This window comes from Embleya sp. NPDC020630, assembly GCF_044334985.1.
Classification (GTDB): Bacteria; Actinomycetota; Actinomycetes; order Streptomycetales; family Streptomycetaceae; genus Embleya.
Window position 1 is genome coordinate 21,617 of record NZ_JBIRUB010000010.1, and the last position, 57,318, is coordinate 78,934.

General features: G+C 71.0%; 51 protein-coding genes (1 of these 51 running past the window's edge). 26 read left to right on the forward strand and 25 right to left on the reverse strand.

Annotation, left to right across the window (positions count from 1 at the left end; translation table 11 throughout):
• Positions 1-375: 375 nt before the first annotated feature.
• Positions 376-546 (reverse strand): hydrophobic protein, encoded by a 171-nt coding sequence (locus ACH4XV_RS29830; RefSeq protein WP_395795124.1) that lies wholly within the window; start codon positions 544-546, stop codon positions 376-378.
• A 233-nt stretch (positions 547-779) separates the two neighbouring features.
• On the opposite strand from ACH4XV_RS29830, the gene ACH4XV_RS29835 reads away from it, so the two are divergent.
• Both ACH4XV_RS29835 and ACH4XV_RS29840 read left to right on the forward strand, forming a co-directional pair.
• Positions 780-1,784, forward strand: a complete 1,005-nt coding sequence (locus tag ACH4XV_RS29835; RefSeq protein ID WP_395795126.1) for an SDR family NAD(P)-dependent oxidoreductase — start codon at positions 780-782, stop codon at positions 1,782-1,784.
• Positions 1,785-1,853: 69 nt separating this feature from the next.
• Entirely contained in the window at positions 1,854-3,035 is a 1,182-nt protein-coding gene (locus tag ACH4XV_RS29840; protein ID WP_395795128.1) for a zinc-dependent alcohol dehydrogenase, read from the forward strand.
• Between the two features lie 160 nt (positions 3,036-3,195).
• Here the strand turns inward: ACH4XV_RS29840 and ACH4XV_RS29845 are convergent, their stop codons facing one another.
• Positions 3,196-4,185: a TY-Chap domain-containing protein gene (locus ACH4XV_RS29845; RefSeq protein WP_395795130.1), complete on the reverse strand. Its 990-nt coding sequence runs from the start codon at positions 4,183-4,185 to the stop codon at positions 3,196-3,198.
• 229 nt (positions 4,186-4,414) lie between these two features.
• Here ACH4XV_RS29845 and ACH4XV_RS29850 point away from each other — a divergent pair, with 229 nt between their 5' ends.
• Positions 4,415-4,654, forward strand: coding sequence for a hypothetical protein (locus ACH4XV_RS29850; protein ID WP_395795132.1), 240 nt, complete (start codon positions 4,415-4,417; stop codon positions 4,652-4,654).
• A gap of 445 nt (positions 4,655-5,099) precedes the next feature.
• Positions 5,100-6,560 (forward strand): glycine betaine/L-proline transporter ProP, encoded by a 1,461-nt coding sequence (gene proP, locus ACH4XV_RS29855; RefSeq protein ID WP_395795134.1) that lies wholly within the window; start codon positions 5,100-5,102, stop codon positions 6,558-6,560.
• A 97-nt stretch (positions 6,561-6,657) separates the two neighbouring features.
• On the opposite strand, the gene ACH4XV_RS29860 is transcribed toward proP, so the two are convergent.
• Positions 6,658-7,467 carry a TetR/AcrR family transcriptional regulator gene (locus ACH4XV_RS29860; RefSeq protein ID WP_395795136.1) on the reverse strand — a complete coding sequence of 270 codons (810 nt, stop codon included), beginning with the start codon at positions 7,465-7,467 and terminating at the stop codon, positions 6,658-6,660.
• A gap of 87 nt (positions 7,468-7,554) precedes the next feature.
• Between ACH4XV_RS29860 and ACH4XV_RS29865 the strand changes: the two genes are divergently transcribed.
• Positions 7,555-7,944: a VOC family protein gene (locus ACH4XV_RS29865; protein WP_395795138.1), complete on the forward strand. Its 390-nt coding sequence runs from the start codon at positions 7,555-7,557 to the stop codon at positions 7,942-7,944.
• Positions 7,945-8,361: 417 nt separating this feature from the next.
• Here the strand turns inward: ACH4XV_RS29865 and ACH4XV_RS29870 are convergent, their stop codons facing one another.
• The 3 genes from ACH4XV_RS29870 to ACH4XV_RS29880 form a co-directional block, all read right to left on the reverse strand.
• On the reverse strand, positions 8,362-8,694 hold the full coding sequence (locus tag ACH4XV_RS29870) for a hypothetical protein (protein ID WP_395795140.1): 333 nt from the start codon (positions 8,692-8,694) through the stop codon (positions 8,362-8,364).
• 206 nt (positions 8,695-8,900) lie between these two features.
• On the reverse strand, positions 8,901-9,524 hold the full coding sequence (locus tag ACH4XV_RS29875; protein WP_395795142.1) for a thioredoxin family protein: 624 nt from the start codon (positions 9,522-9,524) through the stop codon (positions 8,901-8,903).
• Positions 9,525-9,885: 361 nt separating this feature from the next.
• Positions 9,886-10,119: a DUF2945 domain-containing protein gene (locus ACH4XV_RS29880; RefSeq protein ID WP_395795144.1), complete on the reverse strand. Its 234-nt coding sequence runs from the start codon at positions 10,117-10,119 to the stop codon at positions 9,886-9,888.
• Positions 10,120-10,357: 238 nt separating this feature from the next.
• On the opposite strand from ACH4XV_RS29880, the gene ACH4XV_RS29885 reads away from it, so the two are divergent.
• The 5 genes from ACH4XV_RS29885 to ACH4XV_RS29905 all read left to right on the forward strand — a co-directional run bounded on the left by ACH4XV_RS29885 (position 10,358) and on the right by ACH4XV_RS29905 (position 15,380).
• Positions 10,358-10,783, forward strand: a complete 426-nt coding sequence (locus tag ACH4XV_RS29885) for an SH3 domain-containing protein (protein ID WP_395795146.1) — start codon at positions 10,358-10,360, stop codon at positions 10,781-10,783.
• A 239-nt stretch (positions 10,784-11,022) separates the two neighbouring features.
• A complete protein-coding gene (locus ACH4XV_RS29890; protein ID WP_395795148.1) occupies positions 11,023-11,481 on the forward strand; it encodes a DUF6314 family protein in 459 nt (152 codons plus the stop codon).
• A gap of 571 nt (positions 11,482-12,052) precedes the next feature.
• Positions 12,053-12,799, forward strand: coding sequence for a (5-formylfuran-3-yl)methyl phosphate synthase (locus ACH4XV_RS29895; RefSeq protein WP_395795150.1), 747 nt, complete (start codon positions 12,053-12,055; stop codon positions 12,797-12,799).
• A gap of 8 nt (positions 12,800-12,807) precedes the next feature.
• Positions 12,808-14,295: an aldehyde dehydrogenase family protein gene (locus ACH4XV_RS29900; protein ID WP_395795152.1), complete on the forward strand. Its 1,488-nt coding sequence runs from the start codon at positions 12,808-12,810 to the stop codon at positions 14,293-14,295.
• A complete protein-coding gene (locus tag ACH4XV_RS29905; protein WP_395795154.1) occupies positions 14,292-15,380 on the forward strand; it encodes an NAD(P)-dependent alcohol dehydrogenase in 1,089 nt (362 codons plus the stop codon). The genes ACH4XV_RS29900 and ACH4XV_RS29905 overlap by 4 nt, the downstream gene beginning before the upstream one ends.
• Positions 15,381-15,432: 52 nt before the next feature.
• On the opposite strand, the gene ACH4XV_RS29910 is transcribed toward ACH4XV_RS29905, so the two are convergent.
• Positions 15,433-16,338, reverse strand: coding sequence for a class I SAM-dependent methyltransferase (locus ACH4XV_RS29910; RefSeq protein WP_395795156.1), 906 nt, complete (start codon positions 16,336-16,338; stop codon positions 15,433-15,435).
• 586 nt (positions 16,339-16,924) lie between these two features.
• Here ACH4XV_RS29910 and ACH4XV_RS29915 point away from each other — a divergent pair.
• Positions 16,925-17,665, forward strand: a complete 741-nt coding sequence (locus ACH4XV_RS29915) for a methyltransferase domain-containing protein (protein WP_395795158.1) — start codon at positions 16,925-16,927, stop codon at positions 17,663-17,665.
• 97 nt (positions 17,666-17,762) lie between these two features.
• Here ACH4XV_RS29915 and ACH4XV_RS29920 read toward each other — a convergent pair whose 3' ends face one another.
• Positions 17,763-19,436, reverse strand: coding sequence for an ABC-F family ATP-binding cassette domain-containing protein (locus tag ACH4XV_RS29920; protein WP_395795160.1), 1,674 nt, complete (start codon positions 19,434-19,436; stop codon positions 17,763-17,765).
• 583 nt (positions 19,437-20,019) lie between these two features.
• Positions 20,020-21,204, reverse strand: coding sequence for a methyltransferase domain-containing protein (locus ACH4XV_RS29925; RefSeq protein WP_395795162.1), 1,185 nt, complete (start codon positions 21,202-21,204; stop codon positions 20,020-20,022).
• 504 nt (positions 21,205-21,708) lie between these two features.
• On the opposite strand from ACH4XV_RS29925, the gene ACH4XV_RS29930 reads away from it, so the two are divergent.
• Positions 21,709-21,984, forward strand: coding sequence for a hypothetical protein (locus ACH4XV_RS29930; RefSeq protein WP_218043240.1), 276 nt, complete (start codon positions 21,709-21,711; stop codon positions 21,982-21,984).
• 663 nt (positions 21,985-22,647) lie between these two features.
• Here the strand turns inward: ACH4XV_RS29930 and ACH4XV_RS29935 are convergent.
• Entirely contained in the window at positions 22,648-23,229 is a 582-nt protein-coding gene (locus tag ACH4XV_RS29935; RefSeq protein WP_395795164.1) for a TetR/AcrR family transcriptional regulator, read from the reverse strand.
• A gap of 84 nt (positions 23,230-23,313) precedes the next feature.
• Between ACH4XV_RS29935 and ACH4XV_RS29940 the strand changes: the two genes are divergently transcribed.
• From ACH4XV_RS29940 to ACH4XV_RS29950, 3 genes are all read left to right on the forward strand, one after another.
• Entirely contained in the window at positions 23,314-24,327 is a 1,014-nt protein-coding gene (locus ACH4XV_RS29940) for a saccharopine dehydrogenase (protein ID WP_395795166.1), read from the forward strand.
• Positions 24,328-24,600: 273 nt separating this feature from the next.
• Positions 24,601-25,179: a hypothetical protein gene (locus ACH4XV_RS29945; protein WP_395795168.1), complete on the forward strand. Its 579-nt coding sequence runs from the start codon at positions 24,601-24,603 to the stop codon at positions 25,177-25,179.
• A gap of 801 nt (positions 25,180-25,980) precedes the next feature.
• Positions 25,981-26,811 carry an SAM-dependent methyltransferase gene (locus tag ACH4XV_RS29950; RefSeq protein ID WP_395795170.1) on the forward strand — a complete coding sequence of 277 codons (831 nt, stop codon included), beginning with the start codon at positions 25,981-25,983 and terminating at the stop codon, positions 26,809-26,811.
• 26 nt (positions 26,812-26,837) lie between these two features.
• Here ACH4XV_RS29950 and ACH4XV_RS29955 read toward each other — a convergent pair whose 3' ends face one another.
• The 3 genes from ACH4XV_RS29955 to ACH4XV_RS29965 are packed head-to-tail and all read right to left on the reverse strand — an operon-like array spanning position 26,838 to position 28,454.
• A complete protein-coding gene (locus tag ACH4XV_RS29955) occupies positions 26,838-27,710 on the reverse strand; it encodes a hypothetical protein (protein ID WP_395795172.1) in 873 nt (290 codons plus the stop codon).
• A gap of 1 nt (position 27,711) precedes the next feature.
• Complete coding sequence (locus tag ACH4XV_RS29960; RefSeq protein ID WP_395795174.1) at positions 27,712-28,263, reverse strand: RNA polymerase sigma factor; 552 nt, start codon at positions 28,261-28,263, stop codon at positions 27,712-27,714.
• Entirely contained in the window at positions 28,260-28,454 is a 195-nt protein-coding gene (locus ACH4XV_RS29965; protein ID WP_395795176.1) for a hypothetical protein, read from the reverse strand. Before ACH4XV_RS29965 ends, ACH4XV_RS29960 begins: the two co-directional genes overlap by 4 nt.
• 820 nt (positions 28,455-29,274) lie before the next feature.
• On the opposite strand from ACH4XV_RS29965, the gene ACH4XV_RS29970 reads away from it, so the two are divergent.
• Both ACH4XV_RS29970 and ACH4XV_RS29975 read left to right on the forward strand, forming a co-directional pair.
• Complete coding sequence (locus tag ACH4XV_RS29970) at positions 29,275-29,475, forward strand: hypothetical protein (RefSeq protein WP_395795178.1); 201 nt, start codon at positions 29,275-29,277, stop codon at positions 29,473-29,475.
• Positions 29,476-30,495: 1,020 nt separating this feature from the next.
• On the forward strand, positions 30,496-31,452 hold the full coding sequence (locus ACH4XV_RS29975; protein WP_395795180.1) for an MSMEG_6728 family protein: 957 nt from the start codon (positions 30,496-30,498) through the stop codon (positions 31,450-31,452).
• Positions 31,453-31,678: 226 nt separating this feature from the next.
• On the opposite strand, the gene ACH4XV_RS29980 is transcribed toward ACH4XV_RS29975, so the two are convergent.
• Together ACH4XV_RS29980 and ACH4XV_RS29985 are read right to left on the reverse strand one after the other, a co-directional pair.
• The gene (locus ACH4XV_RS29980) at positions 31,679-32,020 is read right to left on the reverse strand and encodes a cyclic-phosphate processing receiver domain-containing protein (RefSeq protein ID WP_395795182.1); all 342 of its coding nucleotides are present in this window, start codon (positions 32,018-32,020) and stop codon (positions 31,679-31,681) included.
• 297 nt (positions 32,021-32,317) lie between these two features.
• Positions 32,318-32,899, reverse strand: a complete 582-nt coding sequence (locus tag ACH4XV_RS29985) for a TetR/AcrR family transcriptional regulator (protein WP_395795184.1) — start codon at positions 32,897-32,899, stop codon at positions 32,318-32,320.
• 77 nt (positions 32,900-32,976) lie between these two features.
• Here ACH4XV_RS29985 and ACH4XV_RS29990 point away from each other — a divergent pair, with 77 nt between their 5' ends.
• The 4 genes from ACH4XV_RS29990 (at position 32,977) to ACH4XV_RS30005 (ending at position 38,735) form a co-directional block, all read left to right on the forward strand.
• On the forward strand, positions 32,977-33,843 hold the full coding sequence (locus ACH4XV_RS29990; protein ID WP_395795186.1) for an NAD(P)H-binding protein: 867 nt from the start codon (positions 32,977-32,979) through the stop codon (positions 33,841-33,843).
• 791 nt (positions 33,844-34,634) lie between these two features.
• A complete protein-coding gene (locus ACH4XV_RS29995; protein ID WP_395795188.1) occupies positions 34,635-35,912 on the forward strand; it encodes a cation:proton antiporter in 1,278 nt (425 codons plus the stop codon).
• A 115-nt stretch (positions 35,913-36,027) separates the two neighbouring features.
• Positions 36,028-36,930 carry a hypothetical protein gene (locus ACH4XV_RS30000; protein WP_395795190.1) on the forward strand — a complete coding sequence of 301 codons (903 nt, stop codon included), beginning with the start codon at positions 36,028-36,030 and terminating at the stop codon, positions 36,928-36,930.
• Between the two features lie 1,466 nt (positions 36,931-38,396).
• Positions 38,397-38,735, forward strand: coding sequence for a hypothetical protein (locus tag ACH4XV_RS30005; protein ID WP_395795192.1), 339 nt, complete (start codon positions 38,397-38,399; stop codon positions 38,733-38,735).
• A gap of 155 nt (positions 38,736-38,890) precedes the next feature.
• On the opposite strand, the gene ACH4XV_RS30010 is transcribed toward ACH4XV_RS30005, so the two are convergent.
• The 4 genes from ACH4XV_RS30010 to ACH4XV_RS30025 all read right to left on the reverse strand — a co-directional run bounded on the left by ACH4XV_RS30010 (position 38,891) and on the right by ACH4XV_RS30025 (position 44,408).
• Positions 38,891-39,811, reverse strand: coding sequence for an NADP-dependent oxidoreductase (locus ACH4XV_RS30010; protein WP_395795194.1), 921 nt, complete (start codon positions 39,809-39,811; stop codon positions 38,891-38,893).
• A gap of 224 nt (positions 39,812-40,035) precedes the next feature.
• A complete protein-coding gene (locus ACH4XV_RS30015) occupies positions 40,036-40,293 on the reverse strand; it encodes a hypothetical protein (protein ID WP_395795196.1) in 258 nt (85 codons plus the stop codon).
• A gap of 432 nt (positions 40,294-40,725) precedes the next feature.
• Positions 40,726-41,337 (reverse strand): DUF4082 domain-containing protein, encoded by a 612-nt coding sequence (locus tag ACH4XV_RS30020; RefSeq protein WP_395795198.1) that lies wholly within the window; start codon positions 41,335-41,337, stop codon positions 40,726-40,728.
• Between the two features lie 560 nt (positions 41,338-41,897).
• Positions 41,898-44,408, reverse strand: coding sequence for a hypothetical protein (locus ACH4XV_RS30025; protein WP_395795200.1), 2,511 nt, complete (start codon positions 44,406-44,408; stop codon positions 41,898-41,900).
• A gap of 741 nt (positions 44,409-45,149) precedes the next feature.
• On the opposite strand from ACH4XV_RS30025, the gene ACH4XV_RS30030 reads away from it, so the two are divergent.
• Both ACH4XV_RS30030 and ACH4XV_RS30035 read left to right on the forward strand, forming a co-directional pair.
• Positions 45,150-45,749: a lytic polysaccharide monooxygenase gene (locus ACH4XV_RS30030; protein WP_395795202.1), complete on the forward strand. Its 600-nt coding sequence runs from the start codon at positions 45,150-45,152 to the stop codon at positions 45,747-45,749.
• An 819-nt stretch (positions 45,750-46,568) separates the two neighbouring features.
• Positions 46,569-47,801 (forward strand): PP2C family protein-serine/threonine phosphatase, encoded by a 1,233-nt coding sequence (locus tag ACH4XV_RS30035; protein WP_395795204.1) that lies wholly within the window; start codon positions 46,569-46,571, stop codon positions 47,799-47,801.
• A 162-nt stretch (positions 47,802-47,963) separates the two neighbouring features.
• On the opposite strand, the gene ACH4XV_RS30040 is transcribed toward ACH4XV_RS30035, so the two are convergent.
• Both ACH4XV_RS30040 and ACH4XV_RS30045 read right to left on the reverse strand, forming a co-directional pair.
• A complete protein-coding gene (locus ACH4XV_RS30040; RefSeq protein WP_395795206.1) occupies positions 47,964-48,278 on the reverse strand; it encodes a hypothetical protein in 315 nt (104 codons plus the stop codon).
• 373 nt (positions 48,279-48,651) lie between these two features.
• Positions 48,652-49,578 (reverse strand): helix-turn-helix transcriptional regulator, encoded by a 927-nt coding sequence (locus ACH4XV_RS30045; protein WP_395795208.1) that lies wholly within the window; start codon positions 49,576-49,578, stop codon positions 48,652-48,654.
• A gap of 56 nt (positions 49,579-49,634) precedes the next feature.
• Between ACH4XV_RS30045 and ACH4XV_RS30050 the strand changes: the two genes are divergently transcribed.
• Together ACH4XV_RS30050 and ACH4XV_RS30055 are read left to right on the forward strand one after the other, a co-directional pair.
• Positions 49,635-50,102 carry a hypothetical protein gene (locus ACH4XV_RS30050; RefSeq protein ID WP_395795210.1) on the forward strand — a complete coding sequence of 156 codons (468 nt, stop codon included), beginning with the start codon at positions 49,635-49,637 and terminating at the stop codon, positions 50,100-50,102.
• Positions 50,099-50,683 carry an NIPSNAP family protein gene (locus ACH4XV_RS30055; protein WP_395795212.1) on the forward strand — a complete coding sequence of 195 codons (585 nt, stop codon included), beginning with the start codon at positions 50,099-50,101 and terminating at the stop codon, positions 50,681-50,683. The genes ACH4XV_RS30050 and ACH4XV_RS30055 overlap by 4 nt, the downstream gene beginning before the upstream one ends.
• Before the next feature lie 253 nt (positions 50,684-50,936).
• On the opposite strand, the gene ACH4XV_RS30060 is transcribed toward ACH4XV_RS30055, so the two are convergent.
• Positions 50,937-51,410, reverse strand: coding sequence for a Dps family protein (locus tag ACH4XV_RS30060; protein ID WP_395795214.1), 474 nt, complete (start codon positions 51,408-51,410; stop codon positions 50,937-50,939).
• A 293-nt stretch (positions 51,411-51,703) separates the two neighbouring features.
• Entirely contained in the window at positions 51,704-52,657 is a 954-nt protein-coding gene (locus tag ACH4XV_RS30065) for a LysR family transcriptional regulator (RefSeq protein ID WP_395795216.1), read from the reverse strand.
• A gap of 101 nt (positions 52,658-52,758) precedes the next feature.
• Between ACH4XV_RS30065 and ACH4XV_RS30070 the strand changes: the two genes are divergently transcribed.
• Positions 52,759-53,787: a zinc-binding dehydrogenase gene (locus ACH4XV_RS30070; protein ID WP_395795218.1), complete on the forward strand. Its 1,029-nt coding sequence runs from the start codon at positions 52,759-52,761 to the stop codon at positions 53,785-53,787.
• An 88-nt stretch (positions 53,788-53,875) separates the two neighbouring features.
• On the opposite strand, the gene ACH4XV_RS30075 is transcribed toward ACH4XV_RS30070, so the two are convergent.
• Entirely contained in the window at positions 53,876-54,052 is a 177-nt protein-coding gene (locus tag ACH4XV_RS30075) for a hypothetical protein (protein WP_395795220.1), read from the reverse strand.
• A gap of 267 nt (positions 54,053-54,319) precedes the next feature.
• Positions 54,320-57,318 carry the 3' portion of a hypothetical protein gene (locus ACH4XV_RS30080; protein WP_395795222.1) on the reverse strand. The gene runs 919 nt beyond the window's last position, so the window shows 2,999 of its 3,918 coding nt (coding positions 920-3,918); the start codon falls outside the window, past its right edge; it ends in the stop codon at positions 54,320-54,322.

A 57,318-nucleotide genomic window follows, 5' to 3' on the forward strand; every position in this document is an offset into this window, starting at 1 on the left:
GCCAAAATCAACTTCCACCCTCGGCCAGTGTTTGGGGGCCGCGGGCGGGCCCCCCCGGGGGCGCCCCCCCCCCCCCCCACACCCCCACCCTTCTTCCGTATGAGGACTGGAAATCCCTCGGCGGTCGGCAATCCCGAAAACTTCACCGGGCGTCGATATGAAAACCAACCCTCCGGGCATGAATGAAACAAGCCGGGACGGCCGTGAGAATGCAGGGAGTCATTCGCACCTCCACACGACCGCCCCGGCCCACCGCGTCCCCGGGCAGCGCGCACCGGGATTCCGCACAAGCCGACCCCGTGACGGCCGGAACGGGTGGTGGCCCCACCCGTTCCGGCCGTCACGCTACGGCGCGTCGCCGCGAAACGGTCACACCTACCAGCGATACCAGCGGCCCCGACCGCCGCCGGAACCGGCCGACCGGAACACGAAGCCCAGCAGCCAGACGACGAGGACGGCGATGGCGATCCACCACAGGATCTTCACCGCGAATCCGGCGCCGAAGAGGATCAGAGCGAGGAGCAGGACGACGAGCAGGGGAATCATGATGCCCACCTCCGTCCCTTTTGTGCCCCGTCAATACGCACGCATGCTCGAACCCGCTGCCCGGCTCGTCATGCGCCGGGGCCTCGGGTGGGCCTTGCGGCTGGTGCGCGCCGCGGTGGGCGGTGCGGTGATTGTTCGGCGTCTGCGCGGGCAGCGGGGTCTCGACAGTGTTGTCGGGGACGCACGCACATCGAAGCCGCACGGGGGCGGCTACCGCCGAAGGAGGGAAAACCGTGGCCGACGTCACCCGAGACGGTGCCGGAAAGCGCCTTCGGACCCGTTCGCGGGCGGACGTGTGGGGGCGCACCGCGCTGGTCACCGGCGGCTCGCGCGGACTGGGTCTGCTGATCGCGCGCGAGTTGGCCCGGCTGGGAGCGCGGGTGACGATCTGCGCCCGGGACGAGGAGGAGCTTGCTCGTGCCGCCACGTTGATCCGTCGCGACACCGGCCGCTCGGTGACCTGGCAACAATGCGATCTGAGCGACCCCCAAGCCGTCGACCACCTCGTCGCGGAGGTGACGAGACGGCACGGGCCGGTGGAGATCCTGGTCAACAACGCCGGAATCATCACCGTGGGGCCCCTGGCGTCGCTGGACGTGGACGCCTTCCGCCGGGCGATCGAGGTCATGTTCATGGCACCGGTACGGCTGACCCTGGCGGTACTGCCCGGGATGCGCGAGCGCGGCGACGGCAGGGTGATCAACGTGACCTCGATCGGCGGCCGGATCGCGGCGCCCCATCTGCTGCCCTACGACTGCGCGAAATTCGCCGCCACGGGATTCTCCGAGGGCCTGCGGGCCGAACTCGCCGGCTCCGGCGTGAGCGTGACCACCGCCGTTCCCGGGCTCATGCGCACCGGCTCGCATCGGGCCGCGCGTTTCACGGGACGGCGCGAGCGCGAGTACGCCTGGTTCGCCGCCGCCGCGTCTTTGCCCCTGATGTCGATGGACGCCGAGCGGGCGGCGCGGCTGATCGTCCGCGCCGGTATCCGCCGCAGGCCCGAACTCGTGCTGACGGCCCTGGCCAAGGTGGCCGTCCGCGCCCACGGACTCGCCCCCGCGACCACGACCCGCGCGCTCTCCCTCGCCGCGCGACTGCTGCCCTCGGCGGACGCCTCGGCATCGTCGCGCGAGACGTCGGGGGCGAGCGAGCAGGCGAAGGGAACCCCGTGGACCGACCGCATCGCGACGCTGGGCGAACGGGCGGCCCACCGCTGGAACGAACCCGGTACGTCCTGAACCACACCCGGCGCAACCGACCACCCGCAGCCCGGCTTCGACAGCCGCGAGGACAAGGAGTTCACCATCATGAAGGCATTGACCTGGCACGGCCGCCGCGACGTCCGCGTGGACACCGTGCCCGACCCGGTGATCAAGGACCCGGACGACGTGATCGTCAAAGTCACCTCCTCCGGGATCTGCGGCTCGGACCTGCACCTGTACGAGGTTTTGGGGCCGTTCCTGTCCGAGGGTGACATCCTCGGACACGAACCCATGGGCATCGTCGAGGAGATCGGGCCGGGCGTCACCGAACTGCGGCCGGGCGACCGTGTGGTGGTCCCGTTCAACGTCTCGTGCGGCGACTGCCACACCTGCGGTCAGGGCCTGCACTCGCAGTGCGAGACCACCCGGGTGCGCGAATACGGCATGGGTGGATCACTGTTCGGCTACACCAAGTTGTATGGGCAAGTGCCCGGCGGGCAGGCCGAGTTTCTTCGTGTTCCGTTCGGCAATCGACTCCCCGTGAAGGTTCCCGACGGGCCGCCCGACGACCGTTTCGTCTACCTCTCGGACGTGCTGCCCACCGCCTGGCAGGGCGTGGAGTACGCGGCCGTGCCACCCGGCGGCAGCGTGGCCGTCCTGGGCCTGGGGCCGATCGGCGACATGGCGTGCCGCATCGCGCTGCATCGCGGCGCGGGGACCGTCATCGGCATCGACCTGGTCCCCGAGCGACTGCGCCGCGCGCACGAGCGCGGTGTGACGGTGCTGGACTGGAACGCGCACGACGACATCGCCGAGGCCGTCCGCGAACTCACCGACGGGCGCGGCCCCGACGCGGTGATCGACGCGGTCGGGATGGAGGCGCACGGAGCCCCCGTGGCCAAATTCGCCCAGCAGGTGACGGGGTTGCTGCCGGACGCGGTCGCCTCGAAGCTGATGCGCACCACCGGCGTCGACCGGCTCAGCGCCCTGCACGCGGCCATCGACATCGTCCGCCGCGGCGGCACGATCTCGCTGTCGGGAGTCTACGGCGGCATGGCCGACCCGATGCCCCTGCTGACCATGTTCGACAAGCAGATCCAACTGCGCATGGGCCAGGCCAACGTGCACCGCTGGGTGCCCGACCTCCTCCCCCTGCTCACCGACGACGACCCGCTGGGCACCGACGACTTCGCCACCCACCGCATCCCGCTCGCCGACGCCCCCGGAGCCTACGAACGCTTCCAGAAGAAGCAGGACGGCACCGTGAAAGTCCTCCTACGACCGTGACCGGCCCTGCCCGCGCAGGTGCGTTGGAGGACGTTGTGCGCCCCTCCCGGGCCCTCAGACCGGTAGGACACGATATGAACTCCCGTGCCGGATAGGGCAATTGGGAAAATTGGCAAACCGGGCGCCGGGTCAGCCGGGAGCGCTGTGAAACCGGCGTCGCTCAGAGGGTCTCGAGGCCCAACCCGTGCAGAAACAGCATGCAGTCGCTTCTGTTCAGCCACGCCCTGTGGCGCAGATCGTCCAAGTGCACGTCCTGCGCGCGCAGGGTGTCCACCAGTGTTCGGGCCGCGGACTCGGCGGCCCGGGACTGGGGGTGCGGGAAGTCGAGTACGTGGAATTCGGCCTCGGGGCCGCGCCGCCAGCCCAAGTCCGCGAGTGTGGACGGGCTCAGCACCGCGGTGCTCGCTTCCAGGTGGAGCATGCGACCGTTGCAGATCAACTGCACCACGTTCGGGTTGTCCTCGTCCGTGCTCGGCCGCATCACGAGGACCAGTTCGTCGTCCAGTCGGCCCATGTCCCTCACCATCGCCGACAGCGTCTCCTCCAGCCACGGTCCGAACTCCTCCCAACTCTGGGCCAGGCGGCCGCCCGGCAGGAACACGTCCTTCATTCCCGCGCGGCCCAGCCCGAAGGCCTGCCACACCCCGAGCTCGGCGACCGCGTCGTCGCGTTCGCTCCATCTGGAGACCTGGTACTCGTGGTTCTCGACCACCGCCGCCGACAGCAGCGCCAACCGCACCTCGTCCCGCCCCCATTCGAGCTCCAGGAGGGTCTCCTCGCGGCGCCAGCGCAACACCGGGCCGGGCCCGCGTCGGATCGGCGCCGGCCCGATGCATGCTTCGATCGCCTTCCTGCCGGCCTCGAACACCGCTTCCAGAACGGTCTTGTCCTCGGTATGCGCCAACTGGCACTCCAGCAGGGTGAAACAGCCCTCGCGCGGCGAACCGTGGTCGTGTCCTCGGGACGCGAAGGCCCATCCGTCCGACAACGGCCCCTCGAACCTCAACCACGTGTCGTCTCCGGAACGCACCGTCCACCCCAGGCCGGCGGTCGCACGCTCGACCGCGCTCCGGTCCCACTCCCCCAGGTCCAGGCTCTGGAACCGGGGAACCAGGTGATTGATCTCGGCATCGGTCAGTCTGATGGTCATGGTCGACGAGGCTATCGACGGCCACCGACGCCCCGGAGCATCCGGTGGACGGTGGGGGCCGGAACGGGATGGGCCCACGGGCACGGCGGGTTCGCCATGGCGCCGGAGGCCGATCTCGGCCGGCCGCGAACGGGATCCACGCCTGCTGAGTTCTCTCCAGGCGGCGGTGTACGGCAGAGGCTTCAAACGGCCTCTGCATCCGACGTTGCCGCAACGAGCCGCGGCCCTGATGAGCTACATCACCCAGGCGGCGGTCTTCGAGAGCGCCAACGAACGCACGGCCCTGACGGCCGGAACCGTGTGGTGCACGATCAACGGCCACCGCATCGTGTGGACGGATTCGAAGGAAGCCGACGCCTTCATTCGGGCCGTGGGATACGCCCATCCGACCGTTTCGTGGATAGCCGACCGGATCGAAGCGCGCCTCCAGCCCATTCCGCGCTGGCCAGTAGTCGCCCCAGGGCCTTGATCGACAAGTTGCCCGCAGGGGGCGCGGCGCCGAACAGGCAGCCCGTGGTGGCTGCTTCATCACCGGAGCCATGTCGTCGTCACCGGCAACTCGCGTCTTCGGTGACGTGATCCGTGCGTCCTAAAATGGCGGTCCCGGGCACCGCTCCCAACTGCTCGACGCCGTCACCCGGGACGCCGAACCGCCCGACCTCCACACCGACCACGCCTGGCGAACAGTAGTCACCGCGCCCGACGCGACGCCCGGCACGCAGGCACCGATTGCGCGCCGTGGTTCGGTCCTACGGACGCAGCGGGGCGGCCAAGGTCTCGGCCGCATACACGTTTTCCGAACGATGGCGGCCCGGGCCGGGGTCACTGCGAAGACCCGGTCCGCTCGAGGTCCACTGACGCCGATTCACCCGATTTTCGGGTAGTTCGGTGCTTTTTATGGAGAAGTCTGTGTCGTGCCCCCTTTCGCATGGCCACCTGCCCCAACCTGGAGCGCGGGGGTGGTTCCGGGACGAGGGAGACAGGTGCGCGAGGAAGACATCACGATCGTCGACGCCAAGACCGTGGACACCGCGGTCAAGGCGACCATGCTCGGCAATGCCATGGAGTGGTACGACTTCGGCATTTACGCCTACATGGCGGTCACGATCGGGAAGGTGTTCTTTCCCTCGGGGAACGACGCCGCTCAGACGTTGTCCTCGTTCGCGACCTTCGCCGCGGCCTTCCTGGTCCGGCCGTTCGGCGGCTTCTTCTTCGGGCCGCTCGGCGATCGGATCGGGCGCAAGAAGGTGCTCGCGATCACGATGCTGATGATGGCCGGCGGCACGTTGTGCATCGGGCTGATCCCCGGCTACGGCACGATCGGCTTCGTCGCGCCGATCCTGCTGGTCCTGTTCCGGATGCTCCAGGGATTCTCGGCCGGCGGCGAGTACGGCGGCGCGAGTACGTTCATCGCCGAGTACGCGCCGGACAAGCGGCGCGGGTTCTACGGCAGCTTCCTGGAGTTCGGCACGCTGATCGGCTACATCCTGGCGGCGAGCCTGGTCACCCTGCTGACGGCGGTGCTCAGCGACCACGAGATGCGTACGTGGGGGTGGCGCATCCCGTTCCTGGTGGCGGGCCCGATCGGGGTGATCGGGCTGTATCTGCGGCTGCGGCTGGAGGAGTCGCCGGCGTTCGCGAAGGTGATGGAGCGGTCGGCGGCGACCGAGGCCGAAGCGCAGGAGGCCGAGCACGGGAACGAGACGGTGCGCGAGTTCAAGCGGATCTTCCTCGGCCAACGGCGCGCGATGGTCATCTGCATCGCGCTGGTCGCGGCGTACAACGTCAACGACTACATGCTGCTGTCGTACATGCCGACCTATCTCTCCGACACCCTCGGCTACAGCGAAACGCACGGCCTGCTGCAGATCGTCGTGGTGATGATCGTGCTGCTCGCGGTGATCCACCCGCTGGGCGCGCTGACCGACCGGATCGGCCGCAAGCCGGTGATCATCACCGGGTGCGTGGGCTTCATGGTGCTGCCGATCCCGTGCTTCGTGCTGATCAAGCAGGGCGACCTGGTGCCGATCTTCATCGGCCTGTTGATCCTGGGCCTGGTCCTGGTCTGCTTCCTGGCCACCATGTCCGCCGCGTTGCCCGCCCTGTTCCCGACCGAGATCCGCTCCGGGGCGCTGTCCGTCTCGTTCAACATCTCGGTCTCGCTGTTCGGTGGCACCACTCCGTTCGTGGCCGAGGCGCTGGTCAACGGGACGGGCAACGACTACATGCCGGCCTTCTACATGATGCTCGCGGCGGCTGTCGGCCTGGCCGCGGCGCTCACGATGACCGAGACGGCCCGCAAGCCGCTGATGGGTTCGCCGCCGGCGGTGGAGACGGTCGAGGAGGCTCGGGAACTGGTCGCCGCGCAGCAGTGATCACGGCCGGCGGTGCCATGCGGTGTGCACGACCTCGCCAGACCGTTTCCGGTGCGTCGGTTCGCGGTGTGTCGGTTCGCGGTGTGTCGGATCCTGCTCAGGCGGGCGTTGCTCCGTCGGGTGTCGCGGTCGGCGCCCCGTCGTCCTCGCGTCGGCCGATCAGGACGGCGAAGGCGTCGAGGACACGTTGCAGGCCGAAGGAGTAGGCGTGGGCCGGGTCGTGGGCGCTTCCGTGTGCGGCGCCCGCGGCCGCGCCGACGCGGACGGCCGTGGGATAGGTCTTCTCGTCGAGCACCCGGGCCAGCAGCGGGGCGTTCAGCTCCCACCACTGTTGGTCGTTCATGGCGCTGTCGTTTCGGGCGGCGCGGGCGGCGGCGTCCGCTCGGGCGCACGCCTGCACGAAGGTCAGCAGGTGGGTCAGGCAGTCGTCCATCTCGACGTCGTCCAGGCCGAGGCCGTCGAGTCCGGATAGTTCGTGCTCGTACTTCGCCATTTGCCCCGGCCCCAGGGGAGGTCGGATCGTGGAGACGGTCACGGCCCACGGGTGGCGGTCGAACAGGGCGATGTTCTCGTCCGCGATGGCGGCGACGCGCCGGCGCCAGGGTTGTCCGGTGGTGTCGGAGCGGGGCATGCGGGTGTAGGCGGCGTCGAGCATGAGGTCGAGGAGCTCGGCCTTGCCGGGGACGTAGGTGTACAGGGTCATCGGCACCACGCCGAGGTCCTTGGCCACTCGGCGCATGGTCAGCGCCTCCAGACCCTCGGCATCGGCGATGGCCGTGGCCGCCTCGACCACCGCGTCGACGCTCAGTCCCCGTCGTGGTCCTCGGCGACGGTCGGAGGAGGCGTCGCGCCACAGCAGGCGCAGGGTGTGGGCGGGGTCGCCCGAGCCGGTTCGTTCCGTCGACATGATCGTCCTCTCGCTTTTCAACTCTGTACATTGTACATTGTACGTCGTACAGAGAAGTTGCTCGTCGTGTTCTCGGAGGCATCTTTCATGAAGGTCACGTCCAGTGCCGTATCGCTCAACGTGGACGACGTCCCGGCGTCCGCCGGCTTCCTCGTCGAGCACTTCGGATTCCGCGAGGAGATGGCCGCCGACGGCTTCGCGTCCCTGACCCGCGACGACGCCGGGATGAACGTCATCTTCCTGCGCCGGGGGCTGGAAAGCCTCCCGGCCGACCAGCGCGACGTGCACGCCGCGGGATTGATCCTCGCCTTCGTCGTCGAGGACCTCGAAGGCGAACTGGCGCGCCTGCAAGCCGAAGGCGTCACGATCACGATGCCCCTGACCGACGAGGAGTGGGGCGAGCGCGCCTTCCAGGTCCGCGACCCCAACGGAGTCATCGTGCAGCTGGTCGACTGGAACGCCCCCACCACCGCCTGAGCCGAGCGACGGCCGCGCCCCGAAAGCACCGCGGGGGCGCGGTCGGCCCGGGCTCGTGCCGGGTGTCGTGAATCGCGGGTGTAGGCGGACAGAGGCGACAACGTGCACGGCGCGCCGCCCACGCACCGAACCACCCGCCGACCCCCGCGCGGCGCGAGGAGGGCCACAAGGGCTGGTATGGCCTGCACGCGAACATGGGGTCGACCCGGTGGCGGGCCTCCCCGAGAGCTCCGCGGCGAGGCGTGACGCGCATGAGTTCGCGCAGGCGCGTGGAAGCCGAACGGCTCGATGGAGCACGGAATTCTTCGACGCCGGGCAGTGACTCGACCTCGGCGTGAGTCCGGTCCGGGTGAGGCGGACAGCCGTGCTGGGCCGCCCTCGGCTCGGGAACGCCGCTCTCTCGCACGGCGGTTCGCGTCAGCGGAGGTCGAGGGGGATCGCCTTGTCCACCTCGGGCTTCAGGCACGCGTTTGCGCTGCACGCGCCGTAGGTGACGACCACCTCGGCACGGTGGCCGCCCGTTCGGCGCACCGGCAGGGTGAACGTGACCGGACCGTCCGGATAGACCGGAAGTTCGGTGGCGAGACCCGTCAGCCTCAGGAGCCGCGTCGAACTCCCGGTCGCGGGCGTGCCGTCGGCCGCGAGGTCGCCGCGGACTCCGATGCGGGTGGGGATGCCCAGACCGTCGACTCCTCCCTCCGGGAGATCGATGCCGTAGATGTGGAAGCCCGGTTGGGGGGTGAACGTCACCTCGAGTTCGCGTCGGCCGTCGTGTGGCAACCGAAGCGCGGCGGTGACGGTGACCCCGCTCGCGGTGACACTTGCCGTGGGCGAGGCAGGCGTGGAGGCGGTTTCCCGCGTCGATCCGCATCCGCCCAACGCCACGACCGTCGCCGCCACCCACGCCCACGAGCATGACCACGCCGGGGCGGACCGCCGCCGGCGCGGGTGGGTTCTCATTTCCGCCCCGCGTCGCCCGGCGCCCAGCGGGTCAGGAATTCGGCGACCTGTCCCGGGTCGAGATCGCGGGCGTTGGCCAACGCCCCGTCGTTGGTGGCGGTGCGTACGCTGCCGTCGGGCGCGAGTACGGCCAACGCGGGGATTCCGCTTGTCGTGAGATCGATATAGCGGGCGGCGACATCGAGATTGTGGTCGAACTCGCCGACGTCGACGCGGACGACGACGTAGTTCCTCGCCAGGAGCGGTGCCACCTGTGGGGATCGAAACAGGTGATGCAGGACCCGACAGTCCGGACACCAGTTGGCACCGAAGTCGATCAGCACAGCGCGATCACTCTGTGCGGCGGTCGCGAGGGCGGTACGGATGTCGGCATCCGCGTCGCGCGTGGAGTCGAAGCGGTCCGAGACCGCCGAGGTCTCGGGAGAGGGACCGTTGCCGGCCTCGCCGATGGGGCCTTTGGATGCCGTCGGAGCCGACGTGGACGGGGGTGCCGTTCGGGGAATGGGGGCTCTGGCTTCGTCCTCGGCCCATGGGACGCCGGCGGAGTCGTTCGCGCCGCACCCCGCAGTCGCGAACACCGCCGCCAGGACGGCTGTCAGGCATGGACGTACGCCGCGCACGTATCCCCCTCACTGAGAATGGTCGCCGGAAACTACCAGTAGCACGAGTGGAGTTCGCGCCTGGGGCCGGTGGTGGTCGGGGGTGGGAATGCCGAACGTCGGGCTCTGGTGGCCTTTCTCCCTTTCCAAAGCGTACGCCGGTGATGTAACCGTCTCGATCCGCCTGGAACTTGACACCGTGTTCGGTGGCGATGGTGTCCGGATCCGGGCCGGAGGAGGGCTGTTCGGTCGACGCCGGGGTCCAGGGGTAACCGCCGAACCACCGGCGGGGGCGTCCTCGTCGGCTCTCGGACGCGGCCGACCACCGCGTCGTGGAAGTCTCGCAGCGTGTCCTCGCGGTCGCTGTCCGATCGTTCGGCCATCAGCTCTTTCCTTTGCGCTTCGCCCGCCTCAGGGCCTGGGGCTTGTGGACGGCCGTGCCACCGGACTTCTCGCTTTCGACCTCGTACTGCGGCTGCTGCGGCGAGGCGTCGACCGTTCGCCCGGCCGCGCGTGTCCGTCGGGTGAGCTTGCGTTTGACGATGCCGATGGCGGTACTTCCGTGACTGCGCCAACTCACCCGATCACCCTTCGCGATTTTCGCGTGGCGTGCCATGGCGTCCTTCTTTCTCGTGGCTCCCTCTCCTCTACCCATTCAGGAAGTTTTATGGATCTATCATCATGCGTCTCCATATCGGCGTGGTGACATGGGCGACGCCCACCGGTCGATCGCCACGGGGTGTCCGCGACCACTCGGCGCGGGGTGACGCGTCCCGCGTCGGTGGCGTGCGCGTGATCCGGATAGCCGGTCGTGGGGCGGGCCATTAGCGTGATCCGCCGACCGTGATCATGCGGTGGCCGATGTGTCGCCGACCCAGCGTGTCCGCGCCATGTGCGGGCAGGAACGGGGATTGATGAGATCCGTTAAGTCAGAACGCGGTTTCCGGTGGCAGTCCGAGAAGCTGCGACGGCTGGTAGGTGTGGCGGTCGCGTCCGGGGTGCTTCTGACCGGCGGCGCGGTGGCGGTGGCTCCCGGGGCGTCGGCCGCATCGCACCCGTCGTGCGATACCGACTTCCGGGACCAGACGGCGAAGATTTCCGGCAGCAATGTTCGCCTGCGTGCCAAGCCGAACACCAACGCCACGGTGCTTCGACTGCTGCAGAAGGGCGCCACCGTCACGGTGTACTGCCAGAAGAACGCCGGCGAGGCGAACTGGTGGTACTACGTGAAGCACAACGCCAGTGGGGTCAAGGGCTGGGTGTGGTGGGCCTACGCATAGGTCCAAAAGCACGATCCGCGTGACCGTCCTCTGACGGATACACCGGGCGAATCGCGAGGACCCGCGGGCAACACCCGCGGGTCCTTCGCGTGTCGTCATGTACAAGTGGTCGTCGGTCGTGGCGATTCGGGGCGTCGGTCGTAGGCGTCGGTCGTAGGCGTTGGTCGTAGGCGTTGGTCGGGCGGAGGCTCGAAGGGGACATCGGCCGCCACTGCCGGCGGATGACGGATCATGGACGCATGTATTCCGTCCCCGATACCGTCGCCTATCTCGTCGGCCGCTGGTCCATCGACCGCACCGTGATCGACGAACGATCCGGCACCCGGGGCTCCTTCATCGGCACCGCGGAGTTTCGGCGCGTCGGCGACGAGTTGCTCGAAGAGGAGTCCGGCGAGTTCGAGTGGGGTGGCGTGACCAACCCGGCGAGCCGCAGGCACCGGCTCGTGCCGCGCGCCGACGGCACCGCCGACGTACTCTTCGCCGACGGCAGCCCGTTCCACGACCTCGACCTGCGAACCGGCCGCTGGAGTACCCGCCACCCCTGCGCGGCGGACCTCTACGACGGGGAGTTCACCGTCGTGTCCCAGGACGAATGGCACCTGCGGTGGCGGGTCTCGGGCCCGGCGAAGACACAATCGCTGACCTCCGTCTACCGACGGACCCCCTCGGCCGGCCGGCCGCCGATCCCGGCCCCCTGACGAGCCGTGGTCGCTCATCGAGCCGCGGACGCTTCACCGGCGTCGGAATATCCATCGCGGTGGCGGTCGCGGGTCTGACCGCACCGGCGGCTGTCGGCACCGCGCAGGCCACACCCGGGGCACCGGGTGTATCGCAGGCACCCGCGGCGATCTTCGCCGAGGGCTTCGAGAACGGCCAGGGTGCGACGCCGGCCCTGCTCACGAACTACACCGGCGGTCCGCCGGTGGGCGAGACGTACACCGCCGATCCGGCCTGGTTGACCGCGTGCAACGGCTGGATCACGTCGCCGGCCGCGTCGAAACATAGGGGCGACGTACCCGGACGCGGCGGCCGTGAACGGCCGCCGCGTCCGCGTATGTCGACGTGGGCGGGACGCGCCGGCGTTCGTCCGGGTTTTGCTCGCGCCCGCTTGGGCGGCGCGTGCGGGGGCGCGCGCCCGTGTGGTGATCCGTGTGCGCTTCGTGCGCCCTACCGGAGTCGTCGAGTCGTCGTGATGATGAGCGAACCACAGGTGGCCCAGGCGACTCCGCATCGGCTCATGACGAGCATGCGGGGCGGAAGGAGTCCGCGTTGTTGCTTCTCATCTCTCCCGACAGTGTCGAGGAAGCCCTGGATTGCGCGAAGGCGGCTGCACATCTCGACATCGTCGACGTCAAGAAGCCCGACGAGGGATCGCTCGGCGCGAACTACCCCTGGGTGATTCGGGAGATCCGCGAAGTGGTCCCGGCGGACAAGCCGGTTTCCGCCACGGTGGGAGACGTCCCGTACAAACCGGGGACCGTGGCCCAGGCCGCGTTGGGCGCGGTCGTCTCGGGGGCCGGCTACATCAAGGTCGGTCTGTATGGATGTACGACGCCCGAACAGGCCGTCGAGGTCATGCGCGGGGTCGTTCGGGCGGTGAAGGACTACCGCCCGGATGCGTTGGTCGTCGCCTCCGGCTATGCCGACGCCCATCGAATCGGGTGCGTGAATCCGCTCGCGCTCCCCGATATCGCGCATCGCTCCGGCTGCGACGCGGCCATGCTCGACACCGCGATCAAGGACGGGACACGGCTGTTCGACCACGTTCCACCCGACGCCTGTGCGGAGTTCGTCCGGTTGGCCCACCAGGCCGATCTGCTCGCCGCCCTCGCGGGCAGCATCAAGGTCCGCGACCTCCGCGAACTCACCGCCATGCATACGGACATCGTGGGCGTGCGCGGGGCGGTCTGTGCGGGCGGTGACCGCGACAGGGGGCGGATCGAGGTGCGATTGGTGGCCGACTTCCGCGCGGAGATGGATCGGCATGCCCGGGCGCACACCACCGGTACGGGCTGAGCGCCGTCGTGACGATCGAGGTGTCGCGCGAGGTGTCCGAGTCCGGCGACAGACGCTTCCCCGTCGTGGACCCGGCGACGGGTGAACCCTTCGACGAGGCGCGGGATCGGCGGCCGCGGGAGTTGGACGCCGTCGTCGTACGGGCCCACCATGCCTGGCGCACCTGGCGAGCCGATTCGGCGGCGCGGAGCGCCGCGCTGCTCGCGGCGGCGGACGCGGTGGCGGCGGCCGCGGGCGACCTCGCGCCGCTGCTGACCCAGGAACAGGGCAAGCCGCTGGCCGAGTCGCACGCGGAGGTCGCGCGCACGGCGGCGCGGTTGCGGTATTTCGCCGCGCTGGATCCGGGCGTGCACCCGATCGTCGACAGCCGACCGGTGCGCAGCGAAGTCCGCTGGCGTTCGCTCGGTCCCGTGGCCGCGATCGTCCCGTGGAACTTTCCCCTCCAACTCGCCTCGGCGAAGTTCGCGCCCGCGCTCGCGGCGGGCAACACCGTGGTGCTCAAGCCCTCCCCGTTCACTCCCCTGGCGACGCAGCTGCTGGGGTCGGTCGTCTCGTCCGTCCTGCCCGAGCACGTCCTGACGGTGGTCACGGGCCGAGAGCCGCTCGGCGCGCGCCTCGCGTCCCATGCGGGGATCCGACACGTGACGTTCACTGGTTCGGTTCCCACCGGACGGGCCGTCGCACGCGGCGCGGGCGCTTCGTTGGCGCGCGTGACCCTGGAGTTGGGCGGCAACGACGCCGCCGTGCTGCTCGACGACGTGGATGTGGACGGCATCGCGGATCGGGTGTTCCAGGCCGCGTTTCGCAACTGCGGGCAGGTCTGCATGGCGATCAAACGGGTGTACGCCCCGGCCCGACTGTACGCGCGGGTGGTCGAGGCCCTCGCGGAGCGCGCGAGGGCGGTGGAGGTCGGCGCCGGGCTCGATCCCGGTTCCCAGATGGGGCCGGTCAACAACCTTCCCCAACTGGCACGGGTCGAGCGGTACACCGCGCGGGCGCTGGCCGATGGCGCGCGAGCGGCGGCGGGCGGTCGGCGGCTCGACCGGCCGGGCTACTTCTTCGCACCGACGATCCTGGCCGATGTCCCGCCCGACAGCCCGGTGGTGACGGAAGAACAGTTCGGCCCGGTCCTGCCGGTGTTGGCGTACGACAACCTCGACGAAGCCGTGGCGGCGGCCAACGGCACCGGCTTCGGGCTCGGCGGCTCGGTGTGGGGAACCGATCTCGACCGGGCGGAGGCGGTCGCGGAGCGGCTGGAGTGCGGGACGGCGTGGATCAATCACCACGCCGAGCTGTCCCTCGCGCAACCCTTCGCGGGGGTGAAAGACAGCGGCGTCGGCGTCGCGGGCGGTCCCTGGGGGCTGTACGGCAACCTCAGACCGTTCGTGGTGCACCGCCCCGGGTCGGGCGCGGAGCCGGCGACCGAGCAGCCACGGGACCGGGAGCCGGACAGGCGCCGACCGGACGCGGATCCGCCGTCGAGGGAGCGGCCGTGAGATTCGACGCCGCGGTACTGCGCTCCTACGACGGCCGGTTCGTCGTCGAGACGGTGAATGTGGACGGCGGTCCGGGGCCCGGTGAGGTGCTGGTCGAAATCGCGGGCTGCGGAATGTGCCGGACCGATCTCGCGGTGCGGCACTCCGCCGGCCGTTCACCGCTCCCGGCCGTGCTCGGCCACGAAGGGGCGGGAGTCGTGCTGGAGACGGGCGGCCCGGACACCGGATCGCAGGTCGGCGACCATGTCGTGCTGAGCTTCGACTCCTGCGGGCAATGCCGGAGTTGCCTGGGCGCGTCCCCGGCCTACTGCGACTGCTTCGCCTCACTCAACCTCTACGGCGGCCGATCACACAACGCGGCCCGCTTCACCGACGCGGCCGGAGAGCCGTTGGCGCCGCGATGGTTCGGCCAGTCCGCGTTCGCCGCCTACGCGATGGTCCCGGCCCGAAACGCGGTCGGAGTCGACCCGGCCCTGCCCATCGAACTGCTCGGACCGCTCGGCTGCGGATTCCTCACCGGCGCCGGCGCGGTGCTGAACTCGTTCGGGATCGGCCCCGGCGACACCCTCGCGGTCTTCGGCGCGGGAGCGGTGGGCCTGGCCGCGACCATGGCGGCCGGCGCCGCCGGAGCGTTGGTCGTGGCGGTCGATCGTCGTCGCGAACGGCTGGAACTGGCCGAGCGGTTCGGCGCGATCCCGTTGCCCGCCGCGACAACCGGACTGGCCGATCGCATCCGACGACTGACCGACGGCGGCGCCCGCTACGCACTGGACACCACGGGCTCCGAGCGTTTGATCAACGACGCGTTGGAGGCACTGCGCCCCACCGGCCGGCTCGGCTTGGTGGCCCGCCTGCACACCGCGTTGTCGCTCGCGCCGGGATCACTCGACCGTGGCCGAGGGATCGTCCACATCTGCGAGGGCGACGCGGTCCCCGCACTGCTGATCCCTCGCCTGACGGCGCTGTGGCGGGCCGGACTGTTCCCCTTCGACCAGCTGATCCGCACCTACCCGCTCGCCGACATCAACGACGCCGAACGCGACTGCGACGCGGGCCTGGTGGTGAAACCCGTCCTGATCCCGTAGGGCGCGGGCGAGCAGGGATCGGCCCACGGTCGAGCGACGACGAACGAACCACTCATCGTGCGGGCTTGCTCGCGAACACCCAGCGATTGCCCGCCAGCGCGTCGTTGTGTTCGGGCAACGGACCGCGCCCGTGCCGACGGGTGAAGTCGAACGGGGTGTGGATCGAGGTGGACCAGCCCTTGCCGGCCAACTCGCCCGCGGAATCGGGTCGCGCGCCGTGGGCGAACAGCGCGAGCAGGTCGATGCCGATCTGCTGCTTCGTCGAGGTGTAGATCGGACTGTCCCGGTACTCCCACAGGTCCTTCTCCAGCTTGACCTCGAACGCGAGTGCACTGCCTCCGGTGCTCAACCGGTCCACCGTGTCGATGAGATACGTCTCGGCGAGGCGGGGCAGGTAGAACAACAGCCCCTCGGCCAGCCAGACGCTGGGAGCGCCCGGCCGGAACCCGGCATCGGTCAACGCACCGACCCAGTCACCGCGCAGATCGATCGGGATCGGTACACGGGCCGACTTCGGCACGGCGGACAAACCGTCGAGCACGTCGTGCTTGAACGCCAGTACGCCCTCCCGGTCGACCTCGAAGACCACACAGTCGGACGGCCATTCGAGGCGAAACGCACGAGCATCCAACCCCGCCCCGAGCAGCACCACCTGGCGCGCTCCGGCACGCACCGACCGAAGGAGGAAGTCGTCCAGGACCCGCGTCCGCAGACCGAAGTAGCGTGCGAAACGCCCCCACAGGGGGTTCTCGTCCCCATCCGGGACCTGCTCCATGCGCACCGGCCATCCGGCGGACGCCGGGGCGGCCCGCACGAAGTGCTCCGCGTAGACGTCCCGCGCCAGGCTGTCGCGGCGTCGGGTCTCGATCGCCCGCGCCGCGGCGACCATCAGGGCGGTCAGCCCGACGCCTCCTCCCACACCCTCCGCGTGGAGGTCCCGACGCACAACGCCGACCATGAGTCCCCCTGAGATGAGCCGTGACCGCGAATGACGAGGACGACGGCCCCGAGCCACCGATGCCGAACCGGAACCGGAACCGGGAATGGGCAACCGGATCCGAGCCGCGCCGAACCGCATCCGAGCACGAAGGCGGACGTCGTCTTCCCATCCACCATCGCGCCGCGCTCCCGCAGCCGCGCCGGAATCGCCCCGATTCCCCCGTTGGAGTGAATCCTTGCTGACGGACGGTCCGGGTCGGGTTGGCTGTCGTGGAGTGTGAGCAGGGCGGCGAGTGCGGAGACGCTCGGCGCATCGGACGGGCGCATGTCGTCGATCGGTTCGTCGGAGATGGCGTGGGCGGCCTCCCTGGCAGGGGCCCCGCCGGCCCGTCCGCACCCGGTCCACCTGTGACGAAGCCCGACCGTGGCCGGCCGCGCGCCGCTTCCGTGGAGCACATCGCGCGCCGGCAGGGTTCCGCCTCGTGTCCTGTTGCCGGCGCACGGCGTCGAACGTGGTGTGAAGGATCCGGTCGTGTGGTTTGGGTCGGTGCGCGTGCCGGTACGGACGCTGTACGCACTGTCACGAACACGGGAGAGACCTGCCGATGGGCACTTCGGAACGCTACATGCGCGCGTGGGAGGGGTTCTGGGCCGAGAACACGGGCGAGCCGGGTGCGGCGTTCTGGGACGCGGACGCGGCGCTGACGGCGGCTCCGCACACCGAGTTGCTCGCGGCCCACGTCGATCCGACGCTGCCGATCGTCGACCTCGGCTGCGGCAACGGCACCCAAACCCGGTACCTGGCCGGGCGATTCCCTCGCGCGGTGGGCGTGGACCTGTCCCCCTCGGCCGTGGCACACGCCCGGCGCGCGGACCGCGACGCGGTGGCCCGGTTCGAACAACTGGATCTCACCGACCTGGCAGCGGTACGGGCGCTCGGCGACCGGCTCGGCGAGGCGAACGTCTACCTGCGGGCCGTGCTCCACCAGAGCGATCCGGCCGATCGGGCACCCGTCGCGACCGCCGTCGCCCTGCTGCTCGGCAGGCGCGGACGGGGCTTCGTGATCGAACCGACCGCCGCCGCCAAGGAGGTGCTCCGGCAGGTCGCCGAACGGCCCGGCGGGACACCGGAGAAGCTGCGCCAGGTCCGCAAGCACGACCTGCGCCCGGCCGAGGTCGCGCCGGGTGAATTGCCCGACCTGCTGCGCGGCGCCGGACTGGAGATCCTCGACCAGGGCCGGACCGACCTCGTGATGAGCGAGCGCCATCCGGACCTCAGCCCCGTCACGCTTCCCGCCGACTGGTTCGTGGTCGCCGCGACCGAGGACGGCCGACCGGTCGGCTGAACGAGAGCCGGCGGCCTCCGCGCCGGTCGGAGGCGCGTACCGGATTCCGGGTCGCCTTCGGGGTCAACGCCGCCGCGCTGGTGGTCGTCGCCGCCGGCTACCCGCCGTTTCGGGGCACATCGAAGACGTGGTCGAGGTTCACGTCATCATCCTGCCCCGGTTCGAGCCGGATCTCGCGCCCCTGCCAGCGCCGACGCAGCCAACGGTCGTGGCAGGCCACCACGATCGCCCCCGGCCCACTGCCCAGGGCGGCCTCCAGTTCGTCGCACAGACGGGGGGAGAGATGGTTGGTGGGCTCGTCGAGCAACAACAGTTGGGGCGGGCGGGCCACCAGGAGGGCGAGGGCGAGCCGGCGCCGTTGCCCCACCGACAACTCGCCGACCGGTTTGCCCAGGTCCGAGGCGTCCATCAAACCGAGTGTGCCCAGCGGCACCCGCTCGGCCCGCGCCGCGCCCAGCGACAGCTCGTAAGTGTCGCGGACGGTGCGTTCGGGTCGTTCGAAATCGGTGTCCTGGGTGAGCAAGCCCACCGTCAACCCGGGACGCTCGCGCACCTCGCCCACGGCCGTGAGGCGTCCGGCGAGCACGGCGAGCAGCGTGGACTTGCCGACCCCGTTGCCGCCGGTGATCAGCAGTCGGTCGGTCGCCGACACCTCCAGGTCGATCGGGGCGAGCCGGCCAGGCACCCCCGCCCGACGCAGGGACACCAGGGGCTGCGGGCTCTGCGTCGCCAGCGCCGCGAGGTCGGCGGCGAAGCGCAGGGGGCGCGGTGGCTCGGCGACCCGGTCGCGCTCCAGTTCCGCCAGCCGCCGGGTGGCGTTGCGCACCCGCCGGGAGATTTGGTTCTGCACCCGACCCGCGCGGCGACCGTAGCCCATTTTCTCGTTGTCGGTGGGCCCGCGGTCCGGTGCCACGCGGTGCGCGGTCACGCCCGCCGACCGGCGCAGGTCCGCCAACTCCTCCTGCTCCTCGGCGTAACGCCGCTCCCAGCGCGCCCGTTGGGCGTGCTTCTCCGCCAGATAGGCGCGGTAGTTGCCTCCGTAGCGGATGGGGCCGTCCAACGCGGGATCGAGGTCGATCAGGTCGGTACAGACGGCGTCCAGGAACGCCCGGTCGTGGGTGGCGATCACCACGGTGCCGGACAGGCCGCGGACCTGCCCCTCGAGGAAGGCCGCGGCATCGTCGTCGAGATGGTTGGTCGGCTCGTCCAACAGCAGTGCGGACGGCCGCCGTACGAGCAGCGCGGCCAGAGCCAATCGGGCGCGCTGGCCGCCGGAGAGCGAGCCGAGCCTGCGGTCGGGTGTGAGGGCGCCCAGGCCCAGGCCCGCCAACATCAGTGCGGCGCGGCGGTCGGCGTCCCAGGACCCCCGATCGTGAGCCTGCTCCAGCCGCTTCCCGTAGGCGTCCAGGAGAGTGTCCCTGCCGGCATCGTCCTCCGCGACGCGGGCCAACTCCTCGCCCAGTCGGTCCAGTTCGGTGAGGTCCTCGCGGGCTTCGCGCAGCGCCTCGTCCAGCACCGCGGCCGGGGTGGAGTCTGCGTCGAAGGGCATCTCCTGCGGGAGGTAGCCGAGATCGCCGGGGCGGGTGACGGTCCCCGAGTCGGCTTCGTCCACACCTGCGAGCACCCGCAGCAGGGTGGACTTGCCGACGCCGTTCTCCCCGATCAGGCCGATGCGCCGGCCCGGGGAGGCGGTGAGGGAGACGCCGTCCAGGACACGTCGGCCGCCCAGGGAGAGGACGAGGTCGTGGGCGAGCAGAGCGGGCTGAGGCATGGTCGTCCGTCCGATGTCTTCGGTGGTCGACCCGCCGGGCATGGCGCCTCCGGCGCGCGAGCGACCTCGGAGACGGGAGTGCGGAGCCTGAACTCCGCCCGGCAGGTGCGGGAAACGGGGTACGACGAAAGCGGCCACGTCGGCGGCGCCTTCGGGGCGCCGGCCGGAGGCCGTCACATCCGGATCTCAGCCGGAGATGTCGTCTTCGCCCGCCACGTCTGCAACTCCTCGATGCCTCGAATGCCGATCGCCGGCAGCCTAGCAGCCCACGCCCCCGCTCGATCCGAACCGGACGCGAACACGGCTTGCCGGGGTACTACCGGTGTACCGCGCCCGGTTGTAGCGGTGGACGCGGGGCGCGGACGGTGTGGTGGATCCGCCAGCGGCACCACATGCCCGGAGGCATCCACACGGCCGACTCGTCGATCCACCGGCCGCCGACGGCGGCTTCGACGATGTCTTCAATCGGACTGTCCTGCACAGGCTCTGACATCACGTCAGTCATCCCTCGGCGTCACTTTCATGATCAGGTTCCACCGTTGGTTTTTACGGTCCTCGCTCGGATGCGCGATGCCCTACGCATTCAGGCCGTCATCGCGTGCCGGTCCGTTCCCGACAAGGGCCACGTCGGACCGGACGGGTCCTCGAACCAGACGTGTTGGCCGCCGTCCGGTTCGACGCGCAGGCCGAAGCGTTCCGGCCCGGGACGGCCCAGGGCGGTCCATCGGTCGTGGGTGTCTTCGATGTCGGCCCACACATCGCGTTCGCCGTGCACGGTGACCGGGAACGGGCCCTGGTCCTCGCCTCGGGTATGGTCCACGTCGGCCCAATTCGCGCCGGTGGCGTCGATCACCCGCAGTGTGCAGCACCACTCACCCGGCTGGGGACCGTCGGCGCGGGCGGTCAGGAAGCGGTGGCCGGGCAGGGTGGCGCCGACGACGAACGCGGCCTCGGGCTCTTCCGGTTGCACCGCCCACGGCGCCAGGTCCGACACACGCTCGCGGGTGGGGGCGCCGTGGTCCACAGGCGGCGGATCGTCGTCGTACCCGGCCGCCGCGGCGCGCAGCGGCATGAACGAGCCCAGGGCGGCGAACGGGCCCGTCGCTCCCCCGTCGTCGTCGCGGGTCAGCCGAGCGATGCCGTAGGACACCCACGGCGAGATCCACGGGAGCAGGAGCGTCCCACCGGGCCGGGTCTGCTCGACCCACGCCGCGGGGACGGTGTTCACGGAGCAAGTTGCGACCACGGCGGCGTACGGTGCTCGGGCGGGGTGGGCGAGAGTGCCGTCGCCGGTGACGATGTGCGGGTGGATCCCGGCGCGTTCGCACGCGGCGCGAGCCGCTCGGGCCAGGTCCGGGTCGATCTCGACACTGACCACCTCGTGACCTGTGGCTGCCTGCAGGAGGCAGGCGTTCCAGCCGGTGCCGGTGCCGATCTCCAGGAACGGGCCGGTGGTGGGGTCGAGCAGGTCGAGCATCGCCGCGACGACCGAGGGCTGCGAGGCGGACGAGGTCGGCCAGTCCTCACGACCCGGCGCGCGGTCCATCGCGGTGATCACCGGGATGTCGTCGTACGCCGTCTCCCACCACGCCTTCTCGTCGGTCGAACGGTCGACGGGGCCGGTGTCGGTCCATACGCGGTCCGGCAGGAACAGGTCCCGGCGCACCGTGGCGATCGCCTCGCGCCACCGCGGGTCCAGGTCGGGAACCGATGCGGCCACGGTGTCCGCGAGCCGGGAGGAGCGCTCGAGCGGGTCGTGCACGCTCACTTGCCGTCCTTGGGGTCGTCCTTCTTGTGCCGCCCCGGCACGGGCGCCGGCTTCGAACCGTCGGGACTCGGCTTCTGCTGACCGAAATCCTTGTCCCCCTCGTGCTCACCCACCGTGCGACCTCCCCCACGCTCGACACACCGTCACGGATCGAGCATCCTCGCCCACAGCACGTGATCGCAAGCTCTTGGGGCATGGCTGCCACCCACGACGTCGTGGGAACACCGCGCGGCCGGCGGCGCGTCTCCCCGCACCGGCTCGGCACACCGAACCGAACCCCGGGCGGACACGGCGCCGAAGCTCCCGTGCGGCCGCGCGTCGACCGGATCTCGGCGATCAGGTGCCGCGCGTCCTGCACAGGGATCGCGCGGCGTCACGGTCGGGGTGTCGACGTCCAAGATGACGCCGGGTCGCAGGTAGTGCGTGGGGAAGTCCCCATCGCGTCGCGGCGGTGCCGGCTGGGATGTTGATCTCACGGACGTGTGGTGCGAGGGAGGGAGCGTCGTGGCAGGACTCGGGTGGGGTGTCGTACCGTGCGCGCTGGCGGGTGTGCTGCTGTTGGCGGGGTGTGCCGGAGACGACGACGAGCGCGGGAAGGGCGACTCGCCGGTCGCGAACCAGCGTGGCGACGACACTCCGGCCCAGGTGTTCAACTTCCCCGACGGCTTCGGGAACCTCGCCACCAAGTGCGTCGGCCACGGATTCCGCGCCTACGTCACCACGAACGCGAGCGGCCCCTCCAATGTGCAGGTCGTCCCGGACGCGGCGTGCGCGGGGTGAACGCGACGCGACCGACGAAGGCGCCGCGACGATCGCACACGATGCGATGGGCGCCGATCCTGTCGACGAGGACGCGGTCGCAGGCTTGGGCGGTCGGGCTCCGGCGACCGGCTGAACTCCCCTCTAGAGACGGGAAGTTCGGCTGTCGAGAGCCGTGGACGGGTGCGACGGCCCGGCGGACGCCCGCCGGCCCGGCATGCTCGCCGAACGAGGGCAACGAAACCGTCGCACGCGTACGCGCCGGAGACGGAACCGGGAACTGCTCCGGCGCCTGGTGATCGCGGAGTTCAACTGCCGGGAGGCCGAACTGGTCACCTACGGACTCCTGGCCGCGCGCCACCACGACGACGCGCCCCTGTACCTCTTCGCCCGCGTCGTGCAGACCCTGGCGCAGGCACGCGGCCGGAGCACGAGGACCCCGGGGACATCCTCCAAGTCGCCCGCCAACTCGACTCGATCGTCGCCGATTACCGGGGTTTCGTGCACGGCAGGTGACCCCGGACGACACCGCCCGGGTCACGATCGCGGAGGTATCCCCGCGCTCGCGGGGCCGACGGGATGACCCGGGGCTCCACCGGTCGGTAACAGCCTTTTCGTGCGGTTGCGTCCTGCCACCCGTGTGGGGTCCACGGCGAGGTGAACCTCGGGCCTCACCACGGTGGTTCACCCGGCCTTGAGTCCGCCCATGATCAGGCCGGTCAGCGCGTCCACCACGTCTTCCACCGAGGCCCGTCCGTGGTTCAGTTCGGTGGCGAGCGCCCCGGCCGCACCCAATACGCCGGCACAGCACAGTCGGAGGGCGTCGGGCTCGAGGTGTGTGTACGGCCGCAGCGCGGCGGCCATCAGGTCCGTGTAGTTGTCGGTCATCTCCTGTCCGCCCGTCTCCATGTCCGGATTGCCCTTCAGTGCCGCCGAAACGGCGTTGAGTTCCGGCATGTCGGTGGCGCAGGCGAAGTACGCGGCGCCGATGACGCGGGCGACCTCCTCGGCGACGGGCACTGCGTCCCGCAGTGCCCGGGTGACCGAGGCCCGGTGGCGTTCGTCGAGGCGCCGGTAGAGCGCGAGCAGCAGGCCGGGGCGGGTGCCGAAGTGGTCGTACACGATCGGCCTGCTGACGCCCGCGGCCTCGGCGAGGGTGACCAGCGTGAGCCCGTCGGCGCCCCGGGAGCGCACGATCGCCGCGGCGGTGTCGAGCAACTGTTCCCGCCTGGCCTGCTTGGACAGGCGGGTCGGTGTGGTCGCCATGGTCCTCCTTGCTGTCTCCTCTCAGGCTATGCTACAAAACGTAGGTTACAAAATGTAGGTTAGCCGCTGCGAAGGAGACTCACCATGGGACGACCCGACTCGGTTCTGATCCTGGGCGGTTCGGGGCAGGCGGGCGCGGGCGCCGCCGCCGTGCTGCGCCGATGGCACCCGGAACTGCCCCTGTTGATCGCGGGCCGCGACCTCGGCCGCGCGCGGCGGGTCGCCGACGAACTCGGCGCGGCCACGGCCGTGACCGTCGACCTGCGGCGCGGGGATCTGGGCCTGCCGACCGACGGAGGCTATCTGGCTGTCGTCGCCGCGCTGTGGGACAACCGATTGCAGGGGCTGCGGTTCGCGCAGGAGCGCGGGTTGCCCTACCTGAGCATCTCCAGCGGCCTGGTGGACATCGCACCAGAGATCGTCGCGAGCGCCCAACGGCCGGACGGTGCACCGGTTTTGGTAGCGAGTCACTTCTGCGCGGGGATCGGTGTTCTGGCGACGCTGTACGCCACCAGGGAGTTCGAACGGATCGACACGATCCGGATCGGTGCCATCCTGGACGAGTCGGACGCCGGAGGCCCCGCAGGGCTGGCGGATCTGGAGCGATGGGCCATCGCCACCTCGGCCGGACTGGTACGCCGTGACGGCGTGTTCACGTGGGTCGCCGAACCCGATGCACGAACGGATGTACCGGGTACCGACGGGATCGTCGTGCCCGGCCAGAGCATCGCCATCCTCGACGTGCCGAGTCTCGCCCTGGCGACGGGAGCGCCGAACGTCCGCTTCGACTTCGCCATCGGCGAGTCCGCGCGTCGGCGAAGCGGCGGTCCGGCCTCCATCGAGGTCCGGATCGACGTCGAGGGAACCGGCCCAGGAGGGCAACCGCGCAGCCTGCACCGCTACCTCGTCCATCCGGAAGGGCAGCGACCGCTGACCGCGCTGGGCATCGCCCTCGGTGTCGAGCGACTGCTCGGGCTGCGCGGCGAAGCCGTACCGCCGGGCGTCCACACCCCCGAGGCGTTGCTCGACGCGTCCTACGCGGCCGAGCGTTTGGAGGAAATCGGCGCCGAGTTCGTCGACGCGCCCGGCAACGAATAAATGCCTGCCGCCGCAGTGACGGATGCTCGGCGACGGCCGGCCCCGCCGGTCGGTCGACGCCTTCGATGATGCGGAATGTCGCGCTCGCAGTCGTCGGGGAGGGCGGCCTCCGCCGCCCTCGGCGGCGCCGAGGCGATCCGCGACTCCCGCGCATTCGGGCCTATTCGCCCCGGAACCGGCCGAGACCCGAAGTCCGGGGACGAGCGGCCCACTTGGTGGGGCCCGGGGTGTGTCATATTGCTTTTGGGTACCTCAAACCAACCGGGAGTGACGATGACCGAGAAGTACCAGCGGAAGGAGCTGACGTCGGGAAAGCCTTCCAATCCGAAGCTTCTTCCGGCGGTTCGGCAGAATCCGGGACATCCCTTCCAGCGCTTCGGGTTCGAGCCGCCCAAACCGCTGTACACCGCGCCCAAGAGCGCGTCGGGCGATCGGGTCCGATTCGGATACCAACCCGACGGGGCCGGGCCGGCCCAACCGGCGCCGGCCCTCTCGGCGGAGGCGCCGCTCGGATTCGTGGGCGGCAAGGGCATGGCGGACAACCGCCCCCGGGCCAACACCGCGCCCACCCGGGTCAAGGCGGGCTTCGAGGCCCCCGCGCCCACCGGGAGCACACCCCGATCACCGGATGGGTCCTCGCGTCCGAGCCTGGGCTTCCTCCCCGCGAAAAAGGCGCGAGGCGGCGAACGGACGACGCAGAAATTCGGATTCCAGGGCCGCCCGGAGCCGACGGCGGCGGCCACGCGTGGACAGAACGCCGACAGGGACCGGCGGTTCGGGTTCGTCCCACCCGGTGCGCCTGGTGCGCCCAGTGCTCCGGGAGCGAAGGCCCGGCGCGGTCCGGAACGCTGACGGTGGGCCGGAACGTGGAGCGGGGAGAAGCCGATTCACGCCGCCGCCCGGGAGCGTCGGGGTCTCGGGAATGTCGACCGGTTCGCGGCGGCCGAAGGCTCCGGCCGTGGGACCGTCCCTTCCCGAGCGGCTCGCGGGGCGGTGGTCGCGGCGGGTGCCCGGGAGGTCGACGGACCGCCTCCGCTGGTCGAGCGTCTGGTGCGATGGGCCCGGGTCGTGTACACCACGCGGTAGACGCCACATCGACCCTGGGGTCGCCACAACGCGACGCTGGAATTTCGGCGCCGCTTCGAGAGCCGCCGTGGTCGCGTGAAGGACGCGGCGACCGTGTGTCGAGCGTACCGGCCGACTTCCGAGTCCGCTCCGACATCGCGATCCGCCGCCACCAGCCCCTGGCCAACCGCCCGTTCCCGTTCCGCCGGGACGCTCGCTGACTTCGGCGTGGGCGCGCCGGCGCCGTCCGGATGTGATCGATCGGCTCGTGCCGGCCGCCGGACACGGTCGCGGGCGGTCGACGGGCGAGTTCGCGCTCGCGGTCGACGGTGGTCTCGTGGCGAGGTTCGCGGGTTGCTCCGCACTCTCGTTCGTGCCGGCCCTCCGGCGCCGGGCCCGGCCGGCCGAGCGGCCGGCCGCGTCGATCCGCCGGTCGTGGGCCGCGAAGGGGATGGTTGCCGGCGTCCCTCCCGGGATCGGATCGAGTGGGTTCGTTTCGATCGCGGTCGGGTGCGGCAGGGCATGGTGTGGTGGAACACATTCTCGTTCCCGTGCGGGTGGGGGCGTGATCGAGATCAGGGGGCCGGTATGGACGCGCGGGATCGATCGTGGGGCGATGGGCCGGGGGACACGCCGGAGATCAATGTGCACGTGGCGCATTCGGCGCGGATGTACGACTACTACCTCGGCGGGAAGACGAACTTCGACGCGGACCGGGCGGCGGCGGCGAACGCGCTGCGGGCGTTCCCTTCGTTGTTCACCACCGCCCGGGAGAATCGCAGGTTTCTCCTGCGGGTGGTGGCCGAGCTGGCGCGGCGCGGGGTACGGCAGTTCCTCGACATCGGCACGGGTATCCCCATCGAGGGCCGCAACACGCACGACGCGGCGCAGGCGGTGGCGCCGGAGTCGCGGGTGGTCTACGTGGACAACGATCCGATCGTGTTGGCGCATGCCCGGGCCTTGCTGAGGGGGGATCCGCGGGGTGCGACCGCCTACATACAGGCGGATCTGCGTGAGCCGGAGAGCATTTTGGCGCATCCCGCGTTGCGGTCGACGTTGGACTTCACACAGCCGATCGCGGTGTTGTTGATAGCGATCATGCATTTCGTGCCCGACGAGCAGGATCCTCACGGTGTCGTGGCAAGGCTCGTCGAGCCGTTGCCGGCGGGGAGTTTCCTGGCGTTGTCGCACGTGACTCACGATTTCGATCCGGTGGGCTGGGCGAAACTGGTGTCCGCCTACCACGAGGCGGGGATCCCCGCGCAGACCCGGACGCGCGGCGAGATCGAGGCCCTGTTCCCTTGGCCCGTCCTCGCGCCGGGCGTCACCTCCGTCGCCGCGTGGGATCCGCCGCCCGGTGCGGCCGTGCCCGGGGCCGCCGAGGTCTCCTGTCACGGCGGGATCGCCCGCAAACCGTGAGACCCAGACGGCACCGGGCCGCGTCCTCACATCGCCGTGGGTGGCGCCGGCCGCGGTGAGAACCGGCACCCGGGTCGATGTCCCGCGTCGTTCTGATCCGGAAGGTGACGCGGGCCGGGTCGGACGGGATCGGGCGCCGCGTCCGCCGGTGTGGTCGTGAAACGGCGGCCTGCGCGGCGCAGTCCGTCCAGGAGGTGTTCGCCCGGTTGCGGGATCTCTCCGAAATCGGGGTCGTCCTCCGCCACGGGCAAACCCTTGACGACCGCCTCCAGCGCGGGGGGCAGGCGCGGGGTCCGGCCGCGGTGCGTCTGGGCGAGGATGTCGCGGCGCACCTCCTCGGGCAGTAGGGGGTGTCTGCTGTGGAGGGGGCGGGTGGTGCGCCGGCCGGCCTGTTCCTCCAGGAGGGGCACCTGGTCGCGCCAGTACTGGGCGTCGCGCCATTCGCCCAGGCCGCGGTGGAGCAGGCACAGGCATGTCGCCGCGGTGTAACTGCCGCCGCCGGCGGCGAACTGCCACCAGAACTGGGCGGCGTCCACCCGGCCGGCGATGTGCAGGAGGCAGCCGTAGACGAGCGCGCCCTCGGGGTCGATGCGGCGGGTGTCCACCAGCCGGGACAGGCTCGCGGCGGCGCCGGGCCGGTTGAGGACCAGGACGGCGGTCACTCCCAACTCGTGGGCGGCCTGCTCGTGTTCGCTGCGTGCCCACGACGGCGCCGGGGTTCCCGGGTCGGTCGCGGCGATGCGGTCGATCATCCGCTCCGCCGGCGAACAGTGCCCGCAGCCCTCGCCGATCGGATCGCTTCGCCGTGGTGTGAGGTCTGCGATGTCGGGGGCGTCCACGACGGTGGCGGCGTCCCCGAGGAGTTCGTCCAGGGCGGTGGGGCCTCGGTCGTCGCGCACGTCAGTTCCTTCCGCTTGTGGTCCGAGGCTGCTCCGAGATGCGCAGTTCCCGGGCGAGGCGGCGTTTCGCGTGGCGGACCGTGGAGCGTACGGTGCTCTCGGCCACGCCCAGCCGGCCCGCCACCTCCGCGTCGGTGCAGCCCATCACGTAGCGCAGGACGATCACGTCGTACTGTCGCTCGGTCAGCCGCAACAGCGCGTGGAACAGTCCCAGTCGGCTCTCCATCAACGCGAACCGGTCGCGCGTGAGGTCCAGCGCCCTGGCGAGCGGGGCGAACGCGGCCGTCTCGCGGATGGCCACGACACGGCCGTTGGCGACCAGCCACGCCCCCACGTGTTCCTTCAGGATCCGCCAGGCGTACGCGGACACCGACTCCTGCTCCAGGGCGTGCTGCCACTCGCGCTCCAGATGCCCGAACGCCTCGCGCACCGTGTTCCTGGCCACCTCCCTGTCCGCGGTCTGCAGGTAGACGTAGTCGAACCACGGCTTGGCGTATAACGCGTGAAACGCCTGGAAACTCAGGCGCGACGCCGGGAGTTGCGGCGTGCTCATGGTCCGACCTCCGCACACCCGCGATCCCCCGCCCGGTCGCGACCCGTGCTCGCGTCCGGACGCCGGGCCTCGTACGCGGCTCCCACGCGCACCACCGCCGCCGACGCACGCCTGCCCAGCACGGATATGTCGGCCCCGAACACCCGCGCGGCGGTCGCCCCCGCGATCACCGGCTCTATCCGGATCGCCATCTTGATCCCTCCCCCAGAAAACGCCTCGCGCCGCCCACCATGGGACGGCGCCAACCGGAACCGAGCCGCTCACCGCGGCCCGTACTTCCCAGCAAAGCGCACCAAGGCCCCGTTTGTGCAAAGCAATTCGCCACGCTTCGTGATTCGCCGACCACACGTTCTGCGCGGGGCGGCCCCGGCGCCGGTACCGCGAATACGACCCGGCGCCGGAGCCGCACGCCGCACGAATCGCGGAGATGCCAGCCGTCGCGGACACGCACCTGGCCGACCACGCGCACGAGGCGCGCTACGTCCACCCGTTGTGTGGCATGCTCGCGCTCGAGGGGCGTCCCGCAGGGCGGCCGGCAGGCCCAGGGGCGCGGCCTCACTGACCACGACCAGCGGGTCCTCGTCGCGGCTGTCGCGGTGCGGACAATCGCGGCGCGCTCGGCCCGGGTGCGGCGCCTGGCCTTCGCGAGGGCGCGTGATCCCCCACAGCGTCGAGCCCGGCCCTCAGCTCGGCGGCGAGTTCGTCGGGCGACTGGGCCTCGGCCTGGACGGTGTCGCCCATTTGGGCACCGCGCCGATCGGCCGGCTTCCGCGGAGCGGTCGGTAGCGAGTATCGCTCGATCTGCGCAGGAGTCACGTCGCTCCTCGGCTGGAGCACACGACGGCGCATCGTGCGAGGGCAGACCTTGACCTGTCACGGTCACGAGGGGCGAACCGATACTCGGCTGTGCCGAATGCGCCGGCGGTTCGACACCATTGCGTCGGCCGCCGGGCTCCCAACCGCGCCGACGTGGCACGACCGAAGTCGGCGATTTCCGAAAGAGGTTGCCGCATGTCCCGTTCCGCTCACCGTTCCCGCGCCCGCTGGGCGACCTCCGTGGGCGCGGTGGTGATCGCGGTCGGTGCGATGACCACCGTCGCCGCCTCGCCCGCCATGGCCACGTACCCGCCGAAGGCGAAGTGTCCCAACGAGCGGGTTCCCGAACCCGGCCACGAGGGCGTCCCGAGCACCGGCGGCGCCATCTGCCTCTGACCTGAGCGGTGTTGCGCACCCGTCACCATTCGGATGCCCGCGTACATCGCCAAGCGCGTGCGCGGAATGCGGCCGAAGGGCAAGTGGATACGCCTTCCGGGCGGATCGGCCGATGGCCAGGGGTACACGCCTACGGCGGCCACCGTGCCGTATCGCCTACGGCCACGATCCCCGGCGGGTCGTGACGTCGCGCAGGGCCACCGAGCTGTGCACGGTCGCCTGCCACCGTCCAGGCCCGCGTGGTCCGTGCCCTGCGTCGGTCGGATCGACGTCGAGGACCAGGACGTCGACGTCATCCTCATCATCACCGACCGAACATGCCGATCAGGGTCCGTCAGACGCGCTCGTCACGCCGCCCGGCACACCCGAGACGACGGCACAGCCGGGCCGGGCCGGCGTCGATCCGGAGCCCCAACAGGTTCGGGTCCGGCGGTCCAGGCTGAGTGCACCCCACCCGCGGGGCCGAACGTCCACGCAGGCGTCGCGCCGCGGGCGAGCCGTGCGTGATCACCGCGTCGGTGCAACGGGAGTCCGGGGCGCCGGCCCCGGCGAAGGCCTCGCGCCGGATGTCCGCGCCGCACGGTTCCGATACCGTCGCCGGCATCCGGCACGGCGCGTGCCTCAACAGCGTTCCGGGGCGGGCGCGTTGCATCTCGCTGTCGAGGAAGGTGATCGCCTCGTTGCCGTCGGCGTCGAAGCCCCGCGGCTCTGGTAGGCCGTGGAACCCCCGGTCGTGGATGTGGCGTAGCAGCCGGTGGATCGAACTCCACGAGCCAAAAGTGGCATGGTTTCATGCCCACGTCAGGGCTTTGGTGGGCTCGTCCGTCGGCAACAACGGCGGATCGGCCGCCACCGCGCGCGATGGCAACCCGGTGGCCCTCGCCACCGGACAACTCGGACCGGCGCTCATCGCCGGACTCACCGAGCGGGTCCGGGCCGTCGCGCGGGCTGGGCTGCGGTCGCATGGGCCGGTTTCGCGGGGGTGTCACGGGTACACGCACTCGACTTCTGGAGGCGCCTGTGCAGACGTTTTTGCCCGAATCCGGTTTCGAGGCGACGGCGCGGATCCTCGATGACCGCAGGCTCGGCAAGCAGCGTGTGGAGACGTTCCAGGTCCTGCGGGCGCTGGTATGGCCGACCTACGGTTGGAAGCATCATCCGGCGGTGGCGATGTGGCGGGGGTTCGTTCCCGCGCTGGTCTGCTACGGCGTGGCGATGTGCACCGAGTGGACGCGTCGGGGGTTTCGCGACACGGTGGCTCCCCGACTGCTGGAATTCACCGCGGGGCGGGTTCCGTATCGGCCCGAGTTGTACCGGGACGGCCTGCTGCCGCCGTGGCTCGGCGATCCGGACTTCCACGCCGGCCACCGCTCGGTGCTGATGGCCAAGGACGAGGAGTACTACCGGCCGCGGTACGAAACGCGAGCCCCTGCCGGCCTGCCGTACGTGTGGCCCCTCCCGCGCTATCCCCGATGGCCGATGCGGATCCCGGTCGCATCCGCGCACACGTTGGGCCCGGCGCTGCGTGCGCTGGGCCGGGACGAGGCGACCGAGCAGGAGCGGGAGGCGTTCGACGCGATCACGCGCGGCCGCGACTTCGAGGTCGAGGCGTCGGACGTGGAGGGCCGCGACCTCGCGCTGTTGGCCGGATTGGCCCGGCCGGGGGTCACGGTGTGGTTCACCGGAGGGCCCCTGCCGGACGAGACGACGGCCACGGACGCGACGCCGACGTGGCCCCCCGTCCGCGGGGACGCGGCCGTGCCGGGAGGGTCGACCGCGCGCGAAGCCGGTGCCGCGGATCGGCGCGCCATGCGCGAGGAGGCGCGGGCGCCCGTGCCGGTGCGGTTTCTGCGGCCCGGCCGGTCGATCGCCGCGCGGTGGGGGCGACCGGGCCTGATCGTGGTCGACCACGCCGCCCACCCGGACCGCGTCCCACGACCGACGGGGGTGCCGATCCTACGACTTCGACCGGCATGAGCCCGTCGCGTACCCGGCGCGGCAGTCGGCGCCCATGCACGAAACGCGCGGACCGCAGCCCCGCACGCGCCCGGGACTCGATGGCCGGAGCGGGACCGGGGGCGACCGCAAGCCGGGACACGATCGGATTCACGGGTGGGCCCGCCCGTCTTCGCAGCCGGGCCCCGTCGGATACGAACGCGACCCGGACCGCAGCGCCGGGGTCCCGGCTCCGCGGCGCGGATGCTCAAGCCGTTGCTCGGCGGACCCGGTAGTTCCAGCGGGTGAGCGAGCGGACGACCGTGTCGGCGCCAATGGGGTTGGCGCTGTGGACGAAGATCGTTCCGATGCGGAAGGGCCGTCCGTCGAAGGCGGCTTCCTCCAGGACGGTCAACACGGGCAGGATGCTGTCGTCGCCGCCGAGATCGTGGTCGAGCCAGAGTTCGTCGACGAAGCGGTCGCGGTGCTCGTGCAGGAGCCGGATCCCGTCGCCGCTGGTCCGGGCGATCCGCGTGGCCCTGGGCAACGGCCGCAGGTCGTCGATGCCGAGGATGACGGGCGTCGGCGCCCGGGACGGGTCTTCGCTCATCCAACCATCATCCCAACGCAGTGGCCACGGTGGGCACCGCTACGAGGCAGCCGCCGGGATTGTACGCAGGCGCGATATGCGACGTACCGGCGAGCACGCCGACGAGGGCCGGCGGTCACCACCTGCCGAGGTCACGGTCGTCGCGGAAGTCGGCGCCGAGTCGTTGCGAACCGAACCGGACCCGACAACCGCACGTCCAGCAGGGCGGGCGGCGCGGCCTCGTCGACGGCGAACCCGCGGTCGGCGACGAGCCTCGGCCTCGTACCCGCGCTTGTGACGCATTCTTTCGCAACGCGGTCAGTGCGTGCCGTCGTCGCCCGCGCGCAGGCCGCGCACCAGCAGGGTCGTCAAGTGATCGGCCTGCTCGGGCGGCACCTGCTCGCGCAGCCATGCGGCGGCGTTCGTCAGCGCGTGCACGTCCTCCGCGGTGACATCGTCCCCGACCGCTCCCGCGTCGCGCGAGGCCGACAGCAGGCGTTGCGTCGTTGCCGCCAGGTGTGCGCACGCGTCGTGCAGCTCGGACGCCTCGTCGGCGAAGCCCTCCATCAGCAGCGTCGCCAGCCCCCGGTACGCCGCGGCGTGCACCGAAACCGCGCCTATCCACGCCGTCAGGGCCGCCAACGCCGTTTCGTGTGCGGGCAGTTCGTCACCGAATTCGAACAGGGCGGCATGCTGTTCGCGCAGCAGTGCCGCAGCCAGCGCGCCCCGGTTCGGAAAGTGCCCGTACAGCGTTCCGATCGCTACACCGGCCTGCCGGGCGATGCCCTCCAACGACGCGCCGGTGCCCTGCCCACGGAACGCCTGCTCGGCCGCCGCGAGGATGCGTTCCCGATTCCGTCGTGCGTCGGCGCGTGGCCGGCGCGTTCCCGTACCGCTCATGCATCACCTCTAGACAAGTTGAGGGCCCCTCGGATTAATATTCCGAGGACTCCTCACCTTAGCCGAAGGGGCTTCCCATGATCTTGGTCACCGGGGCAACCGGATCCATCGGCAGGCATCTGGTCCGCCGGCTCGACGAACTCGGGGTGCCGTTCAAGGCCCTCGTCCGCAACGCCGACCAGGGCCGTGCCCTGCGCTGCCCGTACGTTGTCGGCGACTTCGACGAGCCCGAATCGATCTCGGCGGCGGTCGCCGGCATCGATCGGGTCCTGCTCAACGGGGCGGGCGCCGTCCCCACCGCCGACGACCGCCCGCAGCCCATGGTCGGGCAGCAGAAGACCGTCATCGACGCGGCCGCGCGCGCCGGCGTACGGCGGATCGTCAAAGTCTCCGTATGGCACGCCCACCAGGGCGGCAGGCTCGCGCAGGGCGCGCACTGGGAGATCGAACGGCACTTGAAGGCGTCCGGTGTCGAATGGTCGCTTCTGCACCCGAGCGGCTTCATGCAGAACTTCCTCACCGGCGCGGGCACGTTCGACGACGACGGAAGCCTCATCGCCCCGGCGGTCGATGCGCCCGTGTCGTACATCGACTGCCACGACATCGCCGCGAGTGCGGCCGTACTGCTCACCGAACCACGCGGCGCGGGCGAAACCTTCGTCCTGACCGGTCCGGAAGCGCTCACCATGCGCGAGGTCGCGGGCCACCTCGGGGGTGCCCTCGGAAGGCCCGTCGGTGTCGTCGGCTTGGCAGCCGCGGACATGGCGGCCAGGCTCGAAGCCCAGGGCGTGCCCCGGCGGTTCGCCGACGACGTCGCCCACCTGTGGGCCGACGTGGGCACGGGCTCGCTGGCTGCGACCACGCCCGAGGTCGAGCGTCTGACCGGCCGCGAACCCCGGACCTTCGCGGCGTTCCTCGCTGCGCACGGGGACGCCCTCCGCTGAGATCGTGGCGGCCTCGGACTTCACGGACGTCGACGTCCGAGCGTCGGCCGCCCGGACGGAGAAGTACCCCACGCGGGAGTGTTCCGGCACCGGCGGCTCGCCCGACTGCGGCACATCCGATGGACGCACGACCGCGCGACCGCACAGGCCCGGGTGCTGCGGGTTCCCGGCCCCGGGAACAGCCCTGTCGGAGTTGTGCGTTCCGGTACGTCTCGGTGGTGCTCGGTATTGGAGTTTCACGGGATGGTAAAGTTTTTGCCAAGGGAATCGACGGCGCCCTCCGGGCGGAGGGGAGCGCGCGTGCCGCAGCGATCGAATCGCCTGCCGGTTTCGGTGGTCGCGCTGCTCTTCGCGCTGTCCCTTGTGGCCGCTTTCGGCGCCGGGTTCGCCCGGGGTGAGGGAACCGGTGGATCGTTGCCGGTGGCCGCCGCCAACGTGCATGCGACGCCCGGTTCCGGTGGCGGGCACGGCCAGGTGCGCCTCCAGGATCGTCCGTCCGCTTCGACGACCTCCGCGCCGGTCGCGGTCGCCGGCGAACTCGATCGACCCGAGATCCCCGTGCACGTCGATCTCTCGGCGTACGTGGCCACCGACGGCCGACTTCCAAGCCTGTGCTCCGCCGAGCCCCGTGTCGAACCCGGAGTCGACCCGCCCGCCGGCCACGGACCACGGCCACCTCCCGCACGAGGCCCACCGGATCGCGCCGGGACCTGACGTTCGGCCCTGCCGACGGCAGCCGTCCCCGACGACGCCCGGATCCGACCACCGCCCCCGGAAGGACGGTGATCTTCGTGCATCTCGCGGAGGCCCTGATCGCGCTCGGCGGCGCATTCCTCGCCGCCGGAATCCTAGCCCGTGCCGGCGCCCGCATCGGGCTGCCGACCATCCCGCTGTTCATGCTGGCCGGCATCCTGTTCGGCCCCAACACACCCGGTATCGCCCTCGTCGACAATCCCGCCGATCTCAAGCTGCTCGGCACGATCGGCCTGGTCTTCCTGTTGTTTTATCTCGGTCTCGAATTCCACACCGACGACCTGGTCGCCGGCGGGCGCCGACTCGTCGGGGTGGGTGCGCTCTACCTCGTGCTCAACGTCGGCGGTGGTTTCCTGTTCGGGCTCGGTCTCGGCTGGGGGTGGCGCGAGGCGCTGGTCCTGGCCGGCGTTCTCGGCATCTCCTCGTCGGCGATCGTCACGAAAGTGCTGGTCGACCTGGGCCGGCTGGGCAATCCCGAGACGCGTCTGATCCTGGGCGTGATCGTGATCGAGGATGTCTTCCTCGCGCTGTACCTCGCGGTGCTGACGCCCGTGCTCGGCGAGACCGAAGGCCTGCGCGCGGCGGCGCTCGACGTCGGTACGGCGTTCGGCTTTCTGATCCTGCTCGCCTCGATCGCGCGCTGGGGGACGCGGATCGTCGGTCGGTTGATCGCGACCGAGGACAACGAACTGCTCGTGGTGATCTTCACCGGCCTCGCGATCCTGACCGCCGGGGTGGCCGAGGAACTCGGTGTCTCGGACGCGATGGGCGCGTTCATGATCGGCCTGATCCTGGGCGCCACCAAGAGCGCGCCCCGGATCCGGGAACTCGTGCACCCGCTGCGCGACGCGTTCGCGGCGATCTTCTTCTTCTCGTTCGGCCTGTCCATCGACCCCGGTGACCTGGCGAAGGTGGCCGGGCCGGTGGCCCTCGCGGTGTTGCTCACCTTCGTCCTCAACGGTGTCGCCGGGGTGGCCGCCGCGCGCATCGGTGGTCTGGACCGGTCGCAGGCGTCGAACGTGGTGTTCACGATCTTGTCCCGCGGCGAATTCGCCCTCGTCCTGGCCGCGCTCGCGGCAGGGGCCGGCGGCCTCGACACCCGACTCGCACCGTTCATCGCGGGTTACGTGCTGGTGATGGCGGTCCTCGGACCACTCGCGGCGACCCGCTCCGGCCGCTTCGAACGGATGTTGCCCGCAAGGTTGTTCCCGGCGCGCGGGAAGAACGAGGCCGCCGCGGAGCGGACGGAAGCGGATCGCGAGCATGCCGGCGACGGTGGCGCGCGAAGCGAACCGGCCCACCTGGGAGGACCGTGAAGCCGGGCGGACCCCGCCGCCCGTGGGCGGCTTGTGTGAGGTTTCGGCGACGACGAACTCCGAGATGCCGGCGCGATCGCCATCTACGACACGCCCGCCGACCTCGTGAAGGCGCTTGACCACACTCCCTTGGCCTGACTCCCTCTCCGCCGTCCGCCCGGCGGCCGGGCTCGGGCCGCCGCAGACGTCCTGCGGGCAACGCCACCAGGCCGAGGGTCGGTTCGGTGAAGTCGCCGACTTCGATCCCGGGCCGACCTGGGCGAACGAGGCGGCGCTGGACAGCCCGGTACCGGTCTGCTTCATACCCAGGCTCGCCCAGCCGTTCGTAGTTGCGCCGATGCTGTCGGACACGACCGGGACTCCGGCGCCGTTCGTGGCCGTCGAGCACGACCGCCGGCATCCTCGTGGCGAGCCGCCGGAGGGCGACGTCGCGGGCCGCGCCTTCGTCGACACCGTGTCCTTCGGGGCGTACGCCGACGTCGTGCAGCACCCCGAGTACCGCGACGACAAGAGCGGAACGGCGCTCGATCCCCTGCCGGACCCGGTGATCGGCGACAGCGTGGTACGGCTGGACACGCTCGTCGACGACACCGCGTTGCCCGCGCGGCAGGCACCGCCGGCCGGCAACAACCAGTACAACTCGCCCGACGGGATCGGCGCCGCCGGCCGTCGCCCCGCCTCGACGCCCGGCGAACTCGGCGTGCTGGGCGTGCAATCGAACTCCACCCGCGCAACGTGGGCATCCGCTCCGCCGGGAACCCGCGACCGCGGGTTCGCGTGTCTACCGGGCAATCGCCGCCCGCCGGGGGCGCGTTCCGAACGATCCGCACCCGGGCGTGCGCGCTCCCGCAGGCCGCGCGAGGGCGTCCACTTGCGGCGTGTTTCGGATCGTAGTGGGCCGAACGCTTCGATCGCGCCGCTACTCCGAGTATTTCAAACCAACTTGATGGGTAGCCCAAGGGTGTGGCCACGTTTTCGGCCACCCCCGAAGTCCTCCATCGCACGCCCGATCCGATGAACCACACGATCGGAGCGAACAGGGGGCGCGACGCGTGGACCGACCCACCCGCTCAAGTGACAGGGAGCAAAGCAAGCCATGCTCATATGGCCTGCCGGCCGGCTGTCCGACACTGGATGTTCCGGCCACAGAGGAGTTCGAGGCACCGAAACCCCTGGTGTCTCACCGGTTCTCGGCCGTGCCGCCGGCCTGTCCGAAAGTTTCCCACGCCGCGTACCCCGACGAGGCGACTCGGACTTCGCGGTCGCGATCACCGTCGTCACACGTCCACGCCGCCGGATTCGCGCGCTGTGGCCGCCGACCGGGCGCGAACCGTGAAGTCGGTCCCGGCCGAGGTGTCGCTCCGGTTCCTCGGGCCCGAGGAACGGATCCGATACGCGGCCGCCGACAGGGGGGCGGGATCGGGCCCGGCACGCTACCCGCCTACCGATACCGATCGGGGCAAAACACCAGCTCCGGGCATCGGTTGCGGCCCCGAACCGGCGAGCGGCCGGCGGCCCCCGGCGACCGGGAACCGGATCCGCGCCGCGAACTCCCCGCCCACACCTTTGTCGACGCGATGCGCGCGGTCCCCGACGTGACCGGGACCGGTGTGGACGCGATGTACGGTTCCGCCGCGGCGACCGGGGCACACCGGCAACCCGGGGACCAAGTCACCGTCGGGAAAACGGACTTCGGCCTCGCCCGCCCGCGGGACGTCTGCGCGTACGCAATGGCCGCCCCCCTCCGGTCCGAGCCCCTCGCAACCCCACGACCACGACGAACCCTTGGCCGAAATGCGCGCCGGACCGCTCGGGCGCCCGCTCGTCGAACCGCCGATCTCGAGCGCGCGGCGGTACGCGGTTCACACCGACGGGACCGAGCACGACGCATGCGAGCGCGTCGATGCCCACTACCCGCTCCCGGCCGGAATCGACGCCCGCGACAAACCGGCGACGCCGTGGCGGGACCGCCCCGAGGAGCAGGTCCGGTACGAACGTGCGAAACAACGGCGTCGACATGCACGGCAGCCACATCGGCGGCGACCGACGCCCGCAGGTTCCGGGAGACACGTCGTCCGGCACCGGGCGAGGCAAGAGGAATGACAACAGCGAGTCCACAGGAAACGCGGCGGTAGGTATGGCAACCGGACAGACAGCGGAAAGGGCAACCCCGGCCCCCGAGCGTCGGCTTGGGGTTGTGCCCCACGGAATCCCGCACGCCCACCGCGCTTCCGGACGAATGCACGAAGCCCGCTCACCGAGAATCGGGGCGTCGTCTCCACAGGCGACAGGCCAGGCGATGCCCGGGCCGACCGAGCAGGCCACTCCCCGACGCCTACGGGGCTGGGAGGTCGAACGGCGGGCACCTCCCGCCGGCCCGCTCCGCGACACGCTTCGACAACCGCCATACCCGCCCTCCGCGACCACCGGGAAAACCGGCCGACCGGATCAATGGTGAAATCGTCCCACCGGAAAGGTCACGCAGTGCAGGCCCCCAACCCCATCTCCCCTCTCACCCTCGGAGCCGGCTCTCTGCTCGCCGCGCTCGTCGGCGTGCCCATGTGGATAGCCATCGGCTTCTTCCTCCTGGCCGTCCTGTGGATCCTGGCCGCCGCCATCCCGGCGTGTACCGCGTGGATCAATACCCGGAGTCGCTGCGCGGATCGCCGCCGCCACTTCACCGCGCTGGAGAACGCCGCCGGTTCCCTGAGTCCCCAGGAGCGCACCGCGGCGATCACCGAGGCCATCCGGATCCAGGAGGCCGCCGAGCCCGCGGCCACCGAACCGCCACCATCGCTCTCAGGCAACCCGGCGGACCCCTGACACGTCGCGTTCCCGCCGCGGGTCTGCGTCGGCCGCTCGTTCGGGGCCGTGCGCGGCAGTGGCGATCGGGGTGGCATTCGCCGGTCGTAGCCGGCCCTTTGAACGACGGCCGGACACGTGCCGCGCCCTGCCCGGCCCGGTCGGACCGGTCATCGTCACGGCGTCAGCACGATCTTGCCGCGGGTGTGGCCCGTCCGACTGGCGTCCCAGGCCGCACCGACCTCCGCCAACGGGTACGTCGCGGCGACTTCCACGGCCAACCTCCCCCGGTCCACCAACTCCCCCAACCCGGCGAGCTTCGCGCCGTCCGGGCGCACCCGGATCCAGTGGCCTCCGTGCTGATCCACGCTGTTGTCGGCGGTGGACGCGTGCCGCCCGCCCGGCGCCAACACCGCCAAGGTCGTGTGCAACTGCCCGCCGATGAAGTCGGCGACGGCCGTGATTGCCTCCGGCGCCAGTTCGCGGACCCTTTCGGCCAAGCCGTCCCCGTACACGACGGGTTCGGCACCCAGCCCGCGCACGAAGTCGTGATTGCGCTCGGACGCCGTCCCGATGACTCGCGCCCCGCGTTCGCGCGCGATCCGAACCGCGAGACTCTTGACTCCTCCCGCCGCGGCGTGGATCAGCAACGTCTGTCCGCCGCCGATGTCGAGTCGCTCCAGTGTGCGCAGCGCGGTCAATCCGGCCGGCGGCAAGCCCGCCGCGCCGGCCCAGTCCAGTGCCGCCGGCTTGCGCGCCACGGAGCCCGCCGTGACGGCCACGAGTTCGGCGTACGTACCGCCGTGCACCATGTCCTTGCGGGCATACGACATGACCTTGTCGCCGATCTCGAACTCCGGCGTGTCGGGTCCGCGCGCCACGACAACCCCGGCGACGTCCCATCCCGGGATCACCGGGAACACGGCGTCCAGCATGCCGTCGAGGTCGCCGGCCATGAGCTTCCAGTCCACCGGATTGACGCCGGCCGCCCGCACGGCGATCAGGACCTGCCCGGGTCCGCACTTCGGGTCGGACACCTCCCGCACCGACAAGCCGGAGTTGTCGGTGCCATAGGCGCTGTACGTCACCGCTCGCATGCGAAGGGCCTTCCCTGTCGGAAGTCGCGGAGCGCCGTGGTCGACGCCCTCGGTAGCCGAGATGATCACCGGAGGGCTCCCCCGCCGCTCGCCGGACAACCACCGCGCATCGACGCGGAAGGCGCCGCCGATCGTGACGGTGGACATCACCCGCTCGAATCGCCCGCGCTTACCCGGGTCTCGTCGGCCCACACAATCGCTCCGCTCCGGCCCGCGTGGGAGATTCACTCGCTCGGCGAGGTCGCCACGCACCGGGGGCCGGGTTCGGTGGGCGCCGTCCAACATCCGTAGAACCGCGCGCTCCATCGGCCGCGGGTGGCCAGGTCGCCGAAGTCGATCCCGTCGCCGAGCCGAGTGAGGGAGCCGGCGACGGTGACGCCGCGTTCGTCGCAGTGAAACACGCGGGGATCGATGTACGAAGCACGCGCCACGGCGGGCGTGTTGCCCAGGTAGTCGGCCACTTCGCGGACCACCTGCCGCATGAGCGCCGCCGTGCCGGGGCCGAGTCGGCGACCGCCAGGCCCACCTCGGCCAACACGGTGGCGTGCCAGGTCCGGAAGCCCTTCGTGGTGAAGCCGCCGCGCGTGCGCTCACATCCGCCGGCGGTACCTGGCCTCCTCCTCCGCCCGCCCCGGCGGCGGCGTGCACGGGGCGTGCGGCGCGAACTCCGCCCGAACCGCCCTGAACGCCGACCGCCGCGCACTCACCCGCATCGTCGGCCGACGATACTGGGACACGTCCGGTCGATCACGTGACCATCTCGCGGTCGAGTGGCGGGATCGACTGGGACGTCTCGGCCGACTCCACCATCCGCGCGCATCGGCAGGCGGCCGGCGCCCGCTGTCCCTGATCGTCACACCGGGGCAACCGGCCGACTGCACACAACTCGCGCCCGTCCCGGAGAAGACCGACACCTAGGGGCTGTTGATGACGGCGACGTCCACCCAGAAGTTGGTGCCGTTCACGGGGGTGTCCGGGAAGCCGGGACCGCCCGACCTGTAGACACCGTTGCCGCCGACGTCGGCGCTCGCCGGCGCGGTGAGCGGGCCGTTGACGTGTGCGGCGGTGAGGCCGCCCTCGTCGGCGCTGTATCGACCGTTGGGGGCATGGTAGGAGGCGACGTAGGTGGTGCCGGCGGTGATCGGGATACGCGGCTCGAAGTTCACCTGCTGCCAACCGGACTGGGACTCGCCGACGAACGTGGCGGTGGCCAGCCGTTCGCCGGTCGCCGACCACAGACTGCCGGTGTGCACACCGGTGTTGGCCACGTCCTTCCAGAACCGCACGCCGATGATCCAACCGGCCTGATCCGCACGGAACCTGACGCCCAGTTCGGTGGCTTCGGTCTCCCGATCGGGACCGGACGAGGGCAGGTCGCGCGACGACCACAGGGGGCACGGGCACGGGCCGCTCTGGGAAGGTGCGGCCGCCCGGGACGTCCCCGGCGTGGCCGCGGCCAACGCGAGCAACATCGCCAGGACGATCGGAATGGTCGCGGTGCGCAGCCTGGGCCAAGGTATGTTCATGGGATTCTCCCCCACTCGAACATCACTTCCCGGGACGGTCGCCCCGGGGCCGAGCCACGGGAGAGTCTGACGTACGTTCCAAGGGCGCGTCCACCGGATCGCACGCACGTCCGGCCGGCCTGCTCGGCCCGATCCGGAAGGAACTTCGTTCCGGAACACGCTTTGTCGGAAAGGGAGTTCGCCGCCGTCGGCGGGGTGACCGACGTCGCCGCCGCATCGCGCGCGGCACGTTCCCCTCGGGCTGGGTCGGTGTGGTGTCCGCCGACGGCACGGTGCGCGTCCGGTGCCGTTCGACGTCGGCAGCGGCGGCAGTGTTCGGAGCCCAACCGAGCGGCGCTGGTACCAGCCCTCGATGAGCCGTGACGCTGCGGCCTCCGTCCGGCACGGGCGTCGTGACTCGACCGCCGAGGCACCGTCGGTTCGCGCGACCGTTCGGGCCCACACGACACACTTGCCGGCGAAGCGCGCGGGGGGCGCGGTGCGGAGGGCTCGGAATCGACGCTTCCCCCCCGTCCGACCGGCGGTCGGGCGGGGAGGAAGCCAGGGCCATCAGCGGTGGATCAGCCCTTGTCGGGTACCGCCAGGATGCACAGCAGCGAGCAGGCCACCGCGGCGGACGGCGCGGTGGTGCTGCGAGGGGTGCCGGCGGGCGAGTTCGCGGCGACGAAGCTCGCGGACGCGGTGTTCTTCAGCGGCAGCGCCAGCAACAGGGAGTCGCAGTGAACCTGGCGGCTGCTCCCGGCGGCGAGGGTGAAGGTGCCGGCGGCCTGCCGACACGCGGGTGTGGTGGGGTCGTTGACGGTGACGGAAGCGGCGTCCACGGGGCCCGCGTTGGTGACGGTGATCCGCCAGTGCGCGGTGCCGAGCAGGCCGAGTAGGCCGACGGGACTGGTCTTCGCCCAGGGTCCTGGTCCGCCGGGTGCGCAGTCGCGCGCGTTCGGGGAGCCGCAGATCTCCTTCTCCACGCTGACCTTGGGTTGGCAGCCGGCACCGGGCGCGACGGCGGTGGTGACGGTGTTGGACGTGAACGTGCCGGTCGAGTCGGTGCCGGTCGCGGTGTTGCCGATCGATGTGGTCGCGCAGTCGGCGGTGACGGTGGTGCGGAAGCAGATCTGTGGCGCGTCGCCCCGGTACTCGACGACCAGCGCCGGGTGTTTGCCCGTGCCGAAGTCGTCAGCCGTGGTGAGGACGAGTTGCGCGGTGACGGTGATCGCGGGGTGCGCGACGGGGTCGATGCCGGTGAGGTCGACGGTGCCGTCCGCGGCCAGGCCGGGGGCGGCGATCACGGTGCCGTCGGGGTCGGTGACGCTCACGCGGGACGCGCCCGGGTCGACGTGCGTCATGTCGATGCCGGTCAGCCGGGCTCGGGTGTAGCCCTGGATGTTGCCGCTGCCGCCGTCGCAATAGAAGTCGGCCGGTTTCAGCGTGACGCTCGCGCCGCTGTGCACGCAGGGGCTGGCACCGGTGGTCGGGTCGAGGGAGAACAGGTAGCCGGCGTCGCCGAGGCCGATCAGGCAGCGGGAGGTGGCGTCGTAGGTGTAGCCGTAGTCGCGGGTGGCGCCGCCGTTGACGCCGGGGTGGGTGGCGGGTAGTGGGAAGCCGGCGCAGGGCGCGGCGAGTGTCCAGTCGTGGCAGATCGTTCCGCCGGCCAGGCCGCCGCCCCAGGCGGGGAAGTAGCTGCGGGTCCCGGCGGGGGTGGTGACGGTCTCGGGGCTGAAGGTCAGGGTGTTGCCGCCGAGAGAGGAGAGGGTGGCGGGCGCGGCGTGCGTGGAGCCGTCCAGCCCGTAGCAGGTCGTCAGGACGTTGGGTCCGCCGGACGCGCCGGTGCACACGCCGTCGGCGTGCCCGGAGGTGTCGTAGGAGGCGAAGGCGTCGTAGGTGTAGTAGGCGCTGCTCGGGCCGGCGGTGTGCGGGGTGGTCCAGCCCGCGCAGGTGGCCGTGGTGGTGGTGTCGAAGCAGCCGAGAGCGGGCGGGCCGGACACGGTGGAGCCGCCGCCCTGCGGCGAGGAGGAGGCGAACACGCGGTTGCCGACCGTGGTCAGGCCGCCCAGGTAGAGGGCGGAGGGGGTGTTGGGCAGGTCGTGGTTGGCGGCGACGATCGGCGCGTACGGCTGGCCGGCGCACGGGGTGCGGGTGGCCAGGGTCAGGCACAGCACCTGTCCGGTGTTCGCGACGCCGTACAGGTTGTCGCCGACGCGCACCAGGCCGGCCAGGTTGTTGGCGCTGCTGGGCGATCCGCCCATGGTGGCCAATGGGACGAATCCGCAGTTGGCATGCGCGACGAGGTCCAGACAGCCGACGCCGACGGCGGACGTGGTGACCGCCGGGTAGAGCAACTGGTCGGGGTGCAGCGGGTCGAGGACGTACTGCGGGGTCAGCGGGCTGCCGATGTCACCGGTGGCGCCGCTGCCGAGCGGTCCGGGTGTGGTGTTCAGCGGGCGCGGCCACGGACCGCCGGTGCAGGGCTGACCGAGCGTCAGATTGAGGCAGACGGCCTGCGGGGCGTTCGGCGCGGCGTGGTGGTAGATGTTCCAGGACTCGATCTCGCCGCTCGCCGTGCGGTGCAGTACGGGCGTGAACCCGTCGCCGCCGGTGGGTTGCGGGGTCGGCTTCACCGGGCCCAGGGCCAGGGTGGCCAGCGAGGTGCCGCCCGCCAGGGCGAGGGAGTTCTCGGCACGGACCGCCGTGGTGGCCGTCCCCGGGTCGGTGCCGGTGAAGGTACTCCCGTCGGTGGACCAGCTCGGGGTCCACCCGGGCGGGACGCGCAGCGAGCCGGGCACATAGGTCTGGGAGCCGCCCGCGCCTGCCAACGGGTCCGTCACGGAGGCCGGGGCGGGGGTGTCGCCGGCGGTCGCGTTCCGGTAGCGGACGGTCCAGTCGAGGGTGTCCCCGTGCTCGACGGCCGCGGCCCCGGGGTGGGTGACGTCCCGGACGCTCTTCACCAGCGTGGACGGGGTGTCGGCGGCGCCGGCCGGGGCGGGGGCGCCCAGCCCGAACATCAGCAGTCCGGCGGCGATCAGGGCGGCCGTGGCGGCGCGCTTCGGACGGATCGCGGCGGACGAGCGGGTCAAGGTGAGCCTACGGGTCGGAACGGGCGAATATCGACGCGGGCTTCTCGGCACTGGGTCCCCACCTCGGATCGACGAAGGGCCTGACGGGATGTCAGGCGGCCGTGGATCAGGCTAGGACGGCAAAGTATCCGCACCGGTGCCGATTTTTCCTATTGGTCACATGGTGAAGGAATATGATTATTTGTCGACCGGCTGTATGAGCCGACCAAGCAGCGGCAATCGCACGCCGGCGGGTGCCCGATCGGGGCATGCCGCCCACTGCGCGGCATGCCCTCGCTTCCCCACGATGACCCACCACCGCGTCCGCTGCACCACCGCCGCGATGTCGTGAACGAACCGATCGAGAACCGCAGACGACAAGCGGCATCGGGACTTACCGCCCGGCCCACCCCAAGGCACCCGGCAACGCGAGGCTCCGGGACAACCGGAAGTCCCGGGCGTTCCAGGGGCGCACGTTCCGCGGCGTTCCGCGGCAACGCTCCATAGAGGAGGGGTCGCCGAGCACACCGATCATGGTCCTCGGGACATCGTTTTTCGGACATCTCGCGGACCGGTCCACCGCGACTCTCCCCGACGAGAATGGTCCAGACCATTGCCTAGGGGGATCCGGTCCTTCTACCTTGAGGGCGCACGTCCCCGGCCAATCACGCTCGGACACCGTACGACGTCCCCGTCACCGCTGCTGCCGGTGCCCGAGCGGTTCGACTGGCTCCGCATGTCTTCGCCCACGAGGAGAGTTCCATGCGCAAGAGGACCATCGTGTCGACCGTCTCGACACTGGCGGCATCCGCTGTCGCCGCCCCGCTGATACTGGCGAGCCCCGCCGCGTCCCACGGGTTCGTCACCGGCCCGGCCAGCCGCTCCGCGCTGTGCGGAAACGGCACGGTCAGGAACTGTGGCCAGATCCAGTGGGAGCCCATGAGCGTCGAGGGCCCCAAGGGTTACCCGTCACGCGGCCCGGCCGACGGCAAGCTGTGCGCCGGCGCCGACGCTCGCTGGTCTCCGCTCGACGACCCGCGCGGCGGCAAATGGCCTGCCACGGCCGTGACTTCTGGAGCTTCCACAACCTTCAACTGGAAGATCACGGCACGCCACTCGACCAGCACGTTCCGGTACTACGTCACAAAGCCGAGTTGGGACCCCACCACCCCGATCACCCGCGCCCAACTGGAGAGCACGCCGTTTCTGACCGTGCCCTACCAGGGTGCGCAGCCGGCCGCGCTCACCTCGCACACCGGCACGCTGCCGGCCGGACGCACCGGCCGCGCGGTGGTCTTCGCCGTCTGGGACGTGGCGGACACCGGCAACGCGTTCTACTCATGCTCGGACATCACGTTCTGACGTCGATGTGAGCACGGATCCGGCGGCACGGCCCACGGCCCACGCCGCCGGATCCGTGCGGCCCGATCGGGCCGCACGGATGCTCGTCGAGGTACTGCCCCGGCGTGCGACACCCCCACCCGCAACGGCCCGTCGACGGTTGCCCGGGACGGTGACCCAGCCGAATCGACCGATCCCGCGCCGGCATCACGTCGAGGTCGCGGACCCGGAATCGGCGGCGCGATGTTGCCGGCGGGCTGGGCCGTGCATGCCGATCCGTTGCCGGTGGCGGCTCCCGGCGCGGCCTTCGGATGGCTTTTGGCCCTGCTCGAGTCGACTGCCGAAGCGCCCGTTCCTGCCCCCTGGACAGATGACCACGACCGATCCGACCGGCTCCCCCGCCGGGACGGAATCAGCGTGGGCCCACACGCACGCCCCGCGGCACATCGTCGAAGACCTGGGCGGTCGTCTCACGGAAGGCGGGCCCCTCTGAGGCCGAGGAATACACGACTGCCTGGAGCGGCGCGTCGATTCCTTCGCCCCGGGGTTCCGCGATCGGATCGCCACGTGCCGCCCTCAGCTCCGTGGCGGAGGTGGGGGTCGGGCGCGAGTGGTCGATCCGCCGTCGTCGAGTCCTGGCCATGAATGACCTTGAGCGGGGCACACTCACCCTCGGGAATGGCGCCACACCGACCGCGCCGGCAGGCGAGACCCACTCGCCGTCCAGGCTCGATCCCGATGCCCCGGGTCGGCGGGGGCGGGTTCCCGCCGCGACGCGTCGCGGTTGTGGTTGTTGTCGTTACGGCACGGAGGAGTGCCGGTGGCCCGGGGAGTGATCCGGTGAGCGAACGAATTGGACTGGCCGAGGTGTTGGCGGCGGCGGAGGGTGCCGCGCCGGTGCGTTCCGTCGATGTCGTGGCACGCAACCTGCGCGAGCGTTTCGACGCGCGATACGTGTCCTTCCTGTTCGTCGACGTCGTCGGACGACGGCTGCTCCGGGTCAACGAGGCCCCCGATGCCGACCACGAGCACCACACCGAAGAGGTCCCCCTCGCCGGCCGCAGCGTCTACGACGAGGTCCTGCGCGCCCAGAAACCGGTCGTGACGCCCCAGGGCGAGCAGGGGCACCGGATACTCGCCCCCGTCACCAACCGCGGCGACACCATCGGTGTCCTGGAACTCTTCCTCACCCACCTCACCCAGGACGTACCGGCCCAGGTCGAGGAGGCCGCACACGCGCTGGCGTACATCATCGTCACCGACCGCCGCTTCACCGACCTCTACCACTGGGGCAACCGCACCACCACCGTCAGCCTGGCCGCGGAGATCCAACGCCAACTACTGCCCTCCGCCCCCGCCTGCGAGGCCCCCGAGTTCACCCTCGCCGGCGCCCTGGTCCCCGCATCCGACATCGCCGGCGACACCTACGACTACTCCCTCGACCACGACATCCTGCACCTGTCCGTCACCGACGCCATGGGCCACGACGTCGACGCCTCCCTCATGGCCACCCTCCTCGTCAACGCCTCCCGAGGCGCCCGCCGAGCCGGAGCCGACCTCGTCGAGCAGGCCCGCCAAACCCACCAGGCCCTCCTCGACCACGGCCGACAATCCTTCGCCACCGGCCAACTCCTGCGCATCGCCCTCGACGGAAGCAGCGCCCGAATCGTCAACGCCGGCCATCCCCGGCCCCTGCGACTGCGCGACGGAACGGTCGAAACACTGCGCCTGGCAGTGAACCTGCCCTTCGGCGTCGTCGGGCAGGGCGCCTACCGGGTACAGGAACTCGACCTGCGCCCCGGCGACCGCCTACTGCTCCACACCGACGGCATGCAGGAACGCCAAGCGCAGACCGTCGACCTCCCCGGCCTCCTCCGCAAAACCGCCGCCGAACACCCACGCGAAGTCGTCGGCACACTGGTCGCCGCCGTCGCCGACGCCTACGACGGCAGACCACCCAAGGACGATGCCACCGTCCTGTGCCTGGACTGGCACGGCCCCCGACCGGGCCCCGGCCCCCAACCTCAGAACCGGCACCCGGACTCGTCTCGAACCTCCTACAGTCAAAGCTGACCATCGAGGGCGCCGCACAGGCGGTCCGCGCGGCGCCCCGGACAACCCGACCGAACTCCCCCGCGCGAAGCGGCCGCCCGCCACAGGAACGCCGGGTGGGCGATTCGCCGATGTCCGGGCAGGGCCCTGGTCGCGCGACGGGGTCGGTCGGTGTCGGGTGGTCTACGGCAGTCGGGTGCCGATGCGGAGGAGGACGTCGCCCGAGCCGTCGGGGGACGGGTGTGTCGACCAGACCCGTTCGGAGATCGTGGTGCCGCGGGTGGTGGTGTACTCGGCCACCCACAGGGTCGCCCGCTCGTCCGGATCGATCAGCACCTGTGCGGTGGTTCGCGAACCGTCGGCGAACACCAGGTCGCCCGGTACCCTGCCGGCCCGGTGCGGGTCCGTCGACCCGGGAGTGTGCACGCGTACCAGCGCGCCGGGATACAGATGTGAGCCGGCGGCCCGCAGGACCGGCCGCTCCGTCGTCTCGCTCATCCGTGTCGTTCCTTCCCTCGGGTGCCCGCACCGCGCGCCGCGGCAGTCGCGTCCCGGCCGTTGCGTAGTGGACGGACGGGCGGCCCGATGGTTGACGGTGATTCCTCGCCCATCCAATGTCATCCGGTGCGGGAACGCCCCCGGTGGTGCGCACTTCGGGTGGGTGGACCCTTCGCGAGTGGACATCGGGGCTCGGACACCGCGGCGGTCGGGCGCGTGAGCACGGCGCAGTGCCGCTCCGTGGTCGTCGGCGACGACGCCGTGCACGCTCGGCTGCGTCGGGTGCCTTCGCGGCGATCGGCGACTCTCGAAGGAAAGGCCATCGGGAGGCTGCACGCACGATCGCTCGCCCTGCGCCCGGTGCCGGTGTGCGTCAGCTCTCGTAGCGGGCGCTCAAAGTCCGGATCGTCGCGGCGATGCGGTCGCGGAGGGCGGCCGGGGCGAGGACTTCGATGTCCGTGCCCAGTCGCAGGAACTCCCCGTGGGCCTGGTCGATCGACTCGATGGGTACCCGGGTCTGCGTCCATCCGTTGCCCGCGGGTGTCACGCCCAGGTGGCGTGCGCCTCGTGGGGTAAGCCGTACCAGGGCCTGTCCGGTGTGCAGTCGGGTGCGGAAATCGGCCAGGTAACCGCTCCAGTATCCGGCCAGGTCGAACCCGTCGACGATGAACTCATCCTCCAGCGACCGGAGTTCGAGGATCTGGTCGATCCGATACGTGCGGATCCCGGACGGTCCGGCGGCCACCAGGTACCAGCGGCCGGCCTTGAGGACGAGCCCGTACGGCTCCACCCGCCGCTCGATCTCCTCCGGTGCTCGCCAGCGCCGGTAACGCAGTATCACCGCCCGCCGCGCCCACACCGCGGTGGCGACCGCGGCCAGGTGCGGCACCCGGTCGGCGGGGTCGTACCAACCAGGGGCGTCGAGCAGGAAACGTTCCTGGATCCGCTCGGCCTGCTCGCGCAGTTCCGCGGGCAGGGCGGCCCGCAACTTGAGTCGAGCGGTGGCCAGGGCCGCGCCGAGGCCGAGCTCGGCGGCGGCGCCCGGGAGCGCGGCGAGGAACGCGGCCTGTGCCTCCTCCGCCGTCAGCCCGGTGAGCCGGGTTCGGTAGCCGCCGATCAACCGGTAGCCGCCGGCGTGTCCGGCGGCGCCGTACAGCGGGATACCGGCGGCGCCGAGCGCTTCGACGTCCCGGTAGATCGTGCGGACGGAGACCTCCAACTCCTCGGCCAGTTGCCCGGCCGTCATCCGGCCGCGGTTTTGCAGCAGCAGGAGCAGGGTGACCAACCGACTCGCACGCATGCGGCCCAGTATCCACTGACAGCAGATGTCAGGAGAGCGCCTCTAACCTGCGGCGCATGGACGACTTCGACTTCCTGCACGGTTGCTGGGACTTGAGCAACCGCCGCCTGGCCGCACCACTCGACCCGGGCCCCGACACCTGGGAGGAGTTCCCCGGTCATGCCACGGCACGGCCGTTGTTCGGGGGTGCCGGCAACATCGACGAGATCACTTTCCCCACTCTTGGTCGTCAGGGCATGACCCTGCGACTGTTCGACCGCGCGACGGAGCGCTGGTGGATCCACTGGGCCGACAGCCGGACGGGCCGATTGGACCCGCCGGTCATCGGTGGCTTCAACGGCGACCGCGGCGACTTCCACGGCGAGGACGCCCACGACGGCCGCCCGATCCGCGTGCACTTCACCTGGTGGCGCCTCGGCCCGGATACCGCCCGATGGGAGCAGGAGTTCTCTGCCGACAGCGGCCGTACCTGGGAGCTCAACTGGATCATGGAATTCGCCCGCACCGAGGGGACCGGCGCATGAGCATCGTCGAATTTCGGCAGTACACTCTGTGGCCCGGTGCGAGGGAGACGTTGATCGAACTGTTCGAGCGCGAGTTCGTGACCGGGCAGGAGGTGGTCGGGATCACCGTCGGCGGCCGATTCCGAGACCTGGACGACCCGGACCGCTTCGTCTGGATTCGCGCGTTCCCCGACCTGAGCCACCGGCGACGCTCGCTGGAGGCGTTCTACACGGGCCCAGTGTGGCGACGGCACCGCGACGCGGCCAACGCCACCATGATCGACTCCGACGACGTGCTGCTGTTGCGGGGGCCGGGTTACCTGCCGGAACCCGGTACCCACGAGGTGGCCGCGACCGTCTGCCACACCCCCGACGCGGCTGCCTTCGACGCATACGCCGTCCGACACCTCGGCCCCGAGCACGCGTTGCACCGCACCGAGCACGCCGAGAACGACTACCCCGCGCTGCCGGTCCGCGCCGGGGAAGACGTCCGGGTCTGGTTCGGCCCGGCGGCACCCGCACCATGGCCGGCTCGACGTCTGCGGCTGGAACCCGTGACCACCCGGTCTCGAACCCGCACGAGCGGCCGATCCGACGTGTGACTACTACGACACGGTTGGGCGGCCGGTCGAGACCGCTGACATCCGGTCGGCGGCGGCCCGGTTCAGCCCGGTGTACCGGCAGCCTGTCGACCCTGGCTGAGGACGGTGAAAGACCGCCCCAACGTTGGTCGGGGCGGCCTCTTTTCGTACGCGGCACATGCGCCACATGCGCCACATGCGCCGAGAGCGTCGACGTCCTCGACATGCTTCGATGGCGCTTATGCCCTGGTCGGATCGATGCGAGGCGCTGACCTCAGACCTGGTTCTCGGCCTGGAACATCCAACTCATCTTCTCCAGGTCCGCGGCGATCGTGATGAACAGGTCCTGGCTGACCGGGTCCGCCTCCTCGGTGGCCGCGATCCGCTCTCGCATGCGCTCGATCACCGCGCCGTAGACGCCGACAAAGTAACCGACCACGTCGGCGTCCTTGATCCAGCCGGAGTCCGGCTGGGGTACGCCGCTGCCTGCGGTGATGCTCGCGGCCCGGCCGTCGGGGTTGTACCCGATCGCGGAAGCCCGCTCGGCGACGGTGTCCGCGAAGGTGCGTGCCGAAGCGACCACCTCGTCCAACTGGAGATGGATCGAGCGGAAGCGTGGGCCGACCACGTTCCAGTGTGTCTGCTTGGCGACGAGCGAAAGATCCAGCAGGTCGACGAGGGCGCCCTGGAGCGCCTCACCGGTAACCTTGCGCGCATCGTCGGACAGGGGGCTCTTGACGACGACCATGGTGCTACGACTCCTCGGGGTTGGTGTCGGTTCGGTGGGTCGGTGGGTCGGTGGACCCGGTGTACACCGCACCCAATGCCCCGATTCCATCGATAGATACTCCCTGGTGAGAAAAACCACACCTGACGGGGGCTCGCGCATCCGGGCCCCGGCCGTCGCCACGCGCACGGTGCGCCACGCCGTTCCCGGCCGGCCGGCGCGCGGTCGGTGTCGATAACGTGCGCGCGGTACCGAGCGTGGGACCGTCCGCGACAATCCGTTTCGGGGCGAGGCTCGGGCATACCCGAAGGAGCTCAACCGCGCGGGACCGCCTCCGGCGCGTCCCCGATGTGCCACGTCGGCGGCGCGACGGCGCCCATGTGAGCGAGGCGGAGTTCGCGGACGAGCGCCCGCACGGCGGCGGACGCGGCGAGTTCGGGTGTGGTCACGTAGCCCACCGAGCGGGTGGGGCGTCCGGGGCCGAGATCGGTGATCCGCACAGTGGACGGTGCGGCGGCGAGGGAGAGAGCGGGCATGATGGCCATGCCGTGGCCGCCGGCCACCATGGCCAGGACGGCTCCGTCGTCCTCCGCCTCGATCGTGGCCCTGGGGATCCACTCCTGGATCGCCCACCACTCGCGGGTGTATGAGGAACAGTTCTCGGTCCAGTCGACCAGCGGCAGTGAGCGGGGCTCGGGGTGTCCGGCCGGGTGCACCAGCGCGTAGGGCTCCTCCAAAAGCACGCCGGCGACCAGCCCGGGCGGTGTCGGCGTCGCGGTCCCCAGGGTGGCGATACCCACGTCCGCGCGTCCCGCGACCACCTCTCCGGCGGTGCCGGAGCCGACTTCGCGCACGATCCGCACCCGTGGTTCGATGCCGGGCCGGCGGGCTGCGAGGCGTGCCAGTACGGGCGGCAGCAGGTGGAGTGCGGCGCTGCGGAAGGCGGCGATCTGCAGCGGGCCGTCGGCGGCCTCGTCGGTGCCCGTGCCGCGGGCCGCCGCGCGGGCGTCGACGACCAGGACGTCCAGCATCCGCAGTACGCGGCGTGCGTGCGCCGCGGCCGTCGTGCCCGCCGCGGTGGGCCGGGCACCGGTTCGGCCGCGTGCGAACAGGACGGCGCCGACCTTGCGTTCGATGCCGCGCACGGCATGGGAGACGCCCGATTGTGTGGTGCCCAGCGTCGCGGCGGCCGCCGAGAAGCTTCCCGAATCGGCGGCCGCGACCAGGATCCGAAGCTCCTGGGGGGAAAGCTCGGCAGGGTTGGTCATCGGGGCTCCCACCTGCGGGCATGAGGGCTGCTCATGCATACGGATCGGTCATGAGGGCAACCCCCTGCCCCGCCCCGGCATTCCTGCCTACGGTGCGTGTCATGAACGCGCTCCCGCCGAACACCACGACGGTCACCGTCCACCAGATCGCCCGCCCCGACGGCTTCCCCACGGCCGCGCACTTCCGGTTCGTCGAGGCGCCGCCGCCCGAGCCGGCGCGAGGCACGGCGTTGGTGGAGAACCTGTACTGGTCGGTGGACCCGTACCACCGCGAGATGATGGACGCCGAGTTCGCCCTCGACGCTCCGCTGGAGGGCCGTACGCTCGGCCGGGTCGTCGCGTCCCGAGCTCCGGAACTGCCCGAGGGCACCGTGGTCTTCCACCGCCGAGGATGGCGTACACACGCCGTGGTCGCCCCCGAGGAGGCGCACGTACTTCCGGACCTGCCGGGCGTACCCCTGTCGACACACCTGGGCCTGCTCGGCGGTACGGGGCTGACCGCGTATGTGGCCCTCACTCGTATCGCGCCGCTGCGCGGGGGCGAGGACGTGTTCGTCTCGGGCGCGGCGGGCGGCGTCGGTACCGCCGTCGGCCGTTTCGCCCGCCTGCTGGGCGCCGGGCGGCTCGTGGGCAGCACGGGATCGCCGGCCAAGGCGGCGTACCTGACCGAACGAGTGGGCTACGACGAGGTCTTCGACTATCGGGAGGGCCCGGTGGCCGACCTCCTCGCACGGGCCGCCCCGAACGGCGTCGACGTGTTCGTCGACAACGTCGGCGGCGACCATCTCGCGGCAGCGGTCGGTGCGCTGCGGGAACGCGGGCGCATCGTGCGAGTCGGCACGATCAGCCAGTACAACCGGCCGGACACCCCGCCCGTACGTTTCGACCACGCGGACTTCGTGGAGAAGAGCCTGCGCATGGAGGGCTTCCTGGTGCGCGACCACACGCACGTGCGGGACGAGTTGTACACGTTCGCGGCGCCCCTCCTGCGCGACGGGCGCCTGGTGTCGGACGAGACGATCGTCGTGGGCTTCGAACGCATCGTGGAGGCGTTCGTGTCCATGCTGCGCGGCGCCAACATCGGGAAGATGATCGTCGAGGCCGCGACGCGAGCACAGACGAGAACGTGACGCTCACCGGCCCCGACCGGGCGCCGGCGCTGCGGCTGCGTCGTCTCCTCGGCGCCGGGGCCGGAACGCCGGCCGCGGTTGTGCGGCGTCAGGCCAGTGCCAGGCTGATCTGGTCGTTGAAGACCACCCAGTGCTGCCCGCGGTCGGCGGTGTCGCACGGCTTCGTGGAGATGTTCGGGGTCCCCCAGGCGTTGGCGAGGCAGTAGAGGCCCGGTGTGCGCGGAGTGGGGTCGGCAGCGGCGTCGGAGTGGTCGTGGCCGACCAACGACCTCGGTCGAGAGCAAACCGCTATCCGCGGTGATGACCCGGTTGTCGGGGCGACGGAAATCGACGGATGTGACAGGTGAAGCGCCCGCAGAGCCGTTCCCGAACTCGGCTCTTTCCGTTTTCGGACATTCGTGAAGCATCCGATTGGGTTTCGGCCGCCCGGGTAGCGATGGGCACACCGAAGCACCCGGACACGGGCGGCATTGTTTATCTACGAACAAGCCCTTCCGACTCACGGTCCGACACGCATCGCGCCCCGGTCGGGTCACAGTTCCACCGCGTCCGCGTAGACCAGGTCTCCCACCGTCGGCCCGAACTCGTCGACGGCGAAGTCGGAGCGCATCACCGCCATTTCGTTGATCATCAGGCGCAGGGGTTGGTCCGGGCGGGGATCCGGGAGCGGGACTTCGGCGGAGTATGTGGGGAAGAGGCTGGTGTCGTCGTCGGCGAAGAGGTCGGTGACGGTCTCGCCGAGCTCGAACCAACCGAGGACCGGGTCGGGGACGTCGGGGTCGCGCTGCTCGATGGCGGCCGTCACCGAGGGCGGACTGTTGTCGTCGTGGTACGCGGGCCCGGTGAGTCGCACGTTCAGCGAGTCGGTGCCGGACAGGGTGAGCGTGCGTTCGGGCAACAGCCGCAGGGTGTCGGTGAGGACGATCGGGGACAGGTGACAGGTCTCCATCGAGCGCGGTTGCAGGCGGGCGAGCGCGGGCCGCAGGAAGGGGAAGTAGGCGCCGCCGGTATCGACGTCGATGTCGCAGTACCACCGGCCGGACGGTCTGTCGAAGATGGGCTCGAAGCCGGCCGCGGTGACGGTGAATCCGTCGAAGACCTCGGGCAGTGCCAGGTCCAGCGTGATCGTCGCGCCGGGGAAGTTGCTCGCGGACGGGAGGAACACCGGTGCCGCGCTGCGGATCGGATCGCGTCCCATCAGGGTGATGAACGGGTGTGCCTGGGGCGGCTGTTCGTCGCCCTCCACGCCCAACACCACGGCCAACAGCTCACCGTCTCCCGACGAGAACCACGGCCGCGACAGATAGACCCGGAAACCCCCGCCGCGGCGCCGCCTGACCAGTTCGTTCGGCAGGCTTCCGGAGGTCTCGAACCCGAGGGTGAGGAAGCTGCCCGACACCCGCGGAGCCGCCGGTTTGGCGCTGCTGAGCACGGTGTGCTCGACGGGACCGCCGTGCACGCTCAGGAGTTCCCGTTCGGTGTCCTGGGTGAACTCCGGCGGGAAGCAGTCGCCGAACCGGCTGGTCGCCACGGGGGTGAAGGTCACGTCGCGGCGTTTGGTGTCCCCGAACTCGCACTTGGCCGGCACCGGTGTCGCCGGTGGCCGGCCCGGTTCCACCGCGAAGGCGAGTTCCTCGGCCACGACTGTGTTGAACGTCAGGGTGTCACCGTCGAGGGTGCTGGGCGAGGCCTCGCTCGCGACCGGATCCGGCGGGACGGCGGCGGCCAGCGGCAGCCGGAACACCGGAGTGGTGACGTCGAGGACGCTCGGGCCCGGCATGGTGAGGTCGTCCACGTTCTCGCTCCACGACGCGATCATGTCGATGCGTTCGGTGCTCGCCGCGCTCAACTCCAGCGAGCCGACGAGGTGTTCGCCGGTCGCCCCGAGCAGCCGGTCGGTCCCGTCGTCGAGCGTCAACAGCGGTGCGACCAAGGGACGTTGCACGGCATGGACGAGCGTCACGTCGTACCACGGGGTCAGCATCCAGTGCCGGTTGGCCCGGGCGGCGGCCATCACGCTTTCGAACCGGTCGGGTTCGAGCACGTCCCGGCACCACTTGAGCATGCCCATGGTCTTCTCGTTGACCTTGACCCGCGAGCACACCCGCACGGTCGCCACCGTCGCCTTCGGCAGCAGCACGGTCAGCACCCGGGTCGAGGTGTCGAAGACGGGCGGTCCGCTGCCCTCCCGGATGCGCAGGAGGATCGATTTCGGCGCATGCCAGGCCGGCGCGTCCCACGGCAGCGTGAACCCCTGGCCCGCCGGCACGCCCGGGAGTTCGTGGAAGACCACACCCTCGGCGAGCGGGTCGGGCAGATACGGCAGTTCGACCGTCTCGCCTGTGCACAGCACGTAGTGGCCCTGCGCCGTGTCGGGGGTCGCCGACGGATACGTCACGGACGCCGTGCCGGGCAGGGACGCGTCGTCGAGCGACCCGCTCTCCCGCGACGCGATCCTGTACACCCGTTCGCGTGCGTCGGCGTCGCCCGAGCCGATGGCCTCGTCGAGTTTGCCGTGCCGTTCGGCGCATTGCAGCGACGTCTTGGGCGCGACCACGTGCCGCTCGTCGACCTCGTGGTACGGCGCGTGGGTGCCGCCGGAGACCGGCGGCGAGGCGTTGAAGGTCTCGGCGTACTGTGCCGGGGACAGTTCGGCGGTGCTGCGGATGACCAGTCGGTGCGCCGAGGTCCCTTCGGTGAACGCGACGCGCGGCAGCAGCAGCGGCGGGGGGATCGCCTCGAACCTGCGGAAGACCGACCCGCCCGCGGCCGGCAGTACCAGGACGTCCTGGTCGAGGAGTCCGTCGGCCTCCGCCGCCGTCGGCCCGTTGCCCGCGAGGTCCACCGTGCGGACCCGGATCCGGTAGGAGTTTCCGAACCTCAGGCGCGGCAGCGAGCCGGGCCGGGCATGGGTTTCGATCTCCAACGGCATTGTCGTGGCCGCCGTGTTGGGGATGCGCTCGGGGCTGTCCCCCTTCGCCACGGCCATCCCCGGGTGCGGTGCGGACAACGCCCACCCGTCCCAGGTGACCAGGTGTTCGTGCACGTGGACGCGCTGCGCGGCGCCCGGCGCGGTGACCGGGGTGGCCAGGCTGAGCTGGAAGAATCCCTCGTCGGACGCGGTGTCCAGGTGGTCGCCGGGGCTGCCCGCCCGGTCGTAGGCGATCTCACGCTCGTGCAGCGAGAACCACTTCTGCCGGGTCTCGTCGAAGATGTCCAGGCGGTGTCCGCGCACGAGGTCCTCGGCGGTGAGGACCACCGTGGTGTTCTCGTCGGCGAGCGCGTCCTGCCGGTCGGCGGCCCGCTGGAAGTTCTCGTGCAGGTGCCGCGTGCGGTCGCCCAGCACGAGCGAGAGCCCCTTGGTGCGGACCGTCGGCGGCGCGGCCTCGGCATCCCCGTCGGTGGCGGTCGCCACGGCGGCGGTCATCAGTTTGAGTGTGACGCCGTCGATGTCGGCCTGCTCGATGGTGTACTCGTCCTCCGACAGGGCCAGCAGCCCGCGCGCGGGCGGCCCGAACGCGTCGGTGCCGT

Bases quoted from the DNA above. Each gene is read 5' to 3' on its own strand.
- ACH4XV_RS30065 (WP_395795216.1), bottom strand. From the start codon at position 52,657: ATGACCAACCCTGCCGAGCTTTCCCCCCAGGAGCTTCGGATCCTGGTC.
- ACH4XV_RS29890 (WP_395795148.1), top strand. From the start codon at position 11,023: ATGTATTCCGTCCCCGATACCGTCGCCTATCTCGTCGGCCGCTGGTCC.
- ACH4XV_RS29865 (WP_395795138.1), top strand. From the start codon at position 7,555: ATGAAGGTCACGTCCAGTGCCGTATCGCTCAACGTGGACGACGTCCCG.
- ACH4XV_RS30060 (WP_395795214.1), bottom strand. From the start codon at position 51,410: ATGGTCGTCGTCAAGAGCCCCCTGTCCGACGATGCGCGCAAGGTTACC.
- ACH4XV_RS29960 (WP_395795174.1), bottom strand. From the start codon at position 28,263: ATGAGCACGCCGCAACTCCCGGCGTCGCGCCTGAGTTTCCAGGCGTTT.
- ACH4XV_RS29940 (WP_395795166.1), top strand. From the start codon at position 23,314: ATGGGACGACCCGACTCGGTTCTGATCCTGGGCGGTTCGGGGCAGGCG.
- ACH4XV_RS29990 (WP_395795186.1), top strand. From the start codon at position 32,977: ATGATCTTGGTCACCGGGGCAACCGGATCCATCGGCAGGCATCTGGTC.
- ACH4XV_RS30030 (WP_395795202.1), top strand. From the start codon at position 45,150: ATGCGCAAGAGGACCATCGTGTCGACCGTCTCGACACTGGCGGCATCC.
- ACH4XV_RS29945 (WP_395795168.1), top strand. From the start codon at position 24,601: ATGACCGAGAAGTACCAGCGGAAGGAGCTGACGTCGGGAAAGCCTTCC.
- ACH4XV_RS29850 (WP_395795132.1), top strand. From the start codon at position 4,415: ATGAGCTACATCACCCAGGCGGCGGTCTTCGAGAGCGCCAACGAACGC.
- ACH4XV_RS29830 (WP_395795124.1), bottom strand. From the start codon at position 546: ATGATTCCCCTGCTCGTCGTCCTGCTCCTCGCTCTGATCCTCTTCGGC.
- ACH4XV_RS29970 (WP_395795178.1), top strand. From the start codon at position 29,275: ATGTCCCGTTCCGCTCACCGTTCCCGCGCCCGCTGGGCGACCTCCGTG.
- ACH4XV_RS30010 (WP_395795194.1), bottom strand. From the start codon at position 39,811: ATGCGAGCGGTGACGTACAGCGCCTATGGCACCGACAACTCCGGCTTG.
- ACH4XV_RS30015 (WP_395795196.1), bottom strand. From the start codon at position 40,293: ATGCGGCAGGTGGTCCGCGAAGTGGCCGACTACCTGGGCAACACGCCC.
- ACH4XV_RS29915 (WP_395795158.1), top strand. From the start codon at position 16,925: ATGGGCACTTCGGAACGCTACATGCGCGCGTGGGAGGGGTTCTGGGCC.
- ACH4XV_RS29980 (WP_395795182.1), bottom strand. From the start codon at position 32,020: ATGAGCGAAGACCCGTCCCGGGCGCCGACGCCCGTCATCCTCGGCATC.
- ACH4XV_RS30055 (WP_395795212.1), top strand. From the start codon at position 50,099: ATGAGCATCGTCGAATTTCGGCAGTACACTCTGTGGCCCGGTGCGAGG.
- ACH4XV_RS29845 (WP_395795130.1), bottom strand. From the start codon at position 4,185: ATGACCATCAGACTGACCGATGCCGAGATCAATCACCTGGTTCCCCGG.
- ACH4XV_RS29935 (WP_395795164.1), bottom strand. From the start codon at position 23,229: ATGGCGACCACACCGACCCGCCTGTCCAAGCAGGCCAGGCGGGAACAG.
- ACH4XV_RS30045 (WP_395795208.1), bottom strand. From the start codon at position 49,578: ATGCGTGCGAGTCGGTTGGTCACCCTGCTCCTGCTGCTGCAAAACCGC.
- ACH4XV_RS29840 (WP_395795128.1), top strand. From the start codon at position 1,854: ATGAAGGCATTGACCTGGCACGGCCGCCGCGACGTCCGCGTGGACACC.
- ACH4XV_RS30040 (WP_395795206.1), bottom strand. From the start codon at position 48,278: ATGAGCGAGACGACGGAGCGGCCGGTCCTGCGGGCCGCCGGCTCACAT.
- ACH4XV_RS29910 (WP_395795156.1), bottom strand. From the start codon at position 16,338: ATGGTCGGCGTTGTGCGTCGGGACCTCCACGCGGAGGGTGTGGGAGGA.
- ACH4XV_RS30070 (WP_395795218.1), top strand. From the start codon at position 52,759: ATGAACGCGCTCCCGCCGAACACCACGACGGTCACCGTCCACCAGATC.
- ACH4XV_RS29965 (WP_395795176.1), bottom strand. From the start codon at position 28,454: ATGGCGATCCGGATAGAGCCGGTGATCGCGGGGGCGACCGCCGCGCGG.
- ACH4XV_RS29985 (WP_395795184.1), bottom strand. From the start codon at position 32,899: ATGAGCGGTACGGGAACGCGCCGGCCACGCGCCGACGCACGACGGAAT.
- ACH4XV_RS30050 (WP_395795210.1), top strand. From the start codon at position 49,635: ATGGACGACTTCGACTTCCTGCACGGTTGCTGGGACTTGAGCAACCGC.
- ACH4XV_RS29920 (WP_395795160.1), bottom strand. From the start codon at position 19,436: ATGCCTCAGCCCGCTCTGCTCGCCCACGACCTCGTCCTCTCCCTGGGC.
- ACH4XV_RS29950 (WP_395795170.1), top strand. From the start codon at position 25,981: ATGGACGCGCGGGATCGATCGTGGGGCGATGGGCCGGGGGACACGCCG.
- ACH4XV_RS30020 (WP_395795198.1), bottom strand. From the start codon at position 41,337: ATGAACATACCTTGGCCCAGGCTGCGCACCGCGACCATTCCGATCGTC.
- ACH4XV_RS29860 (WP_395795136.1), bottom strand. From the start codon at position 7,467: ATGTCGACGGAACGAACCGGCTCGGGCGACCCCGCCCACACCCTGCGC.
- ACH4XV_RS29880 (WP_395795144.1), bottom strand. From the start codon at position 10,119: ATGGCACGCCACGCGAAAATCGCGAAGGGTGATCGGGTGAGTTGGCGC.